Here is a 57671-nt window from a genome sequence, read left to right on the forward strand (position 1 = left end):
CGTCAGTGTGCCAGTGGTGTGAGCGTAGAAGTTCATGCACCCAAAATAGAAAAGCTCAAAAAACCATCACCCGACATGTGTGGGAAGAGGCGAAGGAAACGGCGAATGAGTTACGGCTAACCAAATGGGGCAAAAAGATATATGAACGGCGCAAGGAAACAGTAGAACGCAGCTTCGCGGATGCAAAACAACATCATGGTCATCGTTATGCCCGGTTCCGTGGACTAATGAAAGTGCAGATGCAGTGTCTTCTGGCGGCTGCAGCGCAGAATATGAAGAAGATAGCGCTGATGGTGGCGTTTTTTTGGCTTTATGAGCAGTACTGGATGAGGTTACAGCTGATAATGAAGCTATCAAGGGCTCTAAACAGACAAAATGAATGTAGGCAAAAAAATATCGCGATCGCGACCTTCGGTCGCTAGAAAGAGCGAACCCCACGTAAAAACATGGGGTTCGTCAGCAGTCTGAGACGGCATAAGCCGTCTTTTTTTATTTTCAGAGTTGAAACCAAATCTTATTGGTTATACGCCCTTTCCCCGTGGCTGTTGACGTCCAGACCTTCACGTTCAATCTCTTCAGAGACCCGCAGACCAACACAGACATCCGCGATTTTAAAAGCAACGTAGGCAACAATACCGGACCATAGAATACATACACCGATGCTGGCAGCCTGTATTCCAACCTGTTTCAGCATGGTAATGCCTTCGGCATAACCTGTCCCCCCCAGAGCGGCAGAGGTCAGAATACCGGTTCCCAAACAGCCGACGATACCGCATACGCCATGCACCCCGAACACATCACAAGTATCATCAACCTTTAACCAAGACTTAAGCACAACCACGCCCCAAAGCCCTGCGATACCCGCAACTAATCCCAGAATTAATGCACCACCAATACCAACTGAGCCTGCGGCTGGAGTGATAGCTACTAACCCAGCGATACAACCCGAACAGGCACCTAACAGCGAAGGCTTCCCACGCACCATCCATTCAGCGAAGACCCAAGACAATACCGCACCCGCCGTTGCTACCACCGTATTCACAAAAGCCAGAGCCGCAATTTCATTGGCACTGCTGGCTGAACCGGCATTAAAGCCAAACCAACCGATATACAGAATAGCGGTACCAATAAACACCATCGGCAGGTTATGCGGTTTAAATGCTTCGCGGCCAAACCCGCTACGTTTACCAACCATATATGCCCCGACTAAAGCGGCTACCGCGGCATTGATATGTACCACAGTACCACCGGCAAAATCGATTGCACCTAGGGTAAACAGATATCCACCACCCCATACCATATGTGCCATCGGCAGGTAGGCAAAAGTGAACCAGATGACAATGAAAAGAATTACCGCAGAAAAACGGGCCCGCTCCGCGAAACCGCCAACGATCAATCCTACGGTAATACAGGCAAAAGAAGCCTGAAAAACGACATGGATAAGCTTATAAAATGTTCCTGTCACATCCGTTAGTTGAATATTTTTAAGCATCAGTCCATCAAAACTACCAAAGAATGCATTTCCTTCACCAAAAGCCAGGGTATAGCCGTAGATCACCCAGAGCACACAGACTAGTGAAAAGGTGGTTATCACTTGGGTCATCAGCGACAATACGTTTTTAGAGCGCAGCAGCCCGCCGTAAAACAGGGCAATCCCCGGAATGCTCATAAACAGCACCAGCGCAGTACAAATCATCATAAATGCGTTGTCTGCTTTATCCGCGACTTCTTCAGCGGCCATCACCGCCCCGGGTAATATAGCCAGCAGACCGATCGCCAGTGTGGACAAGAGTTTTTTCATCGCTATGCATCCTTCTTCAAATTTGAACGGGTAATAACTTACAGCGCATCGTCGTCTGTTTCGCCGGTACGGATACGAACAACCCTAAGGAGTTCAGTGACAAAAATTTTCCCATCGCCAATCTTTCCGGTATAGGCCGACTGGGTAATCGCAGCAATTGCCGTATCGACCTGGTCGTCAGACATGGCAATATCAATTTTGACCTTAGGCAGAAAATTGACGCTATATTCCGCACCGCGGTATAGCTCTGCGTGGCCTTTTTGGCGGCCAAATCCTTTTACTTCGCTGACAGTTAGCCCCTGAATACCGATTGAAGATAAGGCTTCGCGCACATCTTCTAGTTTGAAGGGTTTGATCACTACAGTGACAAGTTTCATATGCCTCTCCTCAGATAAACGGACTAACGCTTAACGCGTTCAAATTGTAATTTGCCAACGATTACAACAGAGCAAGTAGCATGCCAATTTAGTGTTCTGATTAGATAGCCGGGGAAGAAATGGGTATTCTGCAGAAGGAATTGAAGCGATATATAGTAGATTAAATGATGATTTAAAGTTTAATTATATCTTTTATATCAATAGGTTTTATAACAATAAAATTACATTTGAATTACAAAGCTACCTGGTCAGTTTCAGTCAATAAATTATTTTTTTGTCTGCCCTCATCCGCATTCATAATTACATAAATACAGACCAAGATATAAATGAATAAGCCAACTTCAGAGATTGCGCTGCACTAAAACAGTGCATAAAAGTGAGTGAATTGATTCAGAAGGAGGCACAAAAGTATTGACCGATAAATTAATAATAAATATTGCACCGTAAAAAACCCCGGAAATCCGGGGTTCTCAATTTGTGTATATCGGTAAACTAAATATCAGAAATTTATTAAGCAGCCGGGGTACCAGCAGCGTCTTTAGTTACTTTTTTAGCGTTACTGTGTTTTTTATGCTGCTTAGTTTTGTCACCGGCCTTATGAGGGGTTGCCGAGGATTGCTCAGTCGCTGCTTTTACTGGTTGAGTTGCTGTTTCAGCTGCGAAAGCCGAGCCGGACAGAACAAACATCGTTGCTACAGCCAGTGATAATAGTTTTTTCATTTTAGATACCCTGATTATAAAATTTAATTAAGCGGCTTATTTAGCTGCAGGTTGGCTTGCTGCGTCTTTAACTTCTTTTTTAGCTTTACTGTGTTTCTTATGCTGCTTAGTTTGCTCACTGGCCTTATGAGGAGTAGCTGAAGATTGTTCAGTCGTCGCTTTGGCTGGTTGAGTTGCTGTTTCAGCCGCAAACGCTGAACCGGACAGAACAAACATTGTTGCTACAGCCAGTGATAATAGTCTTTTCATTTGGTATACCCCTAAGTAAGTTAATAACGTTTTTATTCAGAGTATTCAGCGGTGAGTTAATCAACTGACAAAGTGATTTCTTATCGTTGAATCTGAAATGAATTCTAGGCCTGATTCTGTCAATGACGGTAAAACAAAAGTAATTAGCGTGTAAATTACATGTAACACAAGAAATCATTAACTTAACCATGACGGGAATAATAAAATCATTACTAATCAACAGGTAAAATAAAACTCAAGGAATATACCGTCATTCTGCATAAATGATGCCATCTATTTTCTTGTATACACATAGAATCACTTATTAACATATAAAATATTTACTAACAGCTCCTACCTGAGACCAATCGTTATTCCTACTGAACAATTTTATAAAAAACCACTGTCACTAATAATAAAGATAATCATTACTTAGAAATATATATCACGTATAAAACAGCATAGACTTGTAACGCCATTAATAAATTGTCAATATTTACTGTTAAAATTGTATTTGTATAAAACAAATGGTTATGCATAGCGGGAGTCCGGCATGTTTATCACTAAAGGGGGGAAGTTAGTACTGCTATTAGAAGGGTCGACAAAAAATCACGCTGCACAATGTGTGCTTACTGATATCTGACAATAGTGGAACCGTATCAGGATACCTATTTATGGGATTACAGCAATGTTGCTACGTTTTGGCAGGTAGCAGCATTCAATAATCCCGCTTTGATAAACAGCAGCTAGAACGCTATTTACAGCACTCAGTCGACTATATTCATCATGACTAAAGCTGTTTTGCTAATTACTATTACGCTGACCGGCATATTCGCCAGTCACCGTTTTATTCTCTATATCACTACTGGCATGTCGTATGAAATAGAACGCTCAGTTTTATTTCAGACTTCATCTTAAACCAACAACGTCATTACCGGCTTCATTTGCTTCGACCGGCTTAACGGATACTGTTTTTGTCTTTGCCGGCGTGGCTACTACCGGTTCGATAAATGGCGTTGCTGAAGGCTGAGCCGGCACAATAAAGGATTCTGAGTTTTCTCTGGCCCCGCTCAGCATCACAGTCTGACCAACGCTGCCGTCAGGCGCATAAGGCTGAATGCTAACATCGGCTAAAGCTTCTAAGAAAATATCCGGGTAAGGGGCCAGATTCTCTACCAGCACAATTTCTTTGGCATAACCATAATCACCTGATTTAACCAAAGCAAACACCAGATTGTGGGTCAACTTAGCATCTTTATATCCACGCTGATACAGAGGTAGCAGGTAACGCACCGCTGACTGATAACGCTGAGAGAAAATCTCTACCATTGCTAAATTATTATTAATCACATCATCTTTTACATACAGATTTCGTGCTGTTTCAAAAGCTTCTTTTGCCTGAGGCAGCAGCCCGCTTTCTGACAGAATAATCCCTTTAACGTTATAAGCCTCACCGGATTTAGGATTGCTACTTATTGCCATATTGATAGCATCAATAGCCGATTTATATTGATGCTGAGCCGATAAATTTTTAGCCTGCAATAAATAAGCTGGCTCTGATGGCGAATTCTCTAATAATACCGACAAATAGTGGAGAGATGAATTATAGTCATTGGCCAGATAGTAATATTCAGCTAATTTTAAACGGGTCTCTTTATCTTCACGATATTGCAGCCGCTGTTTATAAACAGCAATTAGCCCATTATAATTTTTGGCATTCTGCAAAATAAATTCTTTTTCAGCCGTATCTTTCGTTTGGTAATCACTATTACCTGCAAACCTATAAGATGGTGATAGTTGGCAGGCACTGAGCAACAACACCGAAAGTCCAATTAAAATTCGCGTAGACATTAACATCCTTTTACCCCTGAGCCATAACACGCATAACGCCCGGTGCCGCAATAATAATCACGACCGGGAACATAAAAAATAGAATAAGTGGAACACTCATTTTTGCTGAAATCTTACCGATCAATTCTTCGGTCTTTAATAATTGGAGCTCACGCATTTCCGTTGAAAGCTCCATCAGGTACTCATAAATGGAAGAACCATAGCGCAGGCTCTGCTTCAGGGTGACACACAGCATACTCACTTCTCGGCTGGGTAATTCATGCTGTAACTGACTCAGCCCAGACTCCAGACCATTAACGTCAATCCTCTTCACCAGACGAGTCAAGAAGGGTACAAAGCTCGAGTTAACATCACCCACGCTTTCGGATAAGAACTTTAATGAGACCTCAATAGTTAGGCCTGACTGTACGCAAATAGCCAACAGGTCAACAAACATCGGCATATCTTTTTCTATTTTACTGATCCTATTACCTACAATAACTTTTCTTATCATGCCCGGAATCACGATCACCGCAATGATGATAAACAGGCAAAGCACCATCATATTGTTATTTTTTATTTCTAACTTAAATACAATATCGGCGGCCATTAGAATAATGACCAGAAAAGCCGAAACCAGTACTTTACCTAACCCTTTCTCATCAAATAACTTTAAAAGTTGCAGAGCGCTGCTTCCGGCTGCAAGCACTTTTTCAGCTTTAGAATCAGCGCTATTAACTACCACCGAAATAAGCTCTGAATCAGAGTCTGACAATTGAGTCATTTTTTCTTTCATTCGGGATATTTGTTTGTTCTTTATCGACATATAAAAAACAAACATCAGTCCCAAAATAAGAATGGTGGAAAAAATAATTGTCATAATTACAGTTTCCTCATTAAAAACATCACACACACCATGCCAAAGGCTTCACTACCGAGGAAGTAATAAAGGATTCCCCGCCCATCAGGATCGTTCATGATATATTCATAATTTATCGGGCTAAGGTACTGTAGGCCGATGAGAAACATAAACGGAATAATGGCTGTAATTTTCGATGACATCCGCACTTCCGAGGTCATTGCCATTTTTTTACTTTCAATTGCCTTTGCATTAGCAACCGTTTTACCTAACCGCAATAAAACTTCACGCAGTCGTGCACCACTTTTAAGGTTGATAAGAATAGCAACGGTAAAGAAGTAATATTCTTTAAAAGGCAGACGCTTATAAGAAGCCTTAAGCACCCGCTCAGGAGCCTCACCAACGTTCAGCCTACGGCTAATCCGACCAAACTCCTCACCTAAAGGTTCAGGCATAATCAGTGCACAGTCAGCCAGCGCTTGAGAAATACTCGTGCCGGAGGTAAGTGCACCATTTATCACCGATAACGCCTCTGGGAATACCCTGGAGAAAGACTTCTGTAAAATGCGTTTTTCAACCCTGACTAACACCAGTAAAGAAAGAATAAAGCCTGCACCGATAACACCCAACTCATCCTGGTGAGTAACAAACTTATTAAAAATCAGCGCTCCCATAATAACGCCAATAACAATAACAATATTACGGATTAAAACTTTACGCTGGCGGCGATAGAACAGATCAATATAGGTTTGGACAAAACCTCTGGCCCCCCAAACTAAGCGACGGGCCGTAGACTGGGTATTATTTTGATTCAGCGTTGTTTTCAGCAGGCTATTTGCCTCACCTAAGCTGATATTCTTTTGCATTAGTTGCCAGCGTTTACCAACCAGATAAAGCAGCAATACGCCAAAACATAAAATGAGCACATAAAGTCTAATCATCATTACCTCTCAAAAATAATTTTGAGAAAATGCTCTAAATTCATCATCCGAGCCTGAGCATATAAAGCAGAGCGTTGAGATAATCCGTGACAAACAAATTTCCCGACGATCCTGTCCTGACTATCTCTTTCACCATCAACAACAAAACTAAAGATATCCTGTATAACAATGACGTCCCCTTCAACGCCCATGACTTCAGACACATTCATGATCTTTCTCGAACCATCATTCATACGTGAAACCTGAATGATCAAATTTACCGCAGAAGCGATGTTGCGACGAATAACTTCAACCGGCAAATTAAGACCGGCCATCATCACCATATTCTCTAAACGAGCAACGGCATCCCTTGGAGTATTAGCATGCAGCGTGGTCATTGACCCATCGTGTCCGGTGTTCATTGCCTGTAGCATCTCAAAGGCCTCTTCACCTCGGCACTCACCGACAATTATTCGATCCGGGCGCATACGCAGTGCATTCATCACCAAGTTACGCATACTAATTTTGCCGGTATTTTCAATACTGGCCATTTTGGTTTCAAGGCGAACTACGTGAGGCTGTTGCAGGCGTAATTCGGCGGCATCTTCCAGGGTTAAGATTCGCTCATCGCTGGAAATATGCTGTGATAACGCATTCAACAAGGTGGTTTTACCCGACCCGGTACCGCCGGAAATCACGATATTTGCCCGGCACTTACCGGCAATAATTAAAAAATTAGCTAACCGTTCGTCAAGCGTTCCGTAGGCAATCAGATCTTTAAAGGTCTTTGACTCTTTACTGAATTTACGAATAGATATTGAAGTTCCGTCCAGTGAAACCGGATTCATAACGACGTTTAAACGGCTACCATCCTGTAAACGGGCATCTACCAGCGGTTGTGACTCATCAATTCGTCGCCCTACTCTTGCAACTAAACGCTTAGCAATATCGGTAAGCTGGTCGTTGTCTAAAAACTTAAGATTGGTTTTTTCCAGCTTTCCTCTGCGCTCAACAAAAATATTATCCGGGCCGTTAACTAAGATATCATTGACCGTCTCGTCTTCAAGCAGTTCGCGTAAGGGGCCAAAGCCAAGAATCTCATCGGTAATTGCCCCACTTAACACGTCGAGATCGTCTTTCGATATGTAGCGGTTCATTGCCTGACTGGTTTTCTGAACCATGACAATAACTTCACGCAGCAGCGCAAAGCGATTACCGACAAGGCTATCAACCCGGTCCAGATCAATCGATTCTAAAACTTGCTGGCGTATAACCCGTTGAGTTTCATTAAAGCTGTCATCACGTTCCATATGTACTTACCCTACTGCACTGAATTATTTTTTAAATTTATTCAGCAAGCGTGAAATAGAGCTGCCGGTTGATTTATTAGCGGCCATATTTTGTCCTAACACCTGATTAGCCAGAGCCGATACCGCACTATTTTGTTTGGCTAAAAAACGCAGAGGCTTAGAAGGATCGCCCGGAGGACGCTGATATAAAATATGAGATGAAATATCTCCGCCAAGTAGCGAAGTTAAATCGCCAATGGTTAGTACACCATTAGCAGTAGGTCGAATTTGGTTTAAACAAACAAACTCACGTTTTACACCGCCGCTAACCGTTCTCAGAAAACGGTTAACGTCTAACGCTGACTTTGCCACACGTAGTGAAGCTAAATCATGGCCGATGACCAACACGACACAATCTGATGAGCTTAGAACAAACTCAATATCTTCTTTATTGAGATTGAAAATAGGGTAATCAAACACTACGAAGTTATAGCGTTCAAGCGCCTTATCATTGAGGTCATCAGTGTATTTGGCATTTCCCGGTTTCACAGACAGGTAAGTCGTTAACTCGCTAACGTCCTTTTCCAGTGCTTTATCAGAAATCAGATCGATATCCTGAGATCCACCCGCCCCCTGAACTAAGAGCACCGGAACGCGGTTTTTAGTCGCGATATGCTGGGCGACATGGTAACTAATAAGAGAATTACCAATCCCGCCTTTACAGCCTAAGATAGATATTTTGATAGCAGAACGGCGATTTTTCATTTCTGCCGATGAATCTTTAACGTTCTGGACCACGTTAACTAACTGGGATGGATAGTGTAAATAGCTGACGCCTCCGGCAATAAATTGCTGGGATAATGTAATGGAGTCAGTATCCCCTACAACCAGACACTTTGCCGAGCTGGGTAATAACGTAGTAATTTTATTTAGCAGCAGAGCGCAATTATCAGACTTCTCAATATCAATAATAATTGCACTAATATATTCAGGTAGATCAAGGACGTCTGCGGTTAAGAAATTTGCCTTGACCTGAAATAGTGGTTCTATATTTTTTAATACCAGTTGGCTGCAAATATCACTCATCCAATCAGGACGCGAAGAGACAATGACAACGTACTCTTGTCCTTCAGATCCCTTTGATTTATCTGCATTTGAAAATAATAACATAAACCTACAACCTATAATTTATCGGATGATATATGCTTAATTTTAAAGTTATTTATTGATCACACTGGCACGTCGTAAGTTATCCAGCGAACAACCCACTTTATCTCGGTCACGGTATTTATAGTCTTGTCGATGATAATTACAGGTGTGGAATACTGTTGTATCCTTGCCGATAGAGAGATTAACCAAACTACTCCCGCCCCCTATTTTTTTCTCCATAACAATTAGTGATGGATCAATGCCAGCGTTAACTAAGCGAGAACGCATGTCATAGGCTAGGTTCTTATTTTCCGCCTTATACCACGTCAGTAATAAGGTGCTTTCAGCCATCATACTAAAGCGCTGTAGCGTATCGCTAACAAAGCGTTTTTTGTCAGCTTCAGCGTTTTTTAACAGTGAAATATCAAACTTATCATCAGATGCTAAAGCTGAATCATGCCAGGTCACCGTAGGCGCAGCCGCCAATATGCCTGACATCGCCATAGCACCGAAAAAAATCCAGATCGAAAAAATAGCTCTTTTCATTGTGCAAAACCGCCTTTACTAAGAAACTCTGCAACCTGTTTTCTCGATTTAGGTTCGCTGACTGAGCTCAGATTAAAAAAGCGTTCGGCAACGGTACTACGTGAAAAATCAGGTAATACAGCATCTCGGGATGAAATAGGTTTAACTAAATTGACTGTCGCAACGACAACCAGCTCAGTACGCTCTCTCTCTGTCGTAGCATGACGGAAAAGTGAACCTAAAATAGGTATTTCACTAATGAATGGTATTCCGGAAAGTGTTTCCCGGTCATTTTCATTTAATAGCCCGGCTAAAATGAAGCTATCACCATCAGCCAGTTCAACGGTGGTTCTCGCCTTGCGGCTTTTTAGTTTAGGAATGTTAAAAATTCCCATCTGATACTCACCGTCAAGATTACTGATCTCTTCAGACAGTCTGAGCTTTATCTGGTTTTGGTTTTCAACTTTTGCCGCGATGCCTAGCTTTACCCCAAACTCTTTGTAAGTCACACTAACGCCGTCGCTATTAGTCGTCACAATAGGAATTTCGCCGCCGACCAAAAAGTCCGCCGTTTCACCGGACATTACCGATAAATTAGGCTCAGCCAATACGCGTGCAATCGAATCATTTTTCATGGCATAAATCATGTTGTTCAAGGTCGTGGCATCAAATTTAAATTTAGTCAGGCTAAACTGGCCGGTAGGCAAACCGGCATTACTCCAGTCAATGCCAACGTTATCCATAAACTTTTTTGAGACTTCAACCACGCTTAGCTTAACGTTGACCTGATTAGCCATCGGTAATTTCATACGGTTAACTAACCCTTCAAACGTCGTTCTTTCCATAAAACCGACGTCTTCATTACTATCTCCGCCTTTTCCGCCACCGGTGGTATATTTAAGCTCTCTGATTTTTCTCTTTAAACCTAAAGCCTCACCAACCGTCATATAAATTCCATCACGAGCCTCTTCGCTCGGTACGGTACCCGATACCACATATCCCTTGCCATACTGGCTAATTTCAATCTGGCTTCCCGGATATTCAGCTGCAATATCATCGGCGATATTGCCAAGCAAAGGGTCAACAACAATGTCCATAGATATCAATGGGGTTGCATTTTCACCGCCATAAACAACCAGTTGAGAACGTCCATTTTTTCTAGCAAAAACTACCAGTTGTCTATTATCAACCAGCTCATAATCAGCTATTTCAGGATTAGAGATAAATACCGTACCGATATCCTGTGTCACTTTAAACGTACGAGCCTCCCCTTCTTTAATATAGGTTGACTTAGCGTTAGCCCAAGCTGAAGTGAAAATAAATATGATTGAAATACAGACCAATGAACCAAATAGTTTTTGTATCTGTAACCAAGAAGCCGTTTTATTGGTATTCATAAATTATCTTTTTTTACCTCTTAGTTGCCGGATATTTTCAGGCAAAGTTTCATCCGTGGAAATCGCTCGGTTATCCTTAAAGCTGGCTGGAAATAAAATGAAAGTGCCAAAGGGTTCAATCGAATATATGCTCTTAATTTCTTTATCAGTCAGTTCAACATAGGCCGTCACTCCACCTTCGATAGCTGACTCATCTGCCTCTTTAGTTTTCGTGGCTTTCTTAACCGTACTGGCTATTTCAGAGATCGGCTTACTCATTGAATTGGCATCGATATAGAGTAGTTTTTTGCTATTTAAAACGGGTAGCAGCTTGGTTTGATTAAAATCACCCAGCTTTTTTAATTCCAAATCGTAATTTTGCAGAATTCGCGTTTGATAATCGTTTTGAATGAGGTTGTAACGAAAATAGATATCCAGGTGTTCGCCGGCTTTTATCGATACCAGTTGGGCAGCCTGACGGCTATCGAGTTGAAAAGAAAATACGCTATTACCCGGTGAGACTAAACGGGCCAAATAGGCATTTGAACCAGGAGCAGCAACCTGCCCGGTCAGGATACGACTATTGGCGGTAATATCACTTAGGGCCACATAACCCATTAGCGGCATGCTACCAGCATCAGACTCTTCTTTAGTCCACTGTCCGGGCTCAAGATCGAAAGATTGAAGTTTAAAATCACCGGCGGTGATTATCTGCCCCTCTTTGAGATTGGTATTAGCTACCGCAAAAACCACCCTGACTTTTTCTACGCCACTATTGGTCGCAATTTCCTGGGGTTGTGCAGGGTTATTATTGGAGTCTGAAAAAAGAAGTAGCCCAAGCCCGCCAACAATAACTAACAAAATGGCCATTCCCATGATCATTTTCTGATTCAATTTCTAACTCCCTGTATAGCGGATATTTTAGTAATTAACTTGTGCTAATATTCCTATAAGAACAAATAGATAGCTTCCTGATATTGCAACACCATAAGGCAGCCCTCGAGCCACATGTTTTTTATTAAAGCGCCTCAAAAAAAATTCAATTAATGCTAAAAACACACCAATGATAGACATTAGTAATAAATAACTTACAACATCACCTCGAGGAATTGTTAATGCGAGAACGGATAACAGTTTGATATCTCCTGCACCAACAATGTTAATGGCTACCAGAATAAAGCCAATAGCAAAAATAATCAGCGCAGCTAAAAAATTAGGCGACTGACTGGTAATCAATAGAGTCGCAATAACTAACAAAAGAACAAATGCCACATCAATATTTTTTATCAACCGATAACGAATATCTGTGTAACAGATTCTTATCAAGATAAAAAACCAAGGAAGCATCAGTCCAATTAAAACCCACACACATCACCCCTGATTTAATATCATTTAGCTATTTTTATAAGGCAACAAGTGATAACCACTGCAAATTAAAATCATAGCAATTTGATATTATCTATTTAATAGCATAGCTATTTATTTCTTATTATTTTTCGCTATACATACCTAAGATCTCTGCTGGTAATTAACCAGCAGAGATAACAGCTAACTGCCTAACTTACGCAGGGAAAGCTGAGATAGATTTATCTAAGCTATCTTTAATTTTACCAAAGGCTTCAATAATCTTACCTAAGAAGTTATCACCTGAAGTACCATCACCCAGAACGATATACAGCATTGCAGAAACAGCAACGGCAATCATTGAATATTCAATTGCGGTAACGCCGTTCTCATTAGCCATCAGCTCTTTAAATTTTTGTTGAGTTTTAACAGCAACAAATACAGAACCGCCTAATACTGCGTTAGAAATTTTACCAAACATTATCTATTCCCTTATATGATATATAAATCAAACAATTTCATCTATCCAGCCAGTATCCAACATTTTAAAGTAGTGAATATTATTGACTGGATAACTTATCACCGGCGCAATACCAGTAATACGGAGCATTATATTTTCACAATAATATTTATGTAGCACCAAAGGGATAAATTTCATGACATCAAACAGAAATAAAAACCATGAACAAAAAAATAAAAAATAACCAAGACAAAATAAAAAATACTTTTCACACAGCCATCATTGAAATAAAAAACACCATAAGACAACGCATTAAAAGCATAAATATAAAAACAAACATCAATAAAACAGCCAGAGCAGGGGTTAATCAGATGATATTAGTGATATGAAAATTTTTTCATATCCTATAAATAGGAACGACAAAAACCATTTATAAGTTGAACTATAAATGGTTAATAAGGAATACGTTTGTATTCAATAAAATAAAACTATCTATTCAAAGCCAGCTGCTGATTAATTCGACCAATCTCATCAAGGCTAAGTGATGCAAACGGGTAAATGACCCGATTCTTAAACTCAGGATAATCAGTACAATTACAGCGATCTGAAATCAGCGTTATCTTATTTAGAATCTCACTGTTTTTCAGCAACCCGACATCCTGCATATTAAATGAAAAATAGGTCGACCGTGGTTCACCCCACACGTCAGGATCGTCAAATGCCCGATTAACCCCTTCTATGGCCAACTGATACTTTTCCCTTCTTTTTTGTGCAAGATTGGCAATATCCCTGATAATTCTATTTGAACCCAGATAGTCTGAAATCAGTTTAGAAAACATCACTGAAGATTCATTATTAACGATGTTTTCAATATCCTGTACCTTGTCCAGTAAAGCCTCCGGAAAGACCCCAATACCAACACTGGTTTCACTACCAAGAATAAGCCCCAGAGAAGTCACATAAATCAGGCGATCATTCTGGCCATTAAGGTAAATCGGACTGGTGATTTTTTTGCCTAAATTCATGATAGCCCAGGAGTCATCCTCAATCAGCCAAGCGTCGTTTTTTAAACACCACTCGGTCAAATAAGCTCGCCGTTCCTGATTTAAGATTCCACCGGTAGGAAACTGGTAAGATGGCGTCACATAAATACAATCAACCGGTTCATTAGGCAGTTGGTCAACCATCAGGCCGTTGCTGTCTACAGGAACAAGCTTGATATCGAAGTTGAACGAATTAAATATTTCATAGATCAATTGATTACAAGGAAACTCTAGCACTACGCAAGGATTTGGATTGTGATTTTTAATCGCTAAAGCGATTGAAAATACCAGCGATGTCGCACTTTTGGATACGACGGTATTGCTGAATTTCATTTTCATACCCCGCAGAGAGAGTACGGTATTGATGATATTCTCTTTCAAATCAAAATGTTCAGCGTCAGCCGTTTTATTCAAATGCAGGTCAAGAAAGTATTTCTTCATAAAGGCCCCGGGAATATTAGTATCATCTACATATTCCAACAGTCCTTTACCATCATTGGGTCTTTGATTGTTATCAATAAAGAGTACATCCTTCGCCTTTTCGTGTAGCTCACGATCAAAAATAGCGGCAACAAAAAAACCGCTTCTCTCTTTACTTTGAACAACCCCAAGACTGGCTAGTTTTTCATAAGCACCGATAACAGAACTGCGTGATATTGAGAAGTGATCGCTCATAGACCTTATTGAGGGAAGGTAGTCACCAAATTTCAATTCGCCCTGATTGATTAAATCAATAATATTGGTAACCAGTTGGTTTTGTATATTTCCTTTTCTATCAATCCGTAATAACAACATGATTAACTCCGTTAAAATATTCCATAATTAAATTCCCAATGATAACAAGTGCTTTACTATTTGATTACAACTTGTACTTCTGTCGAAAAAAACATAAAAAAAACATAACGATATAAATAATGCATTGATATCTTTATCTGACGTTTATTTCAATGACTATATGAAAGAGTTATTTACACCAATAGAGACATGATAAGAACACTAAATTGATAACTGATTCACAACTACTTAAAATCATTAAAATAATTTATTAAATCATCACAATCTTGTTCGTTTTATTTTATTAGAGAATAATAGATAAAATCGATCAATCTCTTTAAATATCATAGCGAAAAACTATATTACATTAAATTTTTAGCATAAATCCGCACCACTTTACATAAATCAATATCCAAAGACAACACATTACAATGGACGGAAAGGTACTAACAATAAAATATTACAGGTACAAAAAAAATGTCAACTCATTGAAAATGGTGACAAAAAAACACAAAAAACCAATACAAAAAAATAAATGATAATTAATAATCAGAGAAAAAAAGTTAATACATAACAAACAAAAAACATTGTATAGGCTCATCGATAACGGTCAATCAAAAAAATAAAAAATTCATAACAAAATATATATATTTATAGCGACAGCACGCAACACCATGAAAAAAATATCATTTTATTTAAAACCGATAACGGTTGTGATTAATAGTCAAATAATGTTTAAAAATAGATATTGAAACCATATTGATATTGAAGTTATATTACCCAAAATCTATCAATCCTTATTGTTAACTGACCAAAAATAGAATAACAAATAACCAACAAATGCGTGTTGACTTCATTTCAAAACTAAAGAATTATTTTAGATACTTGTTTTAAGATGTGATTATCAGCATAAAATAAACTTCATCTGGTGAGTTCTAACGCTTAAGAAAATCCTCATAAGCGATAACTTTATTGATGAGGAAAATAACTCATAACATTATAAATATAATAATAAAACAGGCTATTAGGGACATTCAATGAGTACCAACACAGGACGTTTCAATCGGTTAATAAAGCTGGGTTCTTCTTTCAATAATGAATCCGGGGCGACAACCCTTGAGTTTACTTTTTTCATTACCTCTTTTCTTATCATCCTGTTCTTCTTTATCGAACTGTGCCGCGTCATTTTTATTTCAGCGGCGCTGGATCTCGCCGTTGCGCAGTCAGGCAGAGCAGCCTCCTTTGACAGCAATGCCGCAGTGAATTACACCGCGGTATTTAAAAAGAGCTTGGCTGAAAATAGTCGACTCTGGCCATTTCTTGGCAACGATGATGATATTGAGATAAAACCCGTCAAGTATTGTCTGGACGTTCAACAACTGATTGATGACACCTGCAGCTCAACGCAGTCACCTTCTGGCTCTGTATTAGCTATTTATAGCATTCAATATGCCTACAGCCCCGTTTTGGCTAAATTACTCCTGATGAATAACTTCAATAACAGCATGTTAAAGCGTGAAGTTATTTATGTTCAGCAATACGAATTAGTTCAATGAGGATGGACACGGACATGTTTAAGAAGGGAATCAACACCTTAAAAAGCGACAGTGGTGCCGTGACTCTTGAAGCCGCCGGCGTTTTTGTCTGCATGATAATGCTGATCTTTTTCGTTTTTGACCTAAGTAAACTGATCTTGAATAAAGGAAAAGTTGAACGAGTCGCCCACTCTATAGCCTCTATTGTTCGGGAAAGAACATATCTGTACAACAGTCAAAATCTGCTTACCCGCCAAGACGTTGAGGATATGGCCGATGTAGCTAAAAGGCTATTGGGGGATACCTTTCCGGGAAAAAATGTCGCCATTCAAATTGAAACGCTCTATTTCGATAACGCCAATAAAAACAGCGCCACTATCGATGACACTATGAGCGTGTCCTATTCCACATTATTTAGCTCCGTTAGCTCATGCAAAGCTGCCGGTAATACGCTTAAAAATACACCTGAGCTGAAAAACATGACCTTTTGGAGTGAACGTTCATCCTGGGGCTGGGTGCCTGTTTATCGGGTCACTGTCTGCGTTGAACGAGATGACTTCAGCGGCTTTTCTCGTTTTGTAGGGCAAATGATTAATATGCCGGCAAGCATAACTATCTCCAACGTGGTCATGCCTCGCTAAGGGCTCCGTTTTACCTAACTTATAACAAGTTGGCCGGCGAGCGATCTCACCGGCCAAAGAATACTCCGCAAACACGGGATTATGCGGTCACCGGCAATAAGGAAGCAGAATTATGTCCGACATCAGAATAATAAAGCTCTTCAGAGCATTTATTAAAAATGACAGCGGAGCATTCGCTATTATGTATGCCCTGCTACTTCCGGTTTTGGCCCTACTACTGGCGCTGACTATCGATGGTAGTAATCTATTATCTAAACAGGCTCGGCTATCAGACGTAGTGACTGAAAGTTTGGTTAGCAATAGTACCCACAGCTACAGCGATGAAACCCGGAGTAACCAAACGTTAGGGTCCAGTCTGAAATATCACTTCCCTCAGGATCAGGTAACTAAAAAAACGGTCAAAATTGATATACAGCGTTCGTCCGGCAACACGGTGACTTATAAACAAATTGCAGCCGCTATTATTAAAGTCCGAACCTTTCTTCCGCTGACTAAATCTGGCTTTAAGGATTTTGAAGAGGTGGCCTATGTCAGTCCTAAATACAACCAAACCTCGCATAATCTGGGCATTAAAATGACGCATCAAACGTCATTGGATATGACCGGCGTCGGTATGGATGAAGACGGTGGCATTTGGGTGTGGGGTTGGCGTAGAACCGGCCAGCAGGGAAATGGGACCGTTTCTGTAGGTGATAACGTAGCCCCTACTCGGGTACAAATTCCTCCGGGTCAGCCGAATAATCAAGTTAAAAATATTAAATATGCCGGCGGTTACGCCAGTATATTAGCCCTCGATGAAAACGGTGACGTTTGGGGATGGGGCCAAGATCTCTACGGTGAACTCGGCTCTGCCGTTTGCAATGGCAGCAGGGTGACCTATAACCCAACGCCGTGTAAAGCCTTTAGCGGCGTTGCTGATATCACCATGGGCGAGTATGCGACGCTTATGCTCAGGAAAGACGGTACCCTATGGTATATGGGAGAATGTCGGTATGCCCAGTGCGGCAATGGCAGCAACCCTACCTATGTCCTGAGACCAACCGAAGTGAGTCTGACTTCCAGAAATAAGAATGATGGCCAAATAGAAAAGGAAACTGTTGTTCTGATCGGCAGTGCCTACGAAGGTAGCCTGGCGGTTACCAAAAATAAAGACGGGGTGTACAGCGTATGGGGATGGGGAGATAACGAAGGCTGTGGCCTCGGTACCGCCCAATCTCATGCGGGAGGCGGCTCACTTATTCCGATGGAAACGGCTAAAAACGGTACCCAATCGCAGTGCCATTACTTTTGGCAAGATTATAGAGGTAGAACCAAAACCCCTTACAAGATCCCACGCCTTGAGAAGTATGCCAAGGATATCGTCTATATTGCCGGCGGCAACGGTTGGTCTGAAGCGTTACTCAAAGATGGTACGGTTATCGGTTGGGGAACCCATGCCCACTTAGGTCAGGGCTGGACCTATGGTGATGCCCCCCATGAACCCGCAACCAACCTTGATGTCGATGAGCCTATTGTCATCATGAAAAATGTCAGAGAGCTGCAGGCACGCTATATAGGCAGCGCTGCTCTCACTAATGACAATAAGCTGTATACATGGGGGGGTATCGAACTCTATCAAGTTTATGGTCGATATGTAACCCACCGGGCTGATAACGTTAAATCTATGTCTACCGGTAAAGAATTTATGTTTTATACCGATATGAATGATGAAAGCTACGGCGTGGGCTATTTCATCCACGATAAATTTTTACTCGGTTCTGAAACAGCCTACCACAGCCACCCGCTCAACGGTTCAAGGCCCGGCAATCCGGGCAATATCTACACCATAAACTGGCCGGGAATCAAAATGGATTTCGGTAAGTTTAATCTCAATACCGGCGGTGGAGATCCTAAGCCAACGCCAGAAAAATAATCCTTTCAAACACTCTGGCAAATCTTTTGTCAGAGTGTTTTTTTAACATAAATAATAAGGAATATTATTGTGTTCCTCTGCAGTATAATTAAAAAAATCATAGCATTAACCCGAAGTTCCACAGGGTCATTTTCCATTATGTATGCCCTGTTATTACCGCTACTGGTGGCTTTTCTCTCCTTATCCATCGACAGCAGCAATCTGTTGGCTAAACAGGCTCGCCTGGCTGATATTGTCACCGAAAGTCTGGTCAGTACCGGCACACATAGCTACACCAGTGAATACCAAAGTAAAAAGGTACTGGATGCCAGTCTTGCCCACTCGTTTCCCGATGATGAAACCCTTATCAGCGCGATTAAAATCGAAATTACCCAACAGAACTCAGGTAAAACCCACTATCAGCAGTTGGCTGCCGCTCAAATTGATACTCAGGTTTTTCTGCCGTTAACTAAACTGGGCTTTAGTGACAAACAAAAAATCAGTTATTTAAGTCCTGAATATAGCCAGACCTCGTCCGGCAAAGGCATTCTGATGAATCACCAAACAACGTTGGATATGACCGGTATCGGTATGGACCACGATGGCGGGATCTGGATGTGGGGATTTCGTGGCACCGGGCAACAGGGTAACGGTGTTACCAATGTTACCGACAGCCAGCCACCTCAAAAAGTGATGATTCCCCCTAACGATCCGCTCAATCAGGTTAAAAATATTAAGTATGCCGGCGGTTATGCCAATCTGATTACGCTGGACAGCAACGGCGACGCATGGGCGTGGGGGCAGGATTTGTACGGCGAAGCCGGTTCCGCAGTATGTAAAGGCCAGAACCGTAACCCCAACCCAACGCCATGTAAGGTATTAAGTAACGTTGCAGATATCTCTAGCGGTGAATATGTCACTACGTTGTTGAAAAAAGACGGAACCTTGTGGTTTATGGGCCAATGCCTGTATAGCCAATGCGGCGATCCGACCAATCGCCGCTCTCGTTGGGTACCTGAGCAAATCAACCTTGATGGCGAAAGAGTAACTCTTATTGGCAGCGCCTATGAAGGGACTTTTGCCATCACCGTCGATAATAAAGGCAAGTATTCCGTTTGGGGGTTTGGTGATAATGAAGGATGCGGCTTAGGTTTTACGCAAACTAACGTTTCTGGCCAGACCGATATCAACGGTAAGTTTTCACAATGTCGCTACCCTACTCAAGACTATAACGGGCTATCACGCTCTCCGCGTCGTATTACCGGGTTAGATAAGTACGCAGATCAAATCGTGTATATCGGTGGGGGTGACGGCTGGGGTGAAGCCCTGCTGGAAGATGGCACGGTAATTGGCTGGGGAGCCCACGTCCATCTGGGCCAGGGTTATACCTACCCGCCGGCCATTACAACGCCTTATACCAATCTTGAGGTTGAAGAGCCTATTGTTATCATGCATAACGTTCGCACCCTTCATGCCCGATACGTTGGCAGTGCTGCTATTACCAATGATAACAAGCTCTATACCTGGGGTGGCCTGGAGATTTATCAAATCTATGGTCGAAATGTGACTCATCGGGCTGACAACGTCTATTCAATTTCAACCGGAAAAGAGTTTATGTTTTACACCGACTTAGATTTTAACAGCTACGGCGTCGGTTATCATACCCGAGATAAATTCCTGCTGGGAAATCGCCAAAATTATCTTAATCATCCGCTAAATGGCCTTAACCCCGGCCAGCCGGGCAATGAAAACGCGATCAACTGGCCGGGAATTGAGATGAATTTTGCCCAGTTTGATATCGATATTGGTAATGGAAAAGATCCTAAACCGATGCCGGTTCTTCATTAAGTCAACAACCGGGATCGGTCTTGATAGGGTTTACACCTTAACCAGCCAGCAACTATCTTGGTCCGCTTAAGGATTATCGCCACCAGCGGACCAAGCGTTAGCCACAGAATCAGTTTTTGATATTTGACAGGCAGTCGGCTACGACTGGTACTCCAACTCTGTAGCAGCCAGCTGTAACTGATGCATCTGATAATATCGGCCTTTGGCTGCCAGCAGCTGTTGATGAGTTCCCCTCTCAACAATCTGGCCACGGTTAAGCACTACGATCTGGTCAGCATCGACAATTGTCGACAGTCGGTGAGCGATCACCACTAAGGTAGTTTTATGACGAATTGCGCTGAGTGCGCGATGGATTGCCTGCTCAGTACCCGAATCGATATTGGCAGTTGCCTCATCCAAAATCAGAATTTCAGGCGTTTGTACCAATACTCTGGCTAACGCCAGTAACTGTTTCTGACCAACGGATAGGTTATTTCCTTGCTCACCCAGAATACTCTCCATTCCCTTTGGCATTAAATTAACCAGCGTATCCAACTGAGAAATTCTCAAGGCTTCAGTCACCCGTTGATCGCTGATATCCCGCCCTAAGGCAACGTTGGCATAAACGGTATCAGCCAGAACCACCGGATCCTGCTGGACCATAGCAATACCGGAACGTAGAGTTTCGTGACTGAGGGAATTTAATGGCCGGTCATCTAAATAAATCTCACCGCGACTAAGGGGATAATATCCCATCAATAAATTCGCCAAGGTACTTTTTCCGCTACCGGTATGACCAACCAATGCCACAAAGCTGCGGGAAGGAATCGACAAATTGATATCCTGCAGAACCGGCTTTGAACGGTTATATGAAAAGCTGACGTCACAAATATCAATTTTACCGGATGACAGGGGTCGAGTATCTGCGCCGTATTCTTGTTGGACACCGTCCATCAGTTCAAAAATACGCTCACCGGCAACCACCGCCTGTTGCATCATCGACTGTTGCGATGTCAGTTCGATTAACGGCTCATTCAGCCTGGAGAGATAATTAATAAAGGCATACAGCACGCCCACGCCAATTGAACCTTGCGGACTAAAGCCAAATAACACCAACAGCCCGCTCAGAATAAGAGCAGAGATCAAACTCAATAACGGCCGGAGTAGCAGACTTTCCAGACGCAGCGTTTTTATCCGCATATGGTAGTGAGCCAGGTTTGTCGCACTCAGGCGCTGACCAAACCGAGCCTGTTGGCGGAACTGCTGTAACACCGACATACCGCTGATTGCTTCATTAAATCCGTTATTGATATCGGCCAGTAAACTACGCACCTGGCGAATAATCGGCGTGCTGATACGCTGATAGATGGTCATCAAAACGGCAACAACCGGGAAAATAGTAATTGCGATCAATGCCATACGCCAGTTAAGGCTAAACATGGCTATCAGCATGGCGCTTACCAGTGCAGCACTGCGTAATACGGTGGCTACCACCGTAACGTACAGATCTTTAATCACCTCGGTATCATTGGTTACTTTTGATATTAGTTGCCCTACCGGCTGAGTATCAAAGACTGAGATCGGCTGTTTAAGCGCGGCATCCATAACGTCGCTACGAATAGTCTGTACAACGCCAACCGCGGCACTGTTAAACAGTAATGCCTGGTTATAACGTAAGGTTGCTGCCAGTATCTGAAGCAATAAAAAGACGACCCCCAGCCCGATAACTTTCTCCATCGGCATGGTATTTTTAGCCACCATGGTATCAATAAAATAACTGATAATAACCGGGCCACAGACTTCGGCTGCTGCCGCTAGCCATAGTAATAACGCCGCAATGGTTAACGGCTTGCGGTAGGGTAATCCATAGGTCAGCAGTCGTTTTAACGTTGGCCACAGCTGCTGGAATTTTTGGGGTGTTTTAGGATTCATGTCACTCATCTAAAGCCGCTTCCAGTTGCTGATAACGATACATATTGCGATACCATCCCGACTGCTCTGACAACTGCGCATGTGAGCCTCGCTGGGCTATGCGCCCGTCCTGTAATACCAGAATTTCGTTGGCATTCAGCAGGCCGGAAAGCCGGTGAGCACTGATGATTAGCGTACGCCCTTCTCCCCAGCTGCGAAGATTCTGTAAAATTTGATATTCGGTCTGCCCGTCAACGGCCGACAGAGCATCATCCAGAACTAAAATTTCACAGTCTAGTAATAGCGCTCTGGCAATTGAAATCCGCTGTTTTTGCCCGCCGGATAACATAACGCCCCGCTCTCCGACCTCGGTTTGATATCCCTGAGCCAAATTAAGAATATCTTCATGAACGCAGGCCAAAGCCGCCACCCGCTCAATATCATCCTGAGTCGCGTCCGGTTTACCCAGTGAGATGTTCTCAGCAATGCTGGCAGAAAACAGGAATGGCGTCTGGCTAACCACTGACAAACGGGCACGCCATTCATCCAGTTTTAGCTGTCGAATGGGCAGTGAATGGAAACAAATATCACCGTCAGTCACATCAAACTGACGCTGAACCAAGGCCAGTAAGGTACTTTTACCCGATCCCGTCGGGCCACACAGCCCCAAGGTTTGCCCCGGAGCCAACCTGGCCTGAATATTTTCTAAGGTCGGGGACTCTGCCTGCGGATAAGTAAACTGACCAATATTAAATTCCAGCACTCCGCGCCCGGCAGGAACAGAGAGATCGCCGTCGGCCACTTCCGGTTGTTCCGTTAATAAACTCGAAATCCGGCTATAGGCCGCGCTACCGCGTTCGACGATATTAAACATCCACGCCAGTGCCAGCATCGGCCAGATCATTAAGCCTAAATACATTACAAAGCTGGTCAGTTGGCCTAGCGTCAGTTGGTTATTGACTACCATCCAGCTTCCGCCACCAACGGCCAGCATATTGGCACAGGCAATGGTCAGATAGATGGTCGGATCAAAGCGGGCGTCCACGCGAGCCACTAACATATTCTTGCTGCCGGCATCTTTAGCGACTTCGGCAAACAGGCGAGACTGATAGCGCTCCAGCCCAAAAGCCTTGATCATTCGAATACTGGTTAAGCTTTCCTGAGTGCGATCGTTTAGTGAGGAAAATGCCGCCTGGGCCGTTTTAAAGCGGTTATGCAGCTGTTCGCCAAATCGCTTAATGAAGATGGCCATAATCGGCATGGGTAACAGTGAAAACAGCGTGAGCTCCCAGCTAATCTGAATGCTCATAATGATAAACACCGCACATCCCATCACCAACGAATCGACCAGCGTCAGAACGCCTTCACCGGCGGCAAACACCACCCGGTCAACGTCATTGGTTGCTCTGGCAATCAGATCGCCGGTACGGTGACGTAAATAGAAATTGGGGTGCTGTCGGCTCAATTGATGGTAGAAATTTTCTCTCAGCTTTACCGCTAACATGTAGGACGCGCCAAACAGTAAGATTCGCCATACATAGCGCAGCAGGTAAATAGTCAGCGCGGTGGCAATAATCAGGCCGACCCACATTAACAATGTTCGCCCGCTCATCTGCTCGCGGGTGATGCCATCAACAATAGTTCCGACCAATTTAGGCGGAAGCAGCTGCAACATAGCGATCGCAACCAGCAGTGTTACTGCACCTAAATAGCGTTTCCACTGTAATTTAAAGAACCAGCGCAGTTGAGAAAACAATTTCACATTATTAATCCGATAGTTATGGCAAAAAAATCACCATACTTTATTAAAATTGACGTTAAATCTTATCCGTAGAATATCATTTTCGTCAGGTCTAAATGAAATTATTTCTCATTTAGACTGAAAGTCATTCCGGGATCGGTAAACAGGTTGTGAACTTAATTTCTTCCATAGAAAAGCTGGATGTGACATCGCTTAAACCTGCCACGCCGTTCACCAGCCGTTTATAAAAACTATCGAAGCTTTTCATATCGGTGACCTGAACACGCATCAGATAGTCATACTCCCCGGCCATACGATAGAATGCCATAACCTCCGGCATTTCACTGACCTGATTTACAAAAACCTGATACCACTCACTGCTGTGACACTGAGTTTTAATCAGTACAAATGCCGTCAGATCCAACCCTAACTTTTCCGCATCCAGTAACGCAACCTTATTGCGAATATAGCCGTCATCTTCCAGCTTTTTTAGCCGTTTCCAGCAGGGCGTTGAGGTTAAATTGACTTCATCAGCCAGTGCCTGAAGGGACAACGTGCAGTCCTGTTGTAACAAACTCAGCAATTTACGGTCAGTTTTATCTAGCATATGAACACCAGGGAGAAAATATTTCTCCTATTTAGCGATTCAGCAACAAAAATAGCAATAACTTTTTCTCTAATAGTCGGTAATCTATTAACACTGAATGTCATACCGCTATGGGAAAAAATTATGTCACGTCATTGGGTAAAACAAGCTATCAGTGAAATTGAAGCCGACTTCCAACGTTCGGCCGACACTCACTTAATTCGCGTTTGTCTGCCACAGTTTCCCGGTATTTATCTTTATCTCAAAGATGAAAGCACACACCCGACCGGTAGCTTAAAACACCGCCTGGCCCGTTCACTGTTTTTATACGGCCTGTCGAACGGTTGGATTCAAAAAGATACCACTATTATAGAATCATCTTCAGGGAGTACCGCTGTTTCTGAGGCTTATTTTGCCCGCCTGCTCGGATTACCCTTTGTCGCCGTGATGCCAAGCTGTACCGCCAAGCGCAAAGTGGAGCAAATTGAATTTTACGGTGGCCGCTGCCACTTTGTTGATCATGCGGCCCAAATCTATCAGGCATCAGAACAGTTGGCTAAAGAACTTAATGGCCACTATATGGATCAGTTCACCTATGCAGAGCGGGCTACCGACTGGCGCGGCAACAACAATATTGCAGACAGTATTTTCCGCCAAATGGAACGTGAGCCAACCCCGACGCCTAATTATATTGTGATGAGTGCGGGAACCGGCGGCACATCGGCCACGCTGGGCCGCTATATTCGCTATCAGGGCTATGATACTGAACTGGTGGTGGTTGATCCTGAAAACTCAGTATTCTATGACTATTACCACTCTGGCGATAAAACACAAACCGGACACTGCGGTAGCCGTATTGAAGGCATCGGCCGCCCGCGCGTAGAGCCGTCATTTATTCCCAAAGTTATTGATGAAATGATTCGCGTACCTGATGCCGCCAGCATTGCGACCATCCAGTGGCTGGAAACTATTCTTGGCCGTAAAACAGGCGCATCAACCGGAACCAACGTATGGGGTGCTCTACAGTTAGCAAAACGCATGCGTGACCGTGGCGAAACGGGTTCAATTGTGACGCTACTGTGCGACAGCGGGGAGCGCTATCTGGACACTTATTACAACGCTGATTGGGTTAAAACCAATATTGGTGATGTGACTCAGTATCGGGAAATGCTAGACAATCTCTGACAGCGTGACGTTATCACCACGCTGTTTCTGCCCTAAAAGCTCTGTGATTAAAACGCCGCCGCAATATGTAAAAGGTGCAGAAGGTGCAAAAGCACTTAAGCGGCGTTGCCCTCACCGGCTGCGACTGACTCTAACTTCCCCTTCGGCTTAATCGTCATTGATGCCCCCATAGAGGCAATAATCACTGCTGCCAGTCCGGCCCACTGCATAAAGGATAATGTTTCATTGAGAAATATCAGCCCGGATAGTGCCCCCATAGCAGGTTCCAGGCTGGTCAGTGTGCCAAACGTTTTGGCCGGTAAGCGGGTTAACGCAACCATTTCCAGTGAATAAGGCAGTGCCGTCGATAAAATTGCCACCCCAATAGCCACCGGCAGAATAGCCAAAGAGAACATGCTGGCCCCGGCGTATGCCACGCCTATCGGGAAAGCAACCGCGGTTGCTACCAACGCCCCCAATGCTACCGAACGGGTGCCATAGTTAGCACCGGCCTTCTGGCCAAAAATAATATACAGCGCCCAGAAAACCCCGGCACCTAAGGCATAACAAGCGCCAACCGGATCAACGCCATCGACTGACTGATTGAGCGGTAATAAAAGCGCCAGTCCGATAATCACCAGACCGATCCACAGGAAATCGACGATCCGACGTGATGAAAACATCGCCACGGCTAATGGCCCGATAAATTCAAGGGCAACGGCAATTCCCAGCGGCACCGTTCTTAGTGACATATAAAACAGCAGGTTCATGCCACCGAGAGACAGGCCATAGGCCAGCAACCACCACCTTGCTCCCGCTGCGGGAACCCGTGTTTTATGCTTACGCCATGGTCGCAAAAAAATCATCAGAATAATCGTACCCAGCCCTAAGCGCAGGGCCGTCATCCCCTGAGCACCAATCAATGGAAACAGGCTTTTTGCCAGCGAAGCACCGCTTTGAATCGACAACATAGCGATTAAAAGCAGCACGATTGGCAGCACAATAGATGATTTATTCTCTTTTAACGACATAGATTTTTATACCTTCGCTGGCCACACTTAAGGTTAAATAAGCCAGAGAGTTATTATTCCTGTAAGACAAAATATAATGAAGATGCCGTTATGATACCCGAATACATCGGCATATTTTACCCCCTACAGAGAATAAAAAATGCCGCTGAATGATTATCAGCGGCATTTTCTTAATCGGTTATCGCGGGCAATCAGCACCCGATAAGCTTACTTCTGGTATTTACGCATCACTAAGGTTGCGTTTGTGCCACCAAAACCAAAGCTGTTTGACATAACGGTGGTTAATTCACGTTTAGTCGGCTCAGTCACGATATTCATACCCGCCGCTTTTTCATCTAAATTATCGATGTTGATGCTAGGGGCGATAAAGCCATGCTCAACCATCAATAATGAATAAATCGCTTCGTGTACGCCGGCGGCACCCAATGCATGACCGGTCATCGCTTTAGTCGAAGAAATTGCCGGTGTGTTATCGCCGAAGACTTCGCGAATAGCACCCAGTTCTTTGACATCACCTACCGGAGTAGATGTACCGTGTACGTTCAGGTAGTCAATCGGAGTATCAACACCGTCCATTGCCATCTGCATACAGCGTACTGCGCCTTCACCTGACGGAGCAACCATATCTGCACCATCGGAAGTTGCGCCGTAGCCAACGATTTCAGCATAGATATGTGCGCCACGCGCTAATGCATGTTCCAGCTCTTCCACAACAACGATACCGCCACCGCCGGAGATAACAAAACCATCACGGGCAGAGTCATAAGTACGGGACGCTTTTTCTGGCGTGTCGTTATATTGAGTTGAAAGTGCACCCATGGCATCAAATTCACAAGACAGTTCCCAGCATAGCTCTTCGCCACCGCCGGCAAAAACAACATCTTGTTTACCCAGTTGAATCAGTTCAACCGCATGGCCGATACAGTGTGCGGAAGTAGCACAGGCCGAACTAATTGAATAGTTCACGCCTTTAATTTTAAACGGAGTCGCCAGGCAGGCTGATACGCCAGATGCCATAGCTTTAGTGACCATATATGGACCTACTGCACGTACACCACGTGGTGAACGCATGGCGTCAGCACCTACAACTTGGCTACGCGGAGAACCGCCGCCAGAACCGACGACCAGCCCGCTACGAATATTAGATACCTGTTCGTCAGTTAAGCCGGAATCTGCAATCGCTTCTTGCATAGAAAGGTAAGCATAGATTGATGCATCGCTCATGAAACGAACAATTTTGCGATCGATCAATCCATCTGTATCCAGTTTGATATTTCCCCAGACATGGCTACGCATGCCTGCTTCTTGCAGTTCCGAGGAATGGGTAATGCCGGAACGCCCGATCTGTAAAGATTCTAAGACTTCCTGCTTATTGTTACCGATACTCGAAATAACACCTAGACCGGTGATGACTGCACGTTTCATTTAATACCTCTTTCTACATTTTATTGCTTGGCGGGATTTCGCTTACAGATTAGCTTACACTTGTAAGCTGAACAAGTCCGATCAGCAAAATATATTGCAACAAGAGATGTTAATTGCCACATCAGGCTTCCACCTTTAATATTACGTCAGCACCTGAACAGTCGGTCTTTTATCGTGAATGACACACACATTGAAAATGCCTTACTCGACTGGAACGAACAGGGTACACCTGTTTCCCGAGAGTTTGATGATGTTTACTTCTCTAACCAAAATGGGCTGGAAGAAACCCGTTATGTGTTCCTGAATGGTAATCAAATACCCGCCAGATTTGTTTGTCACCAACGGGATAACTTTACAATCGCCGAGACCGGATTTGGCACCGGCTTAAACTTTTTGACGCTATGGCATGCCTTTCGCCAGTTCAGACAGCAGTATCCTCAGGCTAAGTTACAACGGCTGCACTTTATCAGCTTTGAAAAATTCCCGTTAAAGCGTGAAGACCTGAGCAACGTGCATCACTCGTGGCCAGAATTTCAACAACTCAGTGCCCAGTTGCAGCAACAGTGGCCGTTAGCCCTACCCGGTTGCCAACGCCTCCTGCTGGATAATGAAACGGTGACGTTGGATTTATGGTTCGGTGATGTCAATCTGTTATTACCCGCCCTTGATTCAACCATCAATCGTAAAGTTGATGCCTGGTTTCTGGACGGATTTGCACCGTCAAAAAATCCGGATATGTGGACCCCGTTATTGTTCCGACATATGGCAAAGCTGGCCGCTGTAAACGGCACTTTTGCAACCTTTACCGCCGCCGGTTTTGTGCGTCGCGGGTTACAGGAGGCTGGTTTTGAAGTATCAAAAATAAAAGGATTTGGTCATAAGCGAAATATGTTAACCGGCATATTACCTGCAGAGAGTGCCGAACCGGAGCCCTCTGCCTCGCCGTGGTTTGCAAGGCCAGCCGCCAAAGACCTTTCTGATATTGCGATTATTGGCGGCGGTATTTCATCAGCCATGCTTGCCCTTTCTTTGCTGCGCCGGGGCGCCAAAGTAACGCTTTACTGTGCGGACTCATTACCGGCCCAGTCCGCATCGGGCAACGCTCAGGGCGTGCTCTATCCCTTGTTAAGTGCGGAAGAGCCGCTGCTAAGCCAGTTTTTCATGCAAGCATTTACCTTTGCCCGCAGAACCTATGACAGCTTATTAGACCATCACATCACCTTTGATCATCAATGGTGCGGCGTCAGTCAGTTGGGTTATAACGCTAAAAACAGTCATAAAAACGCCGAAATAGTGACATTAGTGAACAACCCTAAAATTGTTCACCATCAGTCACAGCAACGGCTGGAACAGGCCTGTGGCTTACCTACCGGGTGCGAAGGAATTCACTACCCGATGGGCGGTTGGTTGTCGCCAAGCCAGTTAACCGAGAAGGTGATTAAGCAGGCTCAATCACAAGGCTTAGTGATTCATTATCAACACCAGCTCACTCAGTTGACACCAACGACATCCGGCTGGCAGCTCGATTTTGAGCAGGGTCATTCAGCTTTTCACCCGACGGTGGTGCTGGCTAACGGGCATAATGCTATTGATTTTTTACAGACCGAAAAACTGCCGTTATCACCGGTACGAGGGCAAGTCACACAGGTTCCCGCCTCATCCTTATCTACCCGGTTAAAACAGGTTATTTGCTATGACGGCTACATCACCCCTGCGGATAGTCAGCAACAGTTTCACTGTCTGGGTGCCAGCTATTGTCGGGAAGAGAGAGATACTGAATATAAACAGGCCGAGCAGCAAGATAACCTGAATCGGTTGATAAATTGCCTGCCGAACACCCCTTGGCCCAAAGAGCTCGATATCAGCGGCAAACTTGCCAGAGTCAGCGTACGCAGTAGCATCAGAGATCACTTTCCGATGATTGGGGCAGTACCTGATTACCCTCATCTACTAGAGGTTTATCACGGGTTAGACGCTAAAATCAGAAATCAGCAGCCGTTAGGCAATGCCCCGATTTGGCCTGAACTCTATATTATAGCAGGCTTAGGGTCTCGCGGCCTGTGCACCGCACCACTGCTGGCTGAAACGCTGGCCGGTCAGATATTCGATGAGCCTCTGCCGCTATCGGCGGATATTCTGGCGGCATTAAGTCCGAACAGGATTTGGATCAGAAGATTACTACGCGGAAGGCCGGTGAATTAATGGCGTGGCTTGGTTATCGTCAGCCAGTATTTTACCGAATGACGATAACCAATGGACAGAAACTGAAGCGAATAATTCAAAAAAGGCTACTGAACCTGCTGATGTAACTTATTCCATAGCCCGAAGACTAAAACCTGATCCGGAGGAGAGAGCTCACCGGCTTTTATCGCCTTATCAAGGCTGGCTTCAATCAGTTGAGCATAAGATGCCAAATCTTGACTGCCCTGCTCTTCAGCCTGAGCAGCCGCTAAAGTGATATGACCGCGTAAATACCCACCGGCAAACAGTTCATCATCATTGGCGTGTTCAACATTATTATCAATTAACGCCAAAATGCGGCTTTCATATTCTGCGATCATTCACAATCCTCAATCAGGTCGGCTTTAAAGGGGTATTAACGGTCAATAACAGTATCGGTAAACAGTTATTCCGGATACTCCGAATAAGGGAAATCTTCAATGCTCAATGGCTTTGTCTTATAAAAATCCTGTAGTGCCTGAATAAACCGGGCCGGGCGTTCAGGTAAGCCGTTAGTTAAATAATCAGCCACCTGCGCATGAACCTTACGCTGGAAAGCAACGCGATCTAACTCTAAATCACCGTTCAGATTATCGCAGCTCACATTAAATGGAAAACCTGAAGCCACGCTGAACAGCCAGTCAAATGCCTGAGGTTTAATTTCAACCACTTCAAATTCAGCCTGCTTTTCTGCGCTACGTCCGTCAGGGCAATACCAATAGCCGAAATCAACTAACTTACGGCGTTCAGCACCGGCAATACACCAATGAGAAATCTCATGGAACGCGCTGGCATAGTAACCATGGGCAAAAATAATACGGTTATACGGGGTCGTTTCATCGGCGGGTAAATAAATGGGCTCATCACCGTCGTTAACAAGTTTAGTCTGATACTCAGCACCAAAAGTGTGCTCAAACAGATCGATAAGGTCCTGTGGATTATGTTGTCTGGTCAATTAAATTAACTCTGATTTTATAAACATGGATTAAAAGAAGCCTGAAAACCACTGGTGAATTTGGTCACCGTGATTATCATAAATTAATTTGCTGCTCATGACGAATGACACCGTAATCAGCATAGGTCGAATCAGTTTCTGTCCGCGGGTTAATACCATCTTAGCCCCCGTTCTGGCACCGATAACCTGCCCGCATAACATCACCAGCCCGATACTCCAGATAACTTTACCGCCAAGAATAAAAAATAGCAGGGAAGCAAAGTTAGAAGTGAAGTTAAGCACTTTGGCATGCGCCGTTGATTTGGTCAGGTTAAAGCCACACAGCGTCACGTAAGCTAACGCAAAGAATGAGCCGGCACCGGGCCCAAAGAATCCGTCATAAAAGCCAATGCCCATTCCGGCTATTAGCGCAAAAGGCCATGCGGATAAACGCTTTTGCCTTTCTACTTCACCAATTTTAGGGCTGAACAAAAAGTACAAGCCAATGGCAATCACCAGTACCGGCAGTACCGAACGTAGTAACTCCGCCTCTAAGCGCTGAATAAGAATGGCGCCAATCATCGCACCAATAAAAGTACAGAGAATAGTCCAGCGCTGATCTTTTAAATCAACGGCTTTCTGGCGGATAAAATACAGGCTGGCGGAAAACGATCCGCCCACCGATTGGAGCTTGTTGGTTGCTAAAGCCTGAGCAGGAGGCAGGCCCACGGCTAACAGCGCCGGCAGGCCAATTAACCCGCCGCCGCCGGCAATGGAATCGATAAAACCGGCCAGCATTGCGACAAAAAACAAGATGACATAGATCTCAACGCCGATCGGAAACCATTCCATGAATTATTTAGCCTTAAAATGATTGGCTAATAAAGCCTTACAAGACGCCGGCGGTTCAGGTATCACAGGATCTTTTGGCTTAGCATTAGGTAACTTTTTCGGTGCTTCCAGCCAACTGGCCAGTTCGGCACCACAGCCGTCACCGGCCGGGATAGCAGCCTGTTCTTCACACTCCAGGCTGGATGCCGGGCAACGTAGACGCACGTGCATATGAGCACGGTGTCCGAACCAAGGACGAACCTTACGTAGCCAAGTGCGGTCAGTGCCTGCGGTATCACAAAGCTTTTGTTTAATCGCCGGGTGAACAAAGATCCGGGTCACTTCACTGTCCTGAGCGGCCAGCTTAATCAATTGCCCTACCTGCGGCTGCCAGATACTTTCTACTACCGCCTTCCCGTTACCGGCGACCAAATCGATAGCTCTTGGGTTCTTCAACTGGGTTGCACTCCAGCGTGAACTGGGTAGCTGTAACCAGATATCAACATCAAGACCGCTCTGATGGCTGGCATGGCCGGTAGCAAATCGCCCGCCGGCAGGCATGCCCATATCACCAATCATCACCGTGCCTAAGCCGTTAGAACTGGTTTGGGTCGTCAAGCGTTTGATAAAAGCCAGCAGATCCGGGTGACCAAAATAGCGAAGCTGCTGAGAACGCATCACCTGATAACCATCGCGCTCAAGCGGCAATGCCTGAGCACCAATGATACAGCCGTTAGAAAACCCGCCAATCGACTGGGCGGTACCGGCAACCGGTTCTTTAACCTGCTGCCACGGCGTTGCCGCTGTTGCTGACGCAGACATCATAAAAGCGGCAGCAAGAAGCCAATGTTTCATTTAAAAATATCCTTATTACCAGCGTGGAACGTCTGATTTTACGTCATAGCACTGGGCACGATGACGTAATAAATGGTCCATCAAAACAATCGCCATCATTGCTTCAGCAATGGGAACCGCACGAATACCAACGCAAGGGTCATGGCGCCCTTTGGTAATCATATCGACCTCTTCGCCTTGCTTCGTAATGGTACGGCCGGGAATCGTGATGCTCGACGTCGGCTTAAGCGCAATATTGGCAATAATAGGCTGCCCGCTGCTGATCCCCCCCAGAATGCCGCCGGCATGATTACTCTGGAAGCCGTCTTGGCGGATCTCATCACGATTTTCGCTACCGCGCTTATTGACCACGCCAAAACCATCGCCAATCTCAACGCCTTTTACCGCATTGATACTCATCAGAGCGTGGGCTAAATCTGCATCAAGGCGGTCAAAAACTGGCTCACCTAATCCGACAGGAACAGCATCAGCCACTACAGTGACTTTAGCTCCCACTGAATCACCGGCTTTTCTCAATTCACGCATTAATTCATCGAGCTGTTCCAAACGATCAACATCCGGGCAGAAGAAAGGGTTTTGTTCAACTTGCTCCCAGTCTTTAAGCTCGCAGCTAATATCGCCCATTTGGGACATATAACCACGAATCTGAATGCCAAACTGCAGATGTAGATATTTTTTAGCAATCGCCCCTGCCGCGACGCGCATCGCCGTTTCACGGGCTGAAGAGCGACCACCGCCGCGATAATCGCGCAGGCCGTATTTTTGCTCATAGGTATAGTCAGCATGACCCGGGCGAAACAGATCTTTGATTTCACCGTAGTCCTGAGAACGCTGGTCAGTATTTTCAATCAATAAACCAATGCTGGTACCGGTTGTCACCCCGTCAAAAACGCCCGATAAAATACGTACGCTGTCGGGCTCCCGGCGCTGGGTAGTATAGCGAGAGGTTCCCGGGCGGCGGCGATCTAAATCATGCTGTAGATCCGCTTCACTCAGAGGAATACCCGGAGGAACGCCGTCAACGATACATCCAAGAGCAACCCCGTGAGATTCACCAAAGGTGGTTACACGAAATAATTGTCCAATACTGTTCCCTGCCATCACAGCTCCTTAGCCGTTATTCATACAGAAATGAGCATTCAAAGAGCCCGGTAAAAGTGCCTGTTGCAACAAACTGGCTGCCACAGAAAGATTAATCACGATAAATTCTGAAATGCTCGCTGCAATCTAATAACTGCTGCCGCGTTAGCATAAATACCCCGTTGCCGCCGAATTCAAACTCAATCCAGGTAAACGGAATATCAGGATATTCATCCATCAGATGCACCATGCTGTTACCCACTTCGCAAATCAGCACGCCGTCTTCGTTGAGGTAATCAGGCGCACAGGCCAGAATTCTGCGGGCCAGTTTAAGACCATCGCTACCTGCGGCTAGGCCAAGCTCAGGCTCGAAGCGGAACTCTTTTGGCAAATCGGACATATCTTCAGCGTCCACATAAGGTGGATTAGTGACGATTAAGTCATATTTAACCGGTGGCATATCACGGAATAAATCAGAGCGAATCGGCGTAACCTGGTGCTCAAGACGATGGGCTTCAATGTTTTGCTCAGCAACGGCTAATGCATCAATAGAAATATCGACGGCATCAACTTCGGCTTCTGGAAAAGCGTAAGCACAGGCGATGGCAATACAGCCGCTGCCGGTACACATATCCAAAATAGCCTGAGGTTCCTGAGGCAATAATGCATCAAAACGGTTGTTGATCAGTTCACCAATCGGTGAGCGGGGAACAAGCACGCGCTCATCAACAAAAAATTCGTGACCGGCAAACCAGGCCTTGTTGGTCAGATAGGCAACCGGGAGGCGTTCATTAACCCGGCGGATAACCCGCTCAACGATGCGATGACGTTCACTCACGGTCAAACGAGCGAGATACATTTCCGGCGGAATATCCAGCGGAAGAAATAAGGTGGGGAGCACTAACTGAACGGCTTCATCCCATGGATTATCGGTTCCATGACCGTAATAAATATTTTCCGCATTAAAACGGCTAACGGACCAGCGCAGCATATCCTGAATGGTATGCATATCATTCACAACTTCATCAACAGAAATCTTGTCCAACTAACCCTCCGGGGGGGAATGCACCTTGGAAATAGCGATATAGTTTGCCATGAAGCGAGCGACAAATCAGCCTCAATCACCGGTTATTCTTATGTTATATTCACACAATCAATTGAAATGGCTCTGCCCGCTAACAGAACGTAGCTTATGCATCTACGTCAAGTAAGTGATTCGGGTGAACGCGCGCAGCCAACGCATCTACAGCTTGAAGTATGACAAATATATAACCCCAAGTTGTGGGAAGGCGGCGGCAAGTGAGTGAGTCCCGATGAGCTTACTCAAGTAAGTGATTCGGGTGAACGCGTGCAGCCAACGCATCTACAGCTTGAAGTATGACAAATATATAACCCAAAATAATTCAAGTTGTGGGAAGGCGGCAAGTAAGTGAGTCCCCATTAGCTTACTCAAGTAAGTGATTCGGGTGAACGCGCGCAGCCAACGTATCTACAGCTTGAAGTATGACAAATATATAACCCAAAATAATTCAAGTTGTAGAAAGGCGGCAAGTAAGTGAGTCCCGATGAGCTTACTCAAGTAAGTGATTCGGGTGAACGCATGCAGCCAACGCATCTACAGCTTGAAGTATGACGGGTTAACGTTACACTAACGCTATCTTTTACATTAATCACTTAGTTTTTATCCCGTGGCCAAAAAGAAATTTGCGTTAACTGACGATGATTTTACCCTGTTCAGAGAGTCTGTACGGGGAGCTAAACCTATTTTACAAGACAAGATTGTTCATCGTTCTAAGCCTAAAAAGTTCAACCAATCTCCTGAACGTTTGCTACAAGAACAAATTGACGCCAGCTTTTATTTTTCTGATGAGTTTCAGCCACTGCTTAGTCATGATGGTCCGGTTCGTTATATCCGTTCCGGCGTAGATCCCTATGAGCTAAAAAAATTAAGGCGTGGTGATTATTCACCGGAGCTGTTTCTCGACCTGCATGGTTTGACTCAGTTAGAAGCAAAACAGGAACTGGGCGCACTGATTGCAGCCTGTCGGCGTGAGCATATTCATTGTGCCTGCGTGATGCATGGACACGGCAAACATATATTAAAGAAACAAACGCCGCTGTGGCTGGCCCAACATCCTGATATTATCGCCTTCCATCAGGCGCCTAAAGAATTTGGCGGTGATGCGTCTATTCTGGCGCTAATCGAGCTGGACGAGTAGTTCCAACCTGCTATTTAATTTTGTATAATCCCGCCCGACAACGGCACGTTTTGCCTATTGTCCCTCTCTGTATTATCGCGGCTGCTGAACCACGATTTCACATTTGAGGCATAAAAATGAACGACTCCCGTAGCAGAGCCTGGCGGCTCGCACAAAATAAACGTAATAAAAACAGAGGCAACGGCTCAGGAAAGCGTGAGTTTCCCAGAGAGAAAAACTGGAAAATGCTCTATATCCGTTCTGAGAAGCTGGCCCGCGCGGCTCAATTAGGTATTGATTACCCGCGAGTCACTAATGCGCAGATAGCCCTGAAGGCCATGGATGAAATTTAATTAGCCGATGAACATTCTTTTTGTTTGCAGTCGTAACCAGTGGCGTAGCCCCACGGCAGAGCAGGTTTGGCGTAACTATCCCGGTTTATCGGTTAAATCGGCGGGAACCAGTCGTAACGCTAAAAAGCCAATCTCGATTGACCTGCTCCAATGGGCCGACGTGATATTTACCATGGAACAAAAACATAAGAATCGTATCGTGGCCGAATTTCATCGCGTGGTTGAACACAAAACGATTCATGTATTAGATATTCCTGATGACTATCAGTATATGGACCCTGAATTAGTGGAACATATCAAAGACAGCGTGAGCCACCGGCTCGGTCTGGAATAGCCAACAAAAAAGCGGACAATAAAATTATTGCCCGCTTTTTTTATCATTTCTTAATCTCAGCTAACTGAACCCGCGGTTTGCTGCCACTCAAGTTTCCCGCGCCCTTCACCCGTATCAATCGAAACACAGGCAACGGCCGATGTACTAAACATCGGAGGGTAAACGCCCGGGCAGAGATCGGCAACCAGATAGCCCACTAACGGTAAATGCGAAACAATCAGAACGGAATCAACCCCGTCCTCAGCCAGCGCTATCAAATATTCAATAGTCTGTTCCGGATCGCCGCCGGGGGTCAGTTCAGATAAAACATCAATATCAGAGGTGGCAGGCAGTGGAAACTCAGCTTTAAACACGTCCAGCGTTTGCTGAGCCCGAATATAAGGACTCACCAAAACCCGATCGATACGCGAAACTTTAGTCCTTAACCAAACCGCCATCTGAGCCGTTTGTTCTCGGCCCCTATTGGTTAAATTACGCGCAGCATCGCTCTCAGCATGAAAACTGGCCTCGCCATGTCGCATAATCAGTACTTGCATTATCTGCGCCCTCTTATCATGTTAAAAATGCCGGAGAATCAACGGAATGTTTGCCAGTTAAGCATTCCTAATACCCTGTAACTATCCTCAATAGCCATCTTCCCCTCGTGAATGGCCCACAGGGTGAGCGCAGCGAATCATCCAGATTTTAGTTAACAAGCTAACTCTCGGCCTAAAGGCTGGATCCCCGCTTTCGCGGGGATGACGAGGATGATAATTAGGGTATTTGAAATAACTAACGCAGCCTCTGGATGCTAACTAGGGTATTCGAAATAATTAACGCAGACCCAACTGGAAAATCATCGTTTCGGCCTGGCAGCAGAAGGTGAAATCGATAGTTAACTCAACGCCACCGTCCACGTCTTTAAAAGTACTGTCAATCTGACAAGGCTCAGACTCTGTCGCACGGGCTTTTTCAGTCAACGTCTTCAGCATTAATTCAGCTTCACCACGGTTAGCAAAAACGTGCTGATAAGAGGCGGTACAGTCGGTGTTATCCATCACGGTACCAACGTCTACGCAACAGCAAGCCGCCGTTTCTTGTGCATTACATTTTAACGAATCAGACATATCTCTCTTCTCCTGTGGAATAAAACGAGCCAATGGTCGCTCTATTGAAAGCGCTTTATGAGATCTAGCTCAAAAATAATTAATCTGCCTTATACTACTCTTCCTGCCCGATTTTCGCATGGACTTTGTGTTTCATTGCCGCACATATGACTTAGACCCTAATAAACCAATGGCTATAAATCTATCTAATCAGATGAATTATAAATATTTTTAATTGATCTATTTTAAATCACGGTTTTTTGTGCCGAATAAAACACTAAGGACTATTGTATTTGCATCTATTATTTATCGTCAAAACCACACAATCCCCATAATTTCAATCAACTGGTCTAATCTGTCATCGCTGACATCCTACCTACAATGCCGCCTTGATTATTACAATCCGTAATAATTTATGTCGTTAATTTGAGATTTTGGTATGCCCCATAAAAATATTTTAATAAAGTCAGCAGTGGCCATTGTAGTTGCAACCCTGTCTTCAAATCTTTATGCCTCCGGTTTTCAGATCAATGAATCATCAGCGTCAGGTTTAGGCCGTGCATTCTCCGGCGAAGGTGTGATCGCCGATAATGCGTCTTCAGGAAACCGTAATCCTGCATCCATGACCATGTTCGATCGCCCTACTTTCTCCGGTGGTGCAATCTATGTTCGCCCGACGGTTGAAGTAACGGGCACATCGCCGTCCGGCAGTGACATGTCGGTTAGCGATATCACGCCCAATGAGTGGGTCCCTAACCTACATTTCATCTACCCGCTGAACGATCGTTGGGCAGTAGGAACCTCCATTACCTCTAACTTTGGTTTATCTACTGAGTTTGGTGATAACTACGTTGCCGGACCGCTGGCAGGAACAACCGAGCTGGTAACCGGAAACCTCAATGCGAGCGCGGCTTATCGCATTAATGACTTTTTCAGTATCGGAGCCGGCCTTAACGCTGTGTACGCTAAAGCTAAAATCATCCGTCATGCAGGCGAAAACAAAAACGGCTTACCAAATAACACTGAAGTCGCCCATATGAAAGGTGATGAGTGGGGTTATGGCTGGAACGCAGGCCTGATGTATGAAATAGACAAAGACAATCGCGTCGGGCTTAGCTATCGCTCTAAAGTGGATATCGACTTTAAGGGTGATTACCGTAGCAGCCTGCCATCAAAATATAACGGTATGCAGTCAATCACCGGCATGCCATGGGGCACCGATGGTAAAACGGTTAGCGGTAACCTGACATTAAACCTACCTGAAATTTGGGAGCTGTCCGGCTATCACAAAGTGGCACCGAAATGGGCCATGCATTACGGATTGAGCTACACCAGTTGGAGCCAGTTTCAAGAGCTGAAAGGCACCGACTCTGATGGTAATACCCTATTCTATAAGCATGAAGGCTTCCGCGATGCTTACCGTATGTCGCTAGGTACCACCTACTATCATAATGAAACCTGGACCTACCGCGCCGGTATTGCTTTTGATGACAGTGCGGTGCCCGCTAACAATCGTTCGATCTCTATCCCGGATCAGGACCGTTTGTGGCTCAGCGCAGGAACGACGTATAACTTTACGCCTGATGCATCGGTCGACGTAGGTGTTTCCTATATGCACGGTCAGAAAGTGAAAATTGAAGAGAAGCTGAATAACGCGCCGAACAGTCCGGTATATTCCTTTGAGTCTAAGGGTAAAGCTTGGTTATATGGCGTTAACCTGAACTATACGTTCTAATCGCGCTCAGTTGATTAGCCCTATCTAAAAGCCTGCAGCTAAAAACTGCGGGCTTTTTTATGATCGTATCTGGCAGACGATGGACCCGCCGATATTAATAACAGCAATAACCTATTCTCAATACTTATTATTGAATTAAAAAACCCGCGACTTTTATCGCGGGCCTTTTAATAGACTTAAACCTAAGGCTAATGCCTGAAATCAATATCAGTCAATATCACCTAGCTGGTCTTTAAGCGCGTCAGCATTTGGGTTTTGTTCCGCATCTTGCGCTTTGCCATCATTGACTAAGAAGTCATTACGCTGGAAGTAAGCTTCACGCACAAAAATGTAAGGGTCAGGTGAGTTAGCCAACATCTGATCCTGATCCAGGAATTGAGCGCGGGTCTCAATACCTTCAACCGTCCATTTACCCACCGAGCCCCAGAACGTGATCCAGCTAAGAACAGGGTAAACGTAGTCAACATAGGCACCGCCCTCTTCACGAGGCGTGGCAGAGCCATAAACAGGCAGAACAACATACGGGCCATAAGGAACATTATAGTGGCCCAGAACCTGACCAAACTGGCGGTTATCAGTACGCTGCAGCTTTTCGTTAGACATACCGGCAACGTCAATAAAACCGCCCATCCCTAACAGCGTATTCAGGAAGAAGCGGTTAAAGTGGCGGAACCCCTGATACACATTACCCTGTAGAAAATAGTTCACCATGCTGGCCGGTTCACCTAAGTTACTGGTGAAATTGCTTAAACCATTACGGGCAGGCTGAGGGACATAATCACGCCATACGACGGCAACCGGACGAACAACATACGGATCCATATATTCGTAGTTAAACGTAAACATGGTGCGGTTAAAGCCTTCTAATGGATCGGAACGTCCATCTTCATCGCTACTGTTGCTGGCACAACCCGTGAGCATTGCTCCGGCAAGTGCGACACTTATAAGATGGCGTTTCATCTTTATCTCCATTAATGCAGGCTCCTGATAACATTTATTGTTTAAAATGTCCGACCGTTAAACTAATTGTTTCATTACCACTAAACGGATGAACTTCACTCTCGCCGGATAAACGACGAGTGTCAGCAATATCATCACTGGTAATCGTTGCCGTTATCTTTACCTGTTTAAGTTCCGAAAGCAAACGCGATGGCATCATTGCATTACTATCATCCAGTGATAATTCTAGCGGGAAAACACCCAATGGCAATTGCTTAACCGCTATCGGAATCGGGCTTTTACCGTCAGTAACGGCGATCAAAATACTTCCCTGTGCCGGTAACTGTTTTTGCACCTCAGGTGATAATGTCAGAACCACTGAAACCTTAGAGCCGTTGGCCGCAACCTGAGATTTAGCATAGGCCAGGCTGCTTTTAATTACATCAAGCCCTTTGGCATCAGCAGGAGACAGTGCAATCACCTTTTCCCAGGCTGCAATAGCCTGATTAAAATCACCCTGTCCGAAAGCATTCATGGCTAATGCAGACAGCGCATCAACATTATTCGGATCGGCAGCAATCATCTTTTTCAAGATTTTCGCAGCATCTTTAATATCATTAGGGTCATTAGAACGGGTCAATAATTTAGCATAAATAATCTGGATATAGGCATCGTTCGGAGCCAATGCATAGGCTTTTTCATAAGACTGTAGCGCCATGCCTCCGTCACCCAGCTTCAAGCCAGCCAGACCAAGCATGGTCCAATCGCGCACGTTTGTCGGATCGGAAAGCAAATTGGTACGCAGCCCCAAACCAAACCGGGCAATATCTTCAGGAGATGAGAGTTGTCCGCTGTCAGCACGCTGACGCAGTTCCGGCATCTCTTTCATCACCTGTTGCCATTGCATAACCTGAGCCAAGCCTCCGGTATTCAGATAAAGCCCCAGCGAAACAACAACCAGCAACAAAACCCCGGGCACTAAAGTCATTTTATTGAATGGTGCCTGCGCAGACTGAGATTGACCTTCAGGAATATCTTCCAGTAAGTTGTGCTGTAATTCTGCCACTAAGGTTTCACGATCGGTAACAACGCCCTGATCTTCATCGTCACTCAATTCATTAAGGCGTTGCTGATAATATGCCTTATTAATGGCATCACGGCTGGTTTCATCCTTACCGTTCGGCTTACGCAGTGCAGGAATAATCAATAACGCCGACGAGATCAGCAGTAATACAATAATTGTCAGCCAAAATCCGATCATGATTTCCTGCCCTTGGCGTTATTTTCATCGCTTAATAGTTGTTGCAGTCGTTTCTTCTCATCAGAAGAGAGCACCTCAGGCTCACCGCCTGATATGGCACCTTTACGGCGTCGGGCCAGCATAATCACCGCACCACCACCGATAACGACGCACAGCGCAGGAATCACCCATAGAATAATGGTTGCCGGCGTCACCGGTGGTTCATAGGTGACGAAATTGCCGTAGCGATCCACCATATAGTTGACGATGTCTTGGCGAGACTTGCCCTGCTCCATTAATTCATACACTTTCGCCCGCATATCCGTCGCAATAGGTGCATTCGAATCAGCAATGCTGTTGTTCTGACATTTAGGGCAGCGCAGTTGATTGGTCAGTTCACGAAACTGTTGCTCTTCATCAACGGACTTAAAGTCATAGGTATCAATGGCGGCGTGAGCGCCAAAGGTCATCATCACACCGAACAGCATAAATGAAAGTTGCTTTAGCATTATGAACCACTCCCCTGATACTTGAGCCAAAGAGGTTTAATCTCTTCTTCCCAGATACGATCGTTCAGATCGCCGGCGTGGCGATAGCGAACAATACCGTCACCATCAATCAGAAAGGTTTCAGGTGCGCCATAAACGCCTAAGTCTAACCCCAGCAGCCCGTTATTATCGTAAAGGCTCAGCGAATAAGGATTACCCAAATCGTTTAGCCATTTAATGGCTTTTTGGCGTTCATCTTTATAGTTCAGACCGACAACCCGAATTCCTTGAGCTGAAAGCTTATTCAAGAATTGATGTTCGGCATAACAGGTCGGGCACCAGGTGGCCCAGACATTAAGCAGCAATGGCTGTCCGTCAACCAGAGCACTCTGATCGTAAACTTTACCCGCAATGTCTAACGACTCTAACTTAAACTGAGGAACCGGTTTACCAATCAGCGCAGACTCCAACGACGTCGGGTCATCTCCGTCAGCATTACGCTGAAGCTGAACCATAAATGCCGTCACCATAATGAGAAATACGGCTAATGGAATAAACAGTAATTTTTTATTCATACTGTTCCCTTATTGGTTAACTGTTTTTTTGTACGATACCGCGGGTCAATAATACACAGCAGACCGCCGAGAGCCATAAAAATACCACCAAACCATATCCAGCGGATAAACGGTTTGTAATACAGCCTCACGGCCCATGCGCCATCACCCAGTTCTTCGCCTAAGGCAGCATACAGGTCACGCGTGAAGCCACCATCGATAGCGGCTTCAGTCATCATGCTGCCGGCAACTTTGTAATAGCGCTTCTCTGCGTGTAATACCGCTTCAGGTTTACCATTACGGGTAATTTCGATCTCCCCCGCTCCGCCGGTGTAGTTTGGCCCTTCAATAGCCCGAACGTCGCGGAAAGTAAATTTGTAGTCATGAATCATCACGCTGTCGCCGTCTTTCAGGCGAACATCACGCTCAACGCTATAATTTTGGCTAAAGGCAATACCAAATACCGTGACTGCAACGCCCATATGGGCAATCACCATTCCCCAATGGCTGCGGGAAAGCTGGGTCATACCTTTGAACAAACCGTGACGGTGAGTGGAACGCTCATATAGCTCCATCAGCGATAATACAAAGACCCAGACTGACATCATCAGCCCGACCACCGTCATAACCACGATCTTATCTTGTAGTAACCACGGCAGGCCAATCGCCACCACCAGCGTCACAACCACGGCCACCATCAGGCGTTTTACCAGTTTAGACGGTTGGTCTCTGCGCCAGCGAACCAGCGGCCCGACGCCTAGCAATAAGGTAAACGGCACCATCAGCCACACAAACATGGTATTAAAGAAAGGCTCGCCTACCGAAATAGAGCCTAAACCCAGCTGCTTGTGTACTAACGGCAACAGGGTCCCCAGCAGAACCACCAGCATCGCGGCCAGTAATAAAATATTGTTACCCAGTAAGAAAGACTCACGCGAGAAAAACTCATGATGGGCCTTCGTTTTACTGACTTTACTACCGTTAATGGCATACAGCAGCAGTGAGCCGCCGATCACCACAATCAGGAATGCCAGAATAAACATACCCCGGGCAGGATCGGAAGCAAATGAGTGCACCGAAACCAAAATTCCTGAACGAACCAGGAAGGTGCCTAATAAGCAGAGAGAGAAAGCAACGATGGCCAGTAACACGGTCCATGCTTTAAACGAGCCTCTCTTCTCCGTCACCGCCAATGAGTGAAGCAGTGCAGTACCGACAATCCACGGCATCAATGAAGCATTCTCTACCGGATCCCAGAACCACCAGCCGCCCCAACCCAGTTCGTAATAGGCCCAGAAAGAGCCCAGCGCAATACCTAATGTCAGGAAGAACCAGGCTGCGGTAGTCCACGGACGAGACCAGCGGGCCCAGGCGGTATCTAAACGGCCGATCATCAGGGATGAAATCGCAAAGGCAAAGGCAACCGAGAAACCGACATAGCCCATATATAACAACGGCGGGTGGAAAATTAATCCGACATCTTGCAGTAGCGGATTGAGATCTCGCCCGTCAATCGGGAACATCGGTAGCGTACGTAAGAACGGGTTTGACGTCAGGATAATAAACAGCAGGAAACCGACGTTAATCATGCCCAATACGGACAGCACTCGGGCAACTGCATCAAGCGGCATACTCCGACTGAATAACGCCACTGCCGTTGTCCAAACGGATAACAGCACTACCCACAGCAGTAAAGAACCTTCGTGAGCGCCCCAAACTGCCGCCATCCGGAAATAAACCGGTAGCTGGCTGTTGGAGTTAGTGGCGACATAAACCACGCTGAAATCGTTAATAATAAAAGCATAAACCAAACAGCCGAAAGCCAGTAACGTTGTGGCAAACAGGCCATAGGTTAACGGCCGGGATACCGCCATCATGCGGGCATCTTGTTTATACGCCCCTAACAGCGGATAGATGCTTAACAGCAGTGCCAACGCGGCTGAAAGGGCGAGGGCAAAATTGCCTAACTCAGGAATCATTTACCACTCCTCGGAGCCTGTTCCAGTGCCGATTCTGCTTTATAAGACTCCGCCGGCCGTTGATGGTTATCTTTCATCGCCTCTTCAACTTCCGGTGGCATATAGTTTTCATCGTGTTTCGCCAGTACTTCTTTGGCAGTAATCACGTTATTTTCACCAAACTCACCCTGCGCAACTACGCTCTGATCTTCACGGAACAGATCGGGCAAGATCCCCTCATACTGAACGTCAATGGCACCGCGGGCATCGTAAACTTTAAAGGTCACTTTGAGCGATTGCGGATCGCGTTTTACCGATCCCGGCATCACCATACCGCCAATCCGTAAGCGCTGGCCGACTTCCGGCTTCAGCTTTTGTTCACCTTTACCATAAATAATCTCACCCGGCGTATAGAACAGGTCGATATTGGAGCGTAATGCATAGAGAACCAGAGAGATAGTCACAGCCATTCCGATAAGAACAGCCAGAGCTAAATACATTCTACTTTTACGGCGCGGATTCATAGTGTGGCCTCTTGCTGGTTTTGAGCATTCTTAATCCGGGCTTCTCTGGATTTACGACGCTGAATTTCAGTTAATAATTGCTTACGCTGCCAGCGGGTATGAAAAACCAGCGCCAGTAAAGGAATAATGGTTGCGGCAACGGCCAGCCAGACAAAGAAGCCATAGCCACCCATCGCAAAAAACGCCTGCCATGAAGAAAATGCCGGTGTCATCAGCGAGCCTCCTTACCAATCAGTGATTCAACCCACGGCTTCTGGCGATCGTGAGCAAGAATTAAATTACGTAACCGCATTAACGTTAACGTAATAAAGAAGAATAAATAGCCAAAGATAGACAGGCGAAGCGGCGGCCTCATGCTCGGGTCAACCGTCTGCTGCATATTGGTTGAGCCCTGATGTAAGGTATTCCACCACTCTACGGAGAAATGAATAATCGGCAGATTAATAACGCCAACCAGCACTAAAATACCGGCAGCACGCCCAGCCAAGCGACGGTCTTCAAAGGCATTATAAAGCGCAATCGCGCCCAGATATAAAAACAGTAATACCAGTTCAGACGTTAAACGAGCATCCCATACCCACCAGGTTCCCCACATAGGTTTGCCCCATGCCGAACCGGTTGCCAGCGCAATAAAGGTAAATACCGCACCGACCGGAGCCATGGCTGAAGCAGCCATATCGGCCGATTTCATTTGCCAGATTAAGCCAATAAACGCCGCTATCGCCATAGAGCCATAAATGCCCATCGACCAGATAGCCGCAGGAACGTGGATATAAATTATCCTAAAGCTGTCGCCCTGTTGGTAGTCTGACGGAGCAAAACCAAAGCCCCAGATCCAACCTGCAGATAAACACAGGACACCGGCGGTTGCCAGCCAGGGAATAAACTTACCGCAAAGACGGTATAGCGTCTCGGGTTTAGCTAATGAATGTAGCCACTTCCACATAATCGTATTTGCTCGCACTTTAGTTTAATTAAAATATCGGTTAATCAATTTCGATTCCGTTACTGCACGCTAACCCTTAGAGCGGCGGATGCAGCAAAAGGCGATAAAGTGGCTGTTCCTGCCAAAATAGCGCCAAGAATAGCCAGATAACCATTAATTGGCAGCGACATCGACGCTGCGTCTATCGCTGATGTCGCAAAAATCAGCACCGGAATATACAAAGGTAAAATAAGCAGGCTTAACAACACCCCGCCCTTTCTCAAACCAACGGTTAACGACACCCCAATTGCACCAATAAAGCTCAGGGTTGGTGTGCCTAACAATAAGGTCAATGTGACCGCCTTCCAGGTCGCATAATCAAAGGATAAAAGCAGTGCAACCAGCGGCGATAAAATAATTAAAGGCAGCCCGGTTAACAGCCAGTGTGCGCAGACTTTAGCTAGAATGGTTAACGGCAAGGGCACCGGAAGTAACATAAGCTGTTCTAACGAACCGTCTAAAAAATCATCCCGCAGCAGGCGTTCCAGAGAAAGTAATGAAGCCAGCAAGGCTGCAACCCAAACAATGCCGGGCGCAATACGGGCCAAAAGCTGAGGTTCAGGACCAATGCTCAATGGAAACAGCGTAATAACAATCAGAAAAAACCACAGCGGATTAATAATTTCTGACCCTTTGCGCATGGCTATCTTGAGCTCGCGGTGCAAAACAGGAATAAACATCAGCGCCACACCCCGCCGGTCAGCTTAATTTTACGAATAGGACGACCGGCATTAACCATATCCTGATGGGTGGTCAATATAACGATCCCGCCCTTCTCTGCATGCTGTTCAAATAAATTAACTAGATGCTCAACCCCTTGCTTATCAATGGCGGTCAGCGGCTCGTCCAGAATCCATAACGGTGCGTCACTCAGCCAAAGGCGGGCCAAAGCAACCCGGCGATGCTGCCCGGCAGACAGTTGGGCGACTGGAACGTCTTCATAACCGACTAATCCAACCTGTGAAAGCGCCTGCCAAATGGCATCATCATCTTTTTTACCGCTGGCCTTTTGGAAGAAGGAGAGATTTTCAAACGGGGTCAGAACCTCTTTTACACCGGCGTGGTGGCCGATATATAGCAGAGCCTGATTATAAATATCGCGATTACGGCGAGTCGACTCGCCCTGCCAGAGAATATCACCGGCTTCACCGCTGGATAAACCGGCCAGAATACGCAGCAGGCTGGTTTTTCCTGCACCATTAGGTCCTTCGACCTGAACCAGCTCTCCGGGATGTATAGCAAAGCTAAGCTCTGTAAATAGAGCTCGTTCATCACGAATACAACTTAGTCCTTGAGCTTCCAGCATGGTTATTACATAAACTTAAAATAGGATTTGGAGGGTATCATAGCACAGCCTTTGCGAGGCTCGAAGCACAGCGCTAGGCTCTTAAGTACCTAATTGTGAGTAAAATCTGGGGTCAGATCAAACACTAAATAGGAAACTCAACAGAATGTGAAGCGGCTCAAAGAATCAAATAAGTAAAATAAAAAACTATTGCGTTATTTCTAAATAAATTGGTTACCAGATGAACAAACGGTTATCTGCCTGCTGAATTGTTGATTAAAAACAGATATACTCCGCTCCGTACTACGCCCTCGTAGTTAAATGGATATAACAAGCCCCTCCTAAGGGCTAGTTACAGGTTCGATTCCTGTCGGGGGTACCAAATACACTTCGCGTTATATCACCCCTAATTTCCCAACCCATAAAAATCCTATATACATAGCTATAACAAAGAAAAAGCTGTTTACCTTCATCTGGTATCAACGTCTCCCCCAAATCAACATCATCTTGAGGGCTTTTGGGCAGGGTATTGTCTTAGATAAATATTAAGACCGGAAAGATGTATTCACCTAATGTTCCTTAGCCAGATACAGCGAAGTTTAATAAAAGGTAAACCTGACACATTATCTGATGGGGGTTATACCCTCCTATCAATGTCAATGGTTCAAATTACTGGAAATTAAAACAGCGCGAATCAGGCAAAGAGAAAAGCGTTCATTTGGTGTCTATCTTGATACGTCATTAGCTGATGTAAAAACCAAGCTAGAAAAGGCCAGAAAAATAATCGCTAACGGGGAATTCTAGTGAAGTAAAAAAGTCTGAACAATAGCGCTTAAGAAAGCTCTCCGTATGGCAGGATAAATAGACTAATCATGTCATGAGGGTAGTTAAAAATAATGTGTTTCCTTATATATAGGTAACCAGCCTATTCACGAAATCCCCCTTGAATGACTCTCTTTGTTGCAATGCACAGAAAAGTGTAATCATCCTGACCTTGCCTATGCATTATAAATGCGACCAGAAACAACACGGCCCTTTTCTTTTAAAGCAAGATTGCCAAAGTTTTCCAACACACCAACCCTATACAATAAAAATCCAATGACATACCAGACAACCTGACCATCAGTGATAACAGAATTGTAATTCTCGGGTAAACATAATCAGCGAGTCATTCGGCTAACTGAGATATGTTAGATTCTAATATTCAATGAGGTTACTCGAATGTAGCTAGCTGATTGAGGTGATAATGAGGGAACCATAGGATTAAATATATTTAACGCTAATACACTGAGAAATACTCCCCTAATAAATCACTTACACCTCATATTAAAACCACCTTTATATGCAAGGCAAAATAATACCTACTGCAGCCAGTGCCACTGTATAACAAGAATAACAGCCTATGCATTGGCTTTATTTTAAATAATAAATTATTTTTTGTAATTAATATTGCCAACTTTATTTTGGCTATTATACATAGAAGCCACACAAACAATGTGCTTTTTGTGCAAAATTAAAACCACAAAAAAAACAACGCGTTAATATATAAACAAAAAATAAACACCCTCATTATTAATATGAAAATTGATATTGACATCGAACACACAATACCAATACATTACCAGAGTCGATAATATATAGAATTTGAGAACATGAAAATAAAGATGCAAGTTGTTAGCGATATTCTTAAATGGATAGAGGAAAACTTAGATAATAACATTAGAATCGAGGATGTTGTTAATAAGTCAGGCTACAGCCGTAGAGGAATTCAATTAATATTTAAAGAGTATACCGGGTTACCTCTGGGGTCATATATAAGACATAGAAAACTATGTCGTTCAGCGATGCTGCTGCGACTAACCAACCAATCTATATTTGATATATCTGACCAGCTGGGGTTTGATTCCCAAACCAGTTTTAGCCGTGAGTTTAAAAAGTACTTTGATTATACGCCGAATAAATATAGAGCAAATCCCTCCTGGGATCTAAAAAAATTTAGAGCAAGAATCATTTTGGATGAAGGCAATCAACTGGTCCCAAGCTTTCGTTATTTAAATGATGATGCAATTTTCGGCTGTAATAATAATAGCTACAAAATAAGTTATCAGAAAAGTTTTCTTCAGCCAAGCACTAATGATAACGACATACGACTTGATATCGTTAAAAAGAACATTAAGACAAGTAAAAAAACGCTACTTATACTATCTAAATTTAAACCATCTAAGTTAGATCACCATATATTAGATATCGATACCATCATTGCATTTGAAGACTCAATCATAAAAAGCAATGAAGGTCATAAACGCTACGATATTGATAGTGGATTATATGTAATGTTTCCTTATAAGGGTAACTGGAGTGAATTATCATCATTCTCAAGAAAGATTTATACCGAAATATTCCCAGCATATGGTCTTAGCCGCCGTCCGGGCTACGATATAGAGATATTTTATTATAATGACAGCTTATTACTGGACGATTATAGTGATATCACCGTTGAATGTGATTACTACATTCCAATTAGTAAATAACTAGAAAAATTAATATTTACAATAAGCTGATTAATTATATAACCGTCCTCTTTTAGTAACGCACAATAGTTTATTTCATCATAAATAAATGACTTAATTCATTTAAACTAAAGCCTTATCTTTCCATCATATAGGTTTATTATATGATAAGCCTATATGAGATACAGAGGATTTAAATTAATCGTCAGCCAACTATAACATATCAATTTTTTAATACTTAAAAACTATAACCAGGGTGTTCATAAATGTAGATGAAAGCATTATCTTGAATTTAAGTCAGCAAGCGGGGGGCCCTTCAAGAGCGATGATTTGATTAAAATTAAATACTTCAATAATTTAAATTATTATATCTTGATTTCGTGATAGTAGACACACTCAATGAATGTAAATTGTTATGGGAATATGAAATCTTACGATAGCTATATCCCTATAGCCGGCTGAATACTACCTTTAGCATGATAAATATATTTAGCTTGGAATGTTTTTTTGCATACTCCACAGTAATAACGCTGAATTTTTGTTGAACTAGCCACTCCATGTTTGCGGACTTGATTAGTCTTACCACAATAACGGCAAGCTATAATTGCTGAACGATTTTTCATATTACTATTACTCACCTCACAGAAATAATCATACCACAAAGAAATGGCCTTGATATTTTACAGTTAAATATAAAAAATAAAGGCCACAAATATATTGGTTACAAATAAATGTATTAATAAAAATAAAAATTGATAATAATATTGAGCAGTACGAATATCCCGACACATCCTACACTAATATTTTTATTACCATTATCTTTCAACTCAAGCCTCTTAGAAATTCAAGGAGACATGACGGATACTGGCTATGCTAATATGCTTACCTAATTTAAATACTCCCCAAAGTAGTAAAATCCCCCCCAAAATAATTAAAACAACAATATCGCATTTCCCATATGCTGCATAAGGATATAAATCACTTATTCAATGCCTTAGAAACAAACAATGACTTGTGCTAAATATTGTCGAAGAAGCGAACGATTTGTTCCTGTACCATTGCGGATTTCTTCTGAAAGTTACCCGCTAATTCACATTTCGCGACACCAGCACCTTCAGCAATATAAATATCTACAACTTCCTGTACACAGCGATGAAAATCATGGTGAAGTTTCATTATCTCTTGAAATTCCGACATACTACCATATTGATTTTGGCCAACAGAATGTAACCATTGTCCTAGTTCACACCTGTCATCCATTCCTAGTTCACTTAAATTGGTTTCAGTATCCGTACCATTGATAATGGCGATTAATTTATCACGCCAACGACAGTGAGCATCCAACGCAGACTTAACGTTAAAGCCATGGTTTTGAGTATCGCCATATGTGTACATAGTAGAGATTAGGTTAGCCTCAACATCGGCGATATTACGTTTAAGTAATGCCAGATTAGCACGCTCACGATTCGCAACAAGGTAGATAAAAATATCCTTCATACCACGGCAGGGATACAACAGTTGGTATTCATCGTCAGTGGTAATCAGAATATCCAATACATCATCATTTACTTCTAATAGATTAATGGTTTTAAGCTCTGCTCGCATCACCCGTATAGAGCAGTCAATAAGTGCATCACTATCCTTAGGCATCCCCACAGAAGCCAGCTTCATTCCACTGTTCATATCAACAAATGCGACATAACTTACAGAGCTATCGGGGCGCAATTGTTCTAAAACGTTGTCAAACTTATTCATATCTATACTCTCCTTCGATAAATTCCTAGGCGTTTCAACATTGTCTTTAATAAAAAATCGACTTAAAAATTGTAATATCATTTTAGGAACTGCTCGCAGCCTCCCATATACTAAAATAAATATTAAAAAGAGGCGCAGCAAATAAAAATATATTATTACACCACAATTCTACATTTTATTTGTAAATTTGATTCCGCCGGGCTCCTTATTTAATACACTGGTAATAGCATCTTTGAGTGCAGAATAATCAGTAGCAACAAAAGCACCATCATCACCGACACAGTTTTCGCGCCAATCAGAAAGCACTGATTTATCATCAAGAGTTGAAACAAAATAAATCTTCACTTCTTTTGTACCAGGTGAATTATTCATAATGCCTTCTGTTATTTTTTCACACATACCGGCAGCAAAAAATCTTTTTTCAAGCAGCTTCGCATCCGCGGTAGTTTGCCCATCAGTAACTATTATTATTAATTTCCTTGGATTTTTCCCTTTAGCAGCTACATGTGCAGAATATAAAAGCCCGGGAAGTATATCTGTACCCGAATCCTCTACAGGGTTCATTCTGTTAAATGCAAAGACTTCTGATTTATTCTTAGTAAGATCAATTGAATAGACGTTTTGGCGCACATCTTTAAGATATCTTGAGTAATAGTCGCCTTTACCATATGGATGCCCTGCAGGGATCGTAACGCCAGTATCTGCAAGTACCGGTGATGTTATATTAAAACCGGACTGACACATATATTTAAACATATTCCCATTATATCCTGATGTAAATGGGGACTCAAATACTGACATGGAATTATCATTGAACAAGTGCGCTTTACTTAAAGTTCCAGCAACATCGACAGTTTCATCAGCAATTGTTGTTCCTAAAAAATGAACCTTATTCAGGTAGGGATCGTAATAATCTTCTATAATTTTATAGCTTTTCTGTATTTCAGTAAAATTTAAGGGGGATGTAGCACTAATTTTTGTAATTGCTTCACAAGATAAGGGGTTTGAATTTATATTACCACCCCATGTATCTTTATCATAAAGTGGATTGCTAACACAGAAGCCTTTATAAAAGTCACCAATGGCAGCCTTGATAGTATTAGAGTAATAACTAAATCGTTGTAAGTCTAAATATCGCTTTATAAATTCCTCATGAATATCCCCAGGTTGTTCTAGTAAAGAATCTTTCCAATTAACATTTTTATTTGCCCAAAAAGAAAAATCAATCTGATATTTATCCTTTAACTTATAAGGGACTATACAACCTATTCGGTCACCACCAGCTTCATTTTTTTCTTCAATTTTAGTCGGTACACCCGTATCGAAAGGAACGATTGCAATTTTAGAATTGGAGGCTTCGTCTACTATTTGCGTAGCTAAATCGCTTACAACTTCACGCAATATCACGAGATAAGGTTTACCATCTTCGGTTTTATCAAGAATTGATCCAGAAAAATCAACGGCAAAAACAATATCACTTTCAATATTGACATCCCCCATCGTTCTCCTCACGATGCCATTGTTTTCATCAGCAATAATTGAAACATCCTTACTAAACCCAGGCAAAGCGTTGCTAACACCATCAATTATTGGATGTGCAATAATTTTGGCAGTTGCTACATATGCAATACTGTTAATTTTTGTCGCATCGCTCGGATCTTTTTCAATAACAGCCTGAACATTGAGTGTGCTTTCATCTATCAAATCACCAGGCAAATAATAGTTAATATAGTTTCGAACAAGCTCTTTTCCTTCAGTCTTTTCTTGAGAGGTTGTCAGGTTAGTGTTAGTCGACGCTACAGCAAAACTGCCTTGGGAGAGAGCATCCGCTAACCGGGCTCTCTTTATAAGAAAGCGCGAACCGTCAATCCCTAGTGAAAAAGTGGCTAATAACAGAGGCAGAACGATCGCAAACATAATAGAAACCCCTGCGCGTCTGTTATGACAAAAAAATTTTATTCTGGATCTTTTTAATTCGCTCATCGCTCTTATCCTCTCAATTTCACCTTGGAATTACGATATTACTTGTGGAAAGCGTTTCTGCTATAACGCCTACACCAGCAAGAGCATTTTTAAAAAGGCTATCCCTTCCTTTGGTGCATAATGTCAGTTGATATAGTGGTGCCCACTTTCCTTCAGAATCACTCGTCTTCATCCACGGAGACATATTAATAACATTGGTGCTTGTCATATTATAATGACCACTACACTTGTCTTTATCGACTGGATTAAGACTACCAGAAACATAAATATCGACAGTTTTGCTACTATCGACAATTTTATTAGTTTTACTAGAGGCATCACTAAAGTAAATCGCCTGAACTCTAACGCCGACACTCCCTTTCAAAGTATCAGAACCAAGTAATACATCGACAACTTTTTTGATACTCTCTACATCCTCTGATTTAATCACATCGCTTGCAGCATAAAGAATACTTCGCTCGCGGATAACTGAAGACATGGAATTACTGAGCCTGGCAAGTTTACTCTCTGTAGAAAAATGAAATGTAAAGTCAATAAGCATTAACCCTAATAATACTATTATCGGAAAAACCATTGAAAATTCGATTGTTGCAGTAGCATCATCATCATAAAGATATAGGTTATTATATTCTGTTTTGCTCTTGTACATAGACTATATTCCGTTCAAAAATCGAAGTAAAAAAACTCGATCCAAAAAAGAAAAAAACAGGTTCATAATTATATTTAAATGAATAAATGGCCAGTGACTTGTCTGTTGAAGCACCTCCAGTTATACAAGTAAAATTTATAATTTCAGAGATGTCTTTACATTGTTTCACGGTGACTGTTATTTCATTTCCTGTATATAAAAGTGGCCAGAATTTTACATTCTCCTCCAACGCTCGCTCAAACTCAGCAGAGTATTCTGAGACGCCATCTTTAAGTGAAATATATCGGCCAGACTCGGCTAGCACTAAGTCCAGAGCAGAAGAAAGATACATGACCCGACAAAGTTCAATAATAAAGAAAATTGAAACAAGAAAAGGAATTAATACTAATGACAATTCTATTGCAATAGCCCCATCTTCTTTAAAGTATCTGCCGGTAATTTTTTTTAATATATACAAAACGCCTCCTTACAAAACCAGCATTGTAGCCATATAGCCTAAACTTAGTGCAATACCATAAGGCACTGATTTATATTTTCCTTTCAACCTCGGAATCGCTAGCATAATAACAGCCAAAATCCCACCGGCCAGAGAAGTAAATAACAGAAAAGTTGGAATATATTCTCCAGGTAAGGACAATGACAAAGCGAAACAAAACTTTGCATCCCCAGCCCCCCAAAAGTTATATACACTTAATAAAAAACCAGAAATAAATATTACCACGACCGAGATATAAGAAATTTTCAATTCAGTAAACAATATCAATAGTACACTTACGAAAATAATCGTCAGTGGTATTTTATTAAATATCTTCCTGAATTTAACATCTGTATATATCGCATAAAACAGACATAATGATATGACACTATAACCCAAGCAACTCAAATACATTAACATTAACTCTTACGTGTGAATTTTTTATTTTTCTTTTTCCCTGATGACTTAATACTCTTAGCGATAACCGGCTGAAATAGCCCTACTACATCAGGAACAACTCCATTTATTGGCATATCAATTAAGTTAATATATTTCTCAACTGATTTAACAATCATAATATCACGATCGCATAAAACAGGTGAGTGCCCAATAAAACCTGCCGAAATATCGGCGCTAACAAGAGAAACCGCATGTTCTATTAATTCATCCAGCTGTTCATTATTATAATCCCTCATGTTTCCTTGTTTACGCCATGCTTCGATATGTTCAGAAAGCATGGCAGAATATATTTGTAGCCTCTCACTCACTAACTGTTCGCGATTTTCAAGAACTGGCCTCAAAGGAATAAACTCAGAAATAATATCCGCAGTGGCTAATTTCAAAGATAATCTGAAAACTAACACATTACTCATTTATTATATCCTTCTGGTAGCTAAACCATGTTATTCAATTAATATTTTGACTTCATCAACTAATTTTTGCATCATCCACAAGGCTTGACCAAGAGAATCAATCTCACCTGAAACAGCCATAAGCACAACATCCACTTTGGCACCTGAAATGAGGTAAATAAAAACGGAACGATTACCGTTATTTAAATATAAATACTGATACCCCGGTGCACCAATCTCTCTAAGTATTGCCGAACCAATAGACTGCAGAGAACTTGACATTGCCGCAACCTTACGGATAGTTTCCTCCCCTCCTTGATCCAACACCGATGAAATCTCAAAGCCATCAACGGTAGAAAGTATCAAATTCTGGATATCCGGGAATTTTTTCACATAATTCGCTAATGTCTTGTCAATTTGCTCTTTAAGTAATGCATCGATAAGGGCATCGCTATTTTCGCTAATATTTTCTTGTGTCTCATCAAGAGGATGAAATACGGGCTCATCATAGGTTAACGGCTCATTTTCTTCATCCATATCGACACCAGCGTTTCTTTCAGTAGTCGCTGTAAACTTCAACGGAAAAGGAAGTCTATTCTTCATAATTACCTCCCGATTTGCTTTAATAAAATATTCAAGACAGATAACACTGCATCCTTGCTTCTGGCATCAATCCACAACACAGGTAATGAAATATTTGCCTTACTCACGTTTTCTTTAAATTGTGACAATCCTTCAAGGGAAAGCAGATCGCCTTTTACTATGGCTATCACTGTTGGTAATTGAATTCTTTTCGAAGTGTTTTCCCCAGCGGAAGTATAATAATGAATATCATCGATGGCACACCGATCTGTGGCATCTATCATCAAAACTACACCTGAACATCCCTGCTGAAAAATCTCCCATGAAAAGGAGAAGCGAGACTGCCCTGGCACACCGTACAACCGCAGCCGCCTCTGCCCCCCGGGAATCGAAACCATTAAGTCGCCATAATCTAAACCAACCGTAGTTTCCTTTTTTACATCTGTTGTCATAAATGACATCAATACATCTGTAGAAACAACTTTTACCTGACTGGCGGAGTTTATTGCGGTTGTTTTAGCGGAGCCACTACGCCCGATAAATAAAATTTTAAAATCATCCATATCGTTATATATTCAGTATAAGGTAGGTAAAAAGTATTAAATCGATTCTACCGAAGCTTCGACATCCATAACCTTACGTCGAGCCAGAGCAAGATTACTCTCTCTTTTATCAAGCACCAGATAGATAAAAACAGATTCAACTTTCTGCAAAGGGCGTAAAATATGGTATTGTTTTTCCAATGTAATAAGAATATCTTCAATGGTCTCATTCAAACCAAGTAACTTAATTGTCTTAAGTTTTGCTTTCAATACATCAGT

The 57671-nt window shown here is 43.6% G+C and carries 60 protein-coding genes and 1 tRNA gene (1 of these 61 running past the window's edge); 14 read left to right on the plus strand and 47 right to left on the minus strand.

What is annotated here, in order from left to right:
* Positions 1-422: transposase (locus tag YWE_RS28345; protein ID WP_029093562.1), on the plus strand; the 422-nt coding region annotated here is incomplete at its 5' end.
* Between the two features lie 92 nt (positions 423-514).
* Here YWE_RS28345 and amtB read toward each other — a convergent pair.
* From amtB to YWE_RS28375, 14 genes are all read right to left on the minus strand, one after another.
* The gene (gene amtB, locus YWE_RS0122040; RefSeq protein WP_029096410.1) at positions 515-1801 is read right to left on the minus strand and encodes an ammonium transporter AmtB; all 1287 of its coding nucleotides are present in this window, start codon (positions 1799-1801) and stop codon (positions 515-517) included.
* A 38-nt stretch (positions 1802-1839) separates the two neighbouring features.
* Positions 1840-2178 (minus strand): P-II family nitrogen regulator, encoded by a 339-nt coding sequence (gene glnK / locus YWE_RS0122045; RefSeq protein ID WP_029096411.1) that lies wholly within the window; start codon positions 2176-2178, stop codon positions 1840-1842.
* Between the two features lie 510 nt (positions 2179-2688).
* On the minus strand, positions 2689-2898 hold the full coding sequence (locus YWE_RS0122050) for a hypothetical protein (RefSeq protein ID WP_029096412.1): 210 nt from the start codon (positions 2896-2898) through the stop codon (positions 2689-2691).
* Positions 2899-2934: 36 nt separating this feature from the next.
* On the minus strand, positions 2935-3147 hold the full coding sequence (locus tag YWE_RS28350) for a hypothetical protein (RefSeq protein ID WP_036016901.1): 213 nt from the start codon (positions 3145-3147) through the stop codon (positions 2935-2937).
* Positions 3148-4035: 888 nt separating this feature from the next.
* Entirely contained in the window at positions 4036-4977 is a 942-nt protein-coding gene (locus YWE_RS29230; protein WP_161628786.1) for a tetratricopeptide repeat protein, read from the minus strand.
* A gap of 10 nt (positions 4978-4987) precedes the next feature.
* Positions 4988-5836, minus strand: coding sequence for a type II secretion system F family protein (locus YWE_RS29235; RefSeq protein ID WP_051323516.1), 849 nt, complete (start codon positions 5834-5836; stop codon positions 4988-4990).
* A gap of 2 nt (positions 5837-5838) precedes the next feature.
* A complete protein-coding gene (locus YWE_RS29240) occupies positions 5839-6756 on the minus strand; it encodes a type II secretion system F family protein (RefSeq protein ID WP_211231052.1) in 918 nt (305 codons plus the stop codon).
* Between the two features lie 2 nt (positions 6757-6758).
* A complete protein-coding gene (locus tag YWE_RS0122075; protein WP_051323518.1) occupies positions 6759-8045 on the minus strand; it encodes a TadA family conjugal transfer-associated ATPase in 1287 nt (428 codons plus the stop codon).
* A gap of 24 nt (positions 8046-8069) precedes the next feature.
* Positions 8070-9194, minus strand: coding sequence for a CpaE/TadZ family protein (locus YWE_RS28370; protein WP_051323519.1), 1125 nt, complete (start codon positions 9192-9194; stop codon positions 8070-8072).
* A gap of 48 nt (positions 9195-9242) precedes the next feature.
* On the minus strand, positions 9243-9719 hold the full coding sequence (locus YWE_RS0122085) for a hypothetical protein (RefSeq protein WP_029096414.1): 477 nt from the start codon (positions 9717-9719) through the stop codon (positions 9243-9245).
* Positions 9716-11095, minus strand: a complete 1380-nt coding sequence (locus YWE_RS0122090; RefSeq protein WP_036016903.1) for a type II and III secretion system protein family protein — start codon at positions 11093-11095, stop codon at positions 9716-9718. Before YWE_RS0122090 ends, YWE_RS0122085 begins: the two co-directional genes overlap by 4 nt.
* 3 nt (positions 11096-11098) lie before the next feature.
* Complete coding sequence (locus YWE_RS0122095) at positions 11099-11968, minus strand: CpaB family protein (RefSeq protein WP_029096416.1); 870 nt, start codon at positions 11966-11968, stop codon at positions 11099-11101.
* A gap of 27 nt (positions 11969-11995) precedes the next feature.
* The gene (locus tag YWE_RS0122100; RefSeq protein ID WP_051323520.1) at positions 11996-12442 is read right to left on the minus strand and encodes an A24 family peptidase; all 447 of its coding nucleotides are present in this window, start codon (positions 12440-12442) and stop codon (positions 11996-11998) included.
* A gap of 193 nt (positions 12443-12635) precedes the next feature.
* On the minus strand, positions 12636-12899 hold the full coding sequence (locus YWE_RS28375; RefSeq protein WP_036016906.1) for a Flp family type IVb pilin: 264 nt from the start codon (positions 12897-12899) through the stop codon (positions 12636-12638).
* A gap of 200 nt (positions 12900-13099) precedes the next feature.
* Between YWE_RS28375 and YWE_RS30805 the strand changes: the two genes are divergently transcribed.
* A complete protein-coding gene (locus YWE_RS30805) occupies positions 13100-13267 on the plus strand; it encodes a hypothetical protein (protein WP_154661458.1) in 168 nt (55 codons plus the stop codon).
* 99 nt (positions 13268-13366) lie between these two features.
* On the opposite strand, the gene YWE_RS0122115 is transcribed toward YWE_RS30805, so the two are convergent.
* A complete protein-coding gene (locus tag YWE_RS0122115) occupies positions 13367-14716 on the minus strand; it encodes a GntR family transcriptional regulator (protein ID WP_029096418.1) in 1350 nt (449 codons plus the stop codon).
* A gap of 1016 nt (positions 14717-15732) precedes the next feature.
* Here YWE_RS0122115 and YWE_RS0122120 point away from each other — a divergent pair.
* From YWE_RS0122120 to YWE_RS0122135, 4 genes are all read left to right on the plus strand, one after another.
* Positions 15733-16251 (plus strand): TadE/TadG family type IV pilus assembly protein, encoded by a 519-nt coding sequence (locus YWE_RS0122120; RefSeq protein WP_029096419.1) that lies wholly within the window; start codon positions 15733-15735, stop codon positions 16249-16251.
* 14 nt (positions 16252-16265) lie between these two features.
* Positions 16266-16871, plus strand: a complete 606-nt coding sequence (tadF, locus tag YWE_RS29245) for a tight adherence pilus pseudopilin TadF (RefSeq protein WP_051323521.1) — start codon at positions 16266-16268, stop codon at positions 16869-16871.
* 112 nt (positions 16872-16983) lie between these two features.
* A complete protein-coding gene (locus tag YWE_RS0122130; RefSeq protein WP_029096420.1) occupies positions 16984-18783 on the plus strand; it encodes an RCC1 domain-containing protein in 1800 nt (599 codons plus the stop codon).
* A gap of 138 nt (positions 18784-18921) precedes the next feature.
* A complete protein-coding gene (locus YWE_RS0122135; RefSeq protein ID WP_029096421.1) occupies positions 18922-20610 on the plus strand; it encodes an RCC1 domain-containing protein in 1689 nt (562 codons plus the stop codon).
* A 138-nt stretch (positions 20611-20748) separates the two neighbouring features.
* Here the strand turns inward: YWE_RS0122135 and YWE_RS0122140 are convergent, their stop codons facing one another.
* The 3 genes from YWE_RS0122140 to YWE_RS0122150 form a co-directional block, all read right to left on the minus strand.
* A complete protein-coding gene (locus YWE_RS0122140; protein ID WP_029096422.1) occupies positions 20749-22521 on the minus strand; it encodes a SmdB family multidrug efflux ABC transporter permease/ATP-binding protein in 1773 nt (590 codons plus the stop codon).
* A gap of 1 nt (position 22522) precedes the next feature.
* Positions 22523-24262, minus strand: a complete 1740-nt coding sequence (locus YWE_RS0122145) for a SmdA family multidrug ABC transporter permease/ATP-binding protein (RefSeq protein ID WP_029096423.1) — start codon at positions 24260-24262, stop codon at positions 22523-22525.
* 124 nt (positions 24263-24386) lie between these two features.
* Positions 24387-24848, minus strand: a complete 462-nt coding sequence (locus tag YWE_RS0122150) for an Lrp/AsnC family transcriptional regulator (RefSeq protein WP_029096424.1) — start codon at positions 24846-24848, stop codon at positions 24387-24389.
* A 123-nt stretch (positions 24849-24971) separates the two neighbouring features.
* On the opposite strand from YWE_RS0122150, the gene YWE_RS0122155 reads away from it, so the two are divergent.
* On the plus strand, positions 24972-26012 hold the full coding sequence (locus YWE_RS0122155) for a PLP-dependent cysteine synthase family protein (protein WP_029096425.1): 1041 nt from the start codon (positions 24972-24974) through the stop codon (positions 26010-26012).
* Between the two features lie 95 nt (positions 26013-26107).
* Here the strand turns inward: YWE_RS0122155 and rhtA are convergent, their stop codons facing one another.
* Both rhtA and fabB read right to left on the minus strand, forming a co-directional pair.
* Entirely contained in the window at positions 26108-27022 is a 915-nt protein-coding gene (gene rhtA / locus YWE_RS0122160) for a threonine/homoserine exporter RhtA (protein WP_029096426.1), read from the minus strand.
* A 207-nt stretch (positions 27023-27229) separates the two neighbouring features.
* A complete protein-coding gene (gene fabB / locus YWE_RS0122165; protein WP_029096427.1) occupies positions 27230-28447 on the minus strand; it encodes a beta-ketoacyl-ACP synthase I in 1218 nt (405 codons plus the stop codon).
* Between the two features lie 174 nt (positions 28448-28621).
* Between fabB and mnmC the strand changes: the two genes are divergently transcribed.
* Complete coding sequence (gene mnmC / locus YWE_RS0122170) at positions 28622-30649, plus strand: bifunctional tRNA (5-methylaminomethyl-2-thiouridine)(34)-methyltransferase MnmC2/FAD-dependent 5-carboxymethylaminomethyl-2-thiouridine(34) oxidoreductase MnmC1 (protein WP_029096428.1); 2028 nt, start codon at positions 28622-28624, stop codon at positions 30647-30649.
* 86 nt (positions 30650-30735) lie between these two features.
* Here the strand turns inward: mnmC and YWE_RS0122175 are convergent, their stop codons facing one another.
* The 6 genes from YWE_RS0122175 to prmB all read right to left on the minus strand — a co-directional run bounded on the left by YWE_RS0122175 (position 30736) and on the right by prmB (position 35412).
* The gene (locus tag YWE_RS0122175) at positions 30736-31008 is read right to left on the minus strand and encodes a YfcL family protein (RefSeq protein WP_029096429.1); all 273 of its coding nucleotides are present in this window, start codon (positions 31006-31008) and stop codon (positions 30736-30738) included.
* 65 nt (positions 31009-31073) lie between these two features.
* Positions 31074-31622 carry an elongation factor P hydroxylase gene (locus YWE_RS0122180; protein WP_029096430.1) on the minus strand — a complete coding sequence of 183 codons (549 nt, stop codon included), beginning with the start codon at positions 31620-31622 and terminating at the stop codon, positions 31074-31076.
* Between the two features lie 30 nt (positions 31623-31652).
* A complete protein-coding gene (locus YWE_RS0122185) occupies positions 31653-32453 on the minus strand; it encodes a sulfite exporter TauE/SafE family protein (RefSeq protein ID WP_029096431.1) in 801 nt (266 codons plus the stop codon).
* A 3-nt stretch (positions 32454-32456) separates the two neighbouring features.
* Complete coding sequence (mepA, locus tag YWE_RS0122190) at positions 32457-33287, minus strand: penicillin-insensitive murein endopeptidase (RefSeq protein ID WP_029096432.1); 831 nt, start codon at positions 33285-33287, stop codon at positions 32457-32459.
* Positions 33288-33302: 15 nt separating this feature from the next.
* On the minus strand, positions 33303-34388 hold the full coding sequence (gene aroC, locus YWE_RS0122195; RefSeq protein ID WP_029096433.1) for a chorismate synthase: 1086 nt from the start codon (positions 34386-34388) through the stop codon (positions 33303-33305).
* Positions 34389-34479: 91 nt separating this feature from the next.
* Complete coding sequence (prmB, locus tag YWE_RS0122200) at positions 34480-35412, minus strand: 50S ribosomal protein L3 N(5)-glutamine methyltransferase (RefSeq protein WP_029096434.1); 933 nt, start codon at positions 35410-35412, stop codon at positions 34480-34482.
* Positions 35413-36055: 643 nt separating this feature from the next.
* On the opposite strand from prmB, the gene smrB reads away from it, so the two are divergent.
* The 3 genes from smrB (at position 36056) to YWE_RS0122215 (ending at position 37252) form a co-directional block, all read left to right on the plus strand.
* Positions 36056-36586, plus strand: a complete 531-nt coding sequence (gene smrB / locus YWE_RS0122205; RefSeq protein ID WP_029096435.1) for an endonuclease SmrB — start codon at positions 36056-36058, stop codon at positions 36584-36586.
* Between the two features lie 116 nt (positions 36587-36702).
* Complete coding sequence (locus tag YWE_RS0122210) at positions 36703-36918, plus strand: hypothetical protein (RefSeq protein ID WP_029096436.1); 216 nt, start codon at positions 36703-36705, stop codon at positions 36916-36918.
* A gap of 7 nt (positions 36919-36925) precedes the next feature.
* Positions 36926-37252, plus strand: coding sequence for a low molecular weight protein tyrosine phosphatase family protein (locus tag YWE_RS0122215; RefSeq protein WP_029096437.1), 327 nt, complete (start codon positions 36926-36928; stop codon positions 37250-37252).
* 56 nt (positions 37253-37308) lie between these two features.
* Here YWE_RS0122215 and sixA read toward each other — a convergent pair whose 3' ends face one another.
* Both sixA and YWE_RS0122225 read right to left on the minus strand, forming a co-directional pair.
* Complete coding sequence (gene sixA / locus YWE_RS0122220; RefSeq protein ID WP_029096438.1) at positions 37309-37788, minus strand: phosphohistidine phosphatase SixA; 480 nt, start codon at positions 37786-37788, stop codon at positions 37309-37311.
* 276 nt (positions 37789-38064) lie between these two features.
* A complete protein-coding gene (locus YWE_RS0122225; protein ID WP_029096439.1) occupies positions 38065-38358 on the minus strand; it encodes a YfcZ/YiiS family protein in 294 nt (97 codons plus the stop codon).
* Between the two features lie 418 nt (positions 38359-38776).
* Between YWE_RS0122225 and fadL the strand changes: the two genes are divergently transcribed.
* Positions 38777-40072 carry a long-chain fatty acid transporter FadL gene (gene fadL, locus YWE_RS0122230; RefSeq protein WP_029096440.1) on the plus strand — a complete coding sequence of 432 codons (1296 nt, stop codon included), beginning with the start codon at positions 38777-38779 and terminating at the stop codon, positions 40070-40072.
* Between the two features lie 207 nt (positions 40073-40279).
* On the opposite strand, the gene mlaA is transcribed toward fadL, so the two are convergent.
* The 10 genes from mlaA to ccmA are packed head-to-tail and all read right to left on the minus strand — an operon-like array spanning position 40280 to position 48066.
* The gene (gene mlaA / locus YWE_RS0122235; protein ID WP_029096441.1) at positions 40280-41032 is read right to left on the minus strand and encodes a phospholipid-binding lipoprotein MlaA; all 753 of its coding nucleotides are present in this window, start codon (positions 41030-41032) and stop codon (positions 40280-40282) included.
* A 34-nt stretch (positions 41033-41066) separates the two neighbouring features.
* Entirely contained in the window at positions 41067-42269 is a 1203-nt protein-coding gene (ccmI, locus tag YWE_RS0122240; protein ID WP_029096442.1) for a c-type cytochrome biogenesis protein CcmI, read from the minus strand.
* Positions 42269-42760 (minus strand): cytochrome c-type biogenesis protein, encoded by a 492-nt coding sequence (locus YWE_RS0122245; protein WP_036016911.1) that lies wholly within the window; start codon positions 42758-42760, stop codon positions 42269-42271. Before YWE_RS0122245 ends, ccmI begins: the two co-directional genes overlap by 1 nt.
* Complete coding sequence (locus tag YWE_RS0122250) at positions 42760-43314, minus strand: DsbE family thiol:disulfide interchange protein (protein ID WP_029096444.1); 555 nt, start codon at positions 43312-43314, stop codon at positions 42760-42762. Before YWE_RS0122250 ends, YWE_RS0122245 begins: the two co-directional genes overlap by 1 nt.
* Positions 43311-45272, minus strand: a complete 1962-nt coding sequence (locus YWE_RS0122255; RefSeq protein WP_029096445.1) for a heme lyase CcmF/NrfE family subunit — start codon at positions 45270-45272, stop codon at positions 43311-43313. Before YWE_RS0122255 ends, YWE_RS0122250 begins: the two co-directional genes overlap by 4 nt.
* Positions 45269-45775 carry a cytochrome c maturation protein CcmE gene (ccmE, locus tag YWE_RS0122260; protein WP_029096446.1) on the minus strand — a complete coding sequence of 169 codons (507 nt, stop codon included), beginning with the start codon at positions 45773-45775 and terminating at the stop codon, positions 45269-45271. Before ccmE ends, YWE_RS0122255 begins: the two co-directional genes overlap by 4 nt.
* On the minus strand, positions 45772-45987 hold the full coding sequence (ccmD, locus tag YWE_RS0122265; protein ID WP_029096447.1) for a heme exporter protein CcmD: 216 nt from the start codon (positions 45985-45987) through the stop codon (positions 45772-45774). The genes ccmE and ccmD overlap by 4 nt, the downstream gene beginning before the upstream one ends.
* Positions 45987-46721 carry a heme ABC transporter permease gene (locus tag YWE_RS0122270; RefSeq protein WP_029096448.1) on the minus strand — a complete coding sequence of 245 codons (735 nt, stop codon included), beginning with the start codon at positions 46719-46721 and terminating at the stop codon, positions 45987-45989. The genes ccmD and YWE_RS0122270 overlap by 1 nt, the downstream gene beginning before the upstream one ends.
* 59 nt (positions 46722-46780) lie before the next feature.
* A complete protein-coding gene (gene ccmB / locus YWE_RS0122275; protein ID WP_029096449.1) occupies positions 46781-47440 on the minus strand; it encodes a heme exporter protein CcmB in 660 nt (219 codons plus the stop codon).
* Complete coding sequence (gene ccmA, locus YWE_RS0122280; RefSeq protein ID WP_029096450.1) at positions 47440-48066, minus strand: cytochrome c biogenesis heme-transporting ATPase CcmA; 627 nt, start codon at positions 48064-48066, stop codon at positions 47440-47442. Before ccmA ends, ccmB begins: the two co-directional genes overlap by 1 nt.
* 286 nt (positions 48067-48352) lie before the next feature.
* Between ccmA and YWE_RS0122285 the strand changes: the two genes are divergently transcribed.
* Positions 48353-48427, plus strand: a tRNA-Arg gene (locus YWE_RS0122285).
* 1282 nt (positions 48428-49709) lie between these two features.
* Positions 49710-50576, plus strand: a complete 867-nt coding sequence (locus YWE_RS0122295) for a helix-turn-helix domain-containing protein (protein ID WP_029096451.1) — start codon at positions 49710-49712, stop codon at positions 50574-50576.
* Between the two features lie 996 nt (positions 50577-51572).
* Here YWE_RS0122295 and YWE_RS29250 read toward each other — a convergent pair.
* The 9 genes from YWE_RS29250 to YWE_RS0122340 form a co-directional block, all read right to left on the minus strand.
* Positions 51573-52310, minus strand: coding sequence for a CZB domain-containing protein (locus YWE_RS29250; protein WP_051323522.1), 738 nt, complete (start codon positions 52308-52310; stop codon positions 51573-51575).
* Between the two features lie 168 nt (positions 52311-52478).
* A complete protein-coding gene (locus YWE_RS0122305) occupies positions 52479-54293 on the minus strand; it encodes a pilus assembly protein (RefSeq protein WP_127526447.1) in 1815 nt (604 codons plus the stop codon).
* A 19-nt stretch (positions 54294-54312) separates the two neighbouring features.
* A complete protein-coding gene (gene tadF / locus YWE_RS0122310) occupies positions 54313-54942 on the minus strand; it encodes a tight adherence pilus pseudopilin TadF (protein WP_029096453.1) in 630 nt (209 codons plus the stop codon).
* Entirely contained in the window at positions 54917-55399 is a 483-nt protein-coding gene (locus YWE_RS0122315) for a TadE/TadG family type IV pilus assembly protein (RefSeq protein WP_029096454.1), read from the minus strand. The genes tadF (YWE_RS0122310) and YWE_RS0122315 overlap by 26 nt, the downstream gene beginning before the upstream one ends.
* A 9-nt stretch (positions 55400-55408) precedes the next feature.
* Entirely contained in the window at positions 55409-55837 is a 429-nt protein-coding gene (locus YWE_RS32165) for an A24 family peptidase (protein ID WP_029096455.1), read from the minus strand.
* Positions 55837-56289 carry a hypothetical protein gene (locus YWE_RS0122325; RefSeq protein ID WP_029096456.1) on the minus strand — a complete coding sequence of 151 codons (453 nt, stop codon included), beginning with the start codon at positions 56287-56289 and terminating at the stop codon, positions 55837-55839. The genes YWE_RS32165 and YWE_RS0122325 overlap by 1 nt, the downstream gene beginning before the upstream one ends.
* A 30-nt stretch (positions 56290-56319) precedes the next feature.
* A complete protein-coding gene (locus tag YWE_RS0122330; RefSeq protein ID WP_127526446.1) occupies positions 56320-56871 on the minus strand; it encodes a roadblock/LC7 domain-containing protein in 552 nt (183 codons plus the stop codon).
* A gap of 2 nt (positions 56872-56873) precedes the next feature.
* Entirely contained in the window at positions 56874-57413 is a 540-nt protein-coding gene (locus YWE_RS0122335; protein ID WP_029096458.1) for a GTP-binding protein, read from the minus strand.
* 36 nt (positions 57414-57449) lie between these two features.
* Positions 57450-57671: the 3' portion of a hypothetical protein gene (locus YWE_RS0122340; RefSeq protein ID WP_029096459.1), read on the minus strand. The gene runs 141 nt beyond the window's last position; only the last 222 of its 363 coding nucleotides appear in the window; its start codon lies off the right edge, out of view — the gene reads right to left on this strand; it ends in the stop codon at positions 57450-57452.

Origin of the sequence: Budvicia aquatica DSM 5075 = ATCC 35567, assembly GCF_000427805.1 — a bacterium.
GTDB lineage: Bacteria > Pseudomonadota > Gammaproteobacteria > Enterobacterales > Enterobacteriaceae > Budvicia > Budvicia aquatica.

Bases quoted from the DNA above. Each gene is read 5' to 3' on its own strand.
- YWE_RS29235 (WP_051323516.1), bottom strand. From the start codon at position 5,836: ATGACAATTATTTTTTCCACCATTCTTATTTTGGGACTGATGTTTGTT.
- YWE_RS0122295 (WP_029096451.1), top strand. From the start codon at position 49,710: ATGCAAGTTGTTAGCGATATTCTTAAATGGATAGAGGAAAACTTAGAT.
- YWE_RS30805 (WP_154661458.1), top strand. From the start codon at position 13,100: ATGAACAAAAAAATAAAAAATAACCAAGACAAAATAAAAAATACTTTT.
- tadF (WP_029096453.1), bottom strand. From the start codon at position 54,942: ATGTACAAGAGCAAAACAGAATATAATAACCTATATCTTTATGATGAT.
- YWE_RS0122225 (WP_029096439.1), bottom strand. From the start codon at position 38,358: ATGTCTGATTCGTTAAAATGTAATGCACAAGAAACGGCGGCTTGCTGT.
- YWE_RS0122120 (WP_029096419.1), top strand. From the start codon at position 15,733: ATGAGTACCAACACAGGACGTTTCAATCGGTTAATAAAGCTGGGTTCT.
- ccmB (WP_029096449.1), bottom strand. From the start codon at position 47,440: ATGTTTATTCCTGTTTTGCACCGCGAGCTCAAGATAGCCATGCGCAAA.
- YWE_RS29230 (WP_161628786.1), bottom strand. From the start codon at position 4,977: ATGTCTACGCGAATTTTAATTGGACTTTCGGTGTTGTTGCTCAGTGCC.
- aroC (WP_029096433.1), bottom strand. From the start codon at position 34,388: ATGGCAGGGAACAGTATTGGACAATTATTTCGTGTAACCACCTTTGGT.
- ccmD (WP_029096447.1), bottom strand. From the start codon at position 45,987: ATGACACCGGCATTTTCTTCATGGCAGGCGTTTTTTGCGATGGGTGGC.
- YWE_RS28350 (WP_036016901.1), bottom strand. From the start codon at position 3,147: ATGAAAAGACTATTATCACTGGCTGTAGCAACAATGTTTGTTCTGTCC.
- YWE_RS0122215 (WP_029096437.1), top strand. From the start codon at position 36,926: ATGAACATTCTTTTTGTTTGCAGTCGTAACCAGTGGCGTAGCCCCACG.
- YWE_RS0122210 (WP_029096436.1), top strand. From the start codon at position 36,703: ATGAACGACTCCCGTAGCAGAGCCTGGCGGCTCGCACAAAATAAACGT.
- tadF (WP_051323521.1), top strand. From the start codon at position 16,266: ATGTTTAAGAAGGGAATCAACACCTTAAAAAGCGACAGTGGTGCCGTG.
- fabB (WP_029096427.1), bottom strand. From the start codon at position 28,447: ATGAAACGTGCAGTCATCACCGGTCTAGGTGTTATTTCGAGTATCGGT.
- YWE_RS0122115 (WP_029096418.1), bottom strand. From the start codon at position 14,716: ATGTTGTTATTACGGATTGATAGAAAAGGAAATATACAAAACCAACTG.
- YWE_RS32165 (WP_029096455.1), bottom strand. From the start codon at position 55,837: ATGTTAATGTATTTGAGTTGCTTGGGTTATAGTGTCATATCATTATGT.
- amtB (WP_029096410.1), bottom strand. From the start codon at position 1,801: ATGAAAAAACTCTTGTCCACACTGGCGATCGGTCTGCTGGCTATATTA.
- YWE_RS28375 (WP_036016906.1), bottom strand. From the start codon at position 12,899: ATGTTTGGTAAAATTTCTAACGCAGTATTAGGCGGTTCTGTATTTGTT.
- mepA (WP_029096432.1), bottom strand. From the start codon at position 33,287: ATGAAACATTGGCTTCTTGCTGCCGCTTTTATGATGTCTGCGTCAGCA.
- YWE_RS0122270 (WP_029096448.1), bottom strand. From the start codon at position 46,721: ATGTGGAAGTGGCTACATTCATTAGCTAAACCCGAGACGCTATACCGT.
- YWE_RS29250 (WP_051323522.1), bottom strand. From the start codon at position 52,310: ATGAATAAGTTTGACAACGTTTTAGAACAATTGCGCCCCGATAGCTCT.
- YWE_RS0122245 (WP_036016911.1), bottom strand. From the start codon at position 42,760: ATGCTAAAGCAACTTTCATTTATGCTGTTCGGTGTGATGATGACCTTT.
- YWE_RS0122050 (WP_029096412.1), bottom strand. From the start codon at position 2,898: ATGAAAAAACTATTATCACTGGCTGTAGCAACGATGTTTGTTCTGTCC.
- YWE_RS0122255 (WP_029096445.1), bottom strand. From the start codon at position 45,272: ATGATTCCTGAGTTAGGCAATTTTGCCCTCGCCCTTTCAGCCGCGTTG.
- YWE_RS0122085 (WP_029096414.1), bottom strand. From the start codon at position 9,719: ATGAAAAGAGCTATTTTTTCGATCTGGATTTTTTTCGGTGCTATGGCG.
- YWE_RS0122335 (WP_029096458.1), bottom strand. From the start codon at position 57,413: ATGGATGATTTTAAAATTTTATTTATCGGGCGTAGTGGCTCCGCTAAA.
- YWE_RS0122175 (WP_029096429.1), bottom strand. From the start codon at position 31,008: ATGATCGCAGAATATGAAAGCCGCATTTTGGCGTTAATTGATAATAAT.
- YWE_RS0122305 (WP_127526447.1), bottom strand. From the start codon at position 54,293: ATGAGCGAATTAAAAAGATCCAGAATAAAATTTTTTTGTCATAACAGA.
- glnK (WP_029096411.1), bottom strand. From the start codon at position 2,178: ATGAAACTTGTCACTGTAGTGATCAAACCCTTCAAACTAGAAGATGTG.
- YWE_RS0122150 (WP_029096424.1), bottom strand. From the start codon at position 24,848: ATGCTAGATAAAACTGACCGTAAATTGCTGAGTTTGTTACAACAGGAC.
- ccmA (WP_029096450.1), bottom strand. From the start codon at position 48,066: ATGCTGGAAGCTCAAGGACTAAGTTGTATTCGTGATGAACGAGCTCTA.
- YWE_RS0122330 (WP_127526446.1), bottom strand. From the start codon at position 56,871: ATGAAGAATAGACTTCCTTTTCCGTTGAAGTTTACAGCGACTACTGAA.
- YWE_RS0122325 (WP_029096456.1), bottom strand. From the start codon at position 56,289: ATGAGTAATGTGTTAGTTTTCAGATTATCTTTGAAATTAGCCACTGCG.
- YWE_RS0122185 (WP_029096431.1), bottom strand. From the start codon at position 32,453: ATGGAATGGTTTCCGATCGGCGTTGAGATCTATGTCATCTTGTTTTTT.
- mlaA (WP_029096441.1), bottom strand. From the start codon at position 41,032: ATGAAACGCCATCTTATAAGTGTCGCACTTGCCGGAGCAATGCTCACG.
- YWE_RS28370 (WP_051323519.1), bottom strand. From the start codon at position 9,194: ATGTTATTATTTTCAAATGCAGATAAATCAAAGGGATCTGAAGGACAA.
- YWE_RS0122140 (WP_029096422.1), bottom strand. From the start codon at position 22,521: ATGAATCCTAAAACACCCCAAAAATTCCAGCAGCTGTGGCCAACGTTA.
- YWE_RS0122075 (WP_051323518.1), bottom strand. From the start codon at position 8,045: ATGGAACGTGATGACAGCTTTAATGAAACTCAACGGGTTATACGCCAG.
- sixA (WP_029096438.1), bottom strand. From the start codon at position 37,788: ATGCAAGTACTGATTATGCGACATGGCGAGGCCAGTTTTCATGCTGAG.
- rhtA (WP_029096426.1), bottom strand. From the start codon at position 27,022: ATGTCGTTAAAAGAGAATAAATCATCTATTGTGCTGCCAATCGTGCTG.
- YWE_RS29240 (WP_211231052.1), bottom strand. From the start codon at position 6,756: ATGATTAGACTTTATGTGCTCATTTTATGTTTTGGCGTATTGCTGCTT.
- YWE_RS0122090 (WP_036016903.1), bottom strand. From the start codon at position 11,095: ATGAATACCAATAAAACGGCTTCTTGGTTACAGATACAAAAACTATTT.
- YWE_RS0122130 (WP_029096420.1), top strand. From the start codon at position 16,984: ATGTCCGACATCAGAATAATAAAGCTCTTCAGAGCATTTATTAAAAAT.
- ccmE (WP_029096446.1), bottom strand. From the start codon at position 45,775: ATGAATCCGCGCCGTAAAAGTAGAATGTATTTAGCTCTGGCTGTTCTT.
- YWE_RS0122155 (WP_029096425.1), top strand. From the start codon at position 24,972: ATGTCACGTCATTGGGTAAAACAAGCTATCAGTGAAATTGAAGCCGAC.
- fadL (WP_029096440.1), top strand. From the start codon at position 38,777: ATGCCCCATAAAAATATTTTAATAAAGTCAGCAGTGGCCATTGTAGTT.
- YWE_RS0122135 (WP_029096421.1), top strand. From the start codon at position 18,922: ATGTATGCCCTGTTATTACCGCTACTGGTGGCTTTTCTCTCCTTATCC.
- YWE_RS0122250 (WP_029096444.1), bottom strand. From the start codon at position 43,314: ATGAATAAAAAATTACTGTTTATTCCATTAGCCGTATTTCTCATTATG.